The organism is Myxococcus sp. AM011 (assembly GCF_013372595.1).
In the GTDB taxonomy this organism is placed as follows: domain Bacteria; phylum Myxococcota; class Myxococcia; order Myxococcales; family Myxococcaceae; genus Myxococcus; species Myxococcus eversor.
On the sequence record NZ_JABXEM010000015.1, the window covers coordinates 1 to 56,706 of the forward strand.

General features: G+C 67.0%; 55 protein-coding genes and 1 tRNA gene (1 of these 56 only partly in view). 19 read left to right on the forward strand and 37 right to left on the reverse strand.

What is annotated here, in order from left to right; all coding sequences use genetic code 11:
- The 3 genes from HUW62_RS05095 to HUW62_RS05105 form a co-directional block, all read left to right on the forward strand.
- Positions 1-446: YbhB/YbcL family Raf kinase inhibitor-like protein (locus HUW62_RS05095; protein WP_176433734.1), on the forward strand; the 446-nt coding region annotated here is incomplete at its 5' end.
- Between the two features lie 247 nt (positions 447-693).
- The gene (locus HUW62_RS05100; RefSeq protein ID WP_368670337.1) at positions 694-3,333 is read left to right on the forward strand and encodes an ATP-binding protein; all 2,640 of its coding nucleotides are present in this window, start codon (positions 694-696) and stop codon (positions 3,331-3,333) included.
- A 31-nt stretch (positions 3,334-3,364) separates the two neighbouring features.
- Positions 3,365-4,213 carry a hypothetical protein gene (locus tag HUW62_RS05105; protein WP_176433735.1) on the forward strand — a complete coding sequence of 283 codons (849 nt, stop codon included), beginning with the start codon at positions 3,365-3,367 and terminating at the stop codon, positions 4,211-4,213.
- Position 4,214: 1 nt separating this feature from the next.
- Here HUW62_RS05105 and HUW62_RS05110 read toward each other — a convergent pair whose 3' ends face one another.
- Together HUW62_RS05110 and hemL are read right to left on the reverse strand one after the other, a co-directional pair.
- A complete protein-coding gene (locus HUW62_RS05110; protein ID WP_176433736.1) occupies positions 4,215-6,269 on the reverse strand; it encodes a serine/threonine protein kinase in 2,055 nt (684 codons plus the stop codon).
- Positions 6,253-7,548 carry a glutamate-1-semialdehyde 2,1-aminomutase gene (gene hemL, locus HUW62_RS05115; RefSeq protein ID WP_163863750.1) on the reverse strand — a complete coding sequence of 432 codons (1,296 nt, stop codon included), beginning with the start codon at positions 7,546-7,548 and terminating at the stop codon, positions 6,253-6,255. Before hemL ends, HUW62_RS05110 begins: the two co-directional genes overlap by 17 nt.
- A 239-nt stretch (positions 7,549-7,787) precedes the next feature.
- Between hemL and rraA the strand changes: the two genes are divergently transcribed.
- The 8 genes from rraA to HUW62_RS05155 all read left to right on the forward strand — a co-directional run bounded on the left by rraA (position 7,788) and on the right by HUW62_RS05155 (position 16,208).
- Entirely contained in the window at positions 7,788-8,273 is a 486-nt protein-coding gene (rraA, locus tag HUW62_RS05120) for a ribonuclease E activity regulator RraA (protein WP_176433737.1), read from the forward strand.
- Positions 8,274-8,559: 286 nt separating this feature from the next.
- Positions 8,560-9,858, forward strand: coding sequence for an ABC transporter substrate-binding protein (locus HUW62_RS05125; protein WP_163863752.1), 1,299 nt, complete (start codon positions 8,560-8,562; stop codon positions 9,856-9,858).
- Positions 9,845-10,651, forward strand: a complete 807-nt coding sequence (locus HUW62_RS05130) for an ABC transporter ATP-binding protein (protein ID WP_176433738.1) — start codon at positions 9,845-9,847, stop codon at positions 10,649-10,651. The genes HUW62_RS05125 and HUW62_RS05130 overlap by 14 nt, the downstream gene beginning before the upstream one ends.
- A 10-nt stretch (positions 10,652-10,661) precedes the next feature.
- The gene (locus HUW62_RS05135; protein WP_176433739.1) at positions 10,662-11,432 is read left to right on the forward strand and encodes an ABC transporter ATP-binding protein; all 771 of its coding nucleotides are present in this window, start codon (positions 10,662-10,664) and stop codon (positions 11,430-11,432) included.
- Positions 11,429-13,249: a long-chain fatty acid--CoA ligase gene (locus HUW62_RS05140; protein ID WP_176433740.1), complete on the forward strand. Its 1,821-nt coding sequence runs from the start codon at positions 11,429-11,431 to the stop codon at positions 13,247-13,249. Before HUW62_RS05135 ends, HUW62_RS05140 begins: the two co-directional genes overlap by 4 nt.
- On the forward strand, positions 13,246-14,139 hold the full coding sequence (locus tag HUW62_RS05145; protein WP_176433741.1) for a branched-chain amino acid ABC transporter permease: 894 nt from the start codon (positions 13,246-13,248) through the stop codon (positions 14,137-14,139). Before HUW62_RS05140 ends, HUW62_RS05145 begins: the two co-directional genes overlap by 4 nt.
- 20 nt (positions 14,140-14,159) lie before the next feature.
- Complete coding sequence (locus HUW62_RS05150) at positions 14,160-15,248, forward strand: branched-chain amino acid ABC transporter permease (protein ID WP_176433742.1); 1,089 nt, start codon at positions 14,160-14,162, stop codon at positions 15,246-15,248.
- A 42-nt stretch (positions 15,249-15,290) separates the two neighbouring features.
- Positions 15,291-16,208, forward strand: coding sequence for a transporter (locus HUW62_RS05155; RefSeq protein WP_163863758.1), 918 nt, complete (start codon positions 15,291-15,293; stop codon positions 16,206-16,208).
- 64 nt (positions 16,209-16,272) lie between these two features.
- On the opposite strand, the gene HUW62_RS05160 is transcribed toward HUW62_RS05155, so the two are convergent.
- On the reverse strand, positions 16,273-17,037 hold the full coding sequence (locus HUW62_RS05160) for an SDR family oxidoreductase (protein ID WP_163863759.1): 765 nt from the start codon (positions 17,035-17,037) through the stop codon (positions 16,273-16,275).
- A 134-nt stretch (positions 17,038-17,171) separates the two neighbouring features.
- Here HUW62_RS05160 and HUW62_RS05165 point away from each other — a divergent pair, with 134 nt between their 5' ends.
- Positions 17,172-18,080 (forward strand): LysR family transcriptional regulator, encoded by a 909-nt coding sequence (locus HUW62_RS05165; protein ID WP_163863760.1) that lies wholly within the window; start codon positions 17,172-17,174, stop codon positions 18,078-18,080.
- Positions 18,081-18,139: 59 nt separating this feature from the next.
- Here HUW62_RS05165 and HUW62_RS05170 read toward each other — a convergent pair whose 3' ends face one another.
- From HUW62_RS05170 to HUW62_RS05190, 5 genes are read right to left on the reverse strand one after another with little or no spacing between them, the layout of a single operon-like run.
- Positions 18,140-19,234, reverse strand: coding sequence for a Zn-dependent alcohol dehydrogenase (locus HUW62_RS05170; protein ID WP_163863761.1), 1,095 nt, complete (start codon positions 19,232-19,234; stop codon positions 18,140-18,142).
- A 52-nt stretch (positions 19,235-19,286) separates the two neighbouring features.
- The gene (locus HUW62_RS05175) at positions 19,287-20,705 is read right to left on the reverse strand and encodes an aldehyde dehydrogenase family protein (RefSeq protein ID WP_176433743.1); all 1,419 of its coding nucleotides are present in this window, start codon (positions 20,703-20,705) and stop codon (positions 19,287-19,289) included.
- A 36-nt stretch (positions 20,706-20,741) separates the two neighbouring features.
- Complete coding sequence (locus HUW62_RS05180; protein WP_163863763.1) at positions 20,742-21,938, reverse strand: 3-oxoadipyl-CoA thiolase; 1,197 nt, start codon at positions 21,936-21,938, stop codon at positions 20,742-20,744.
- Between the two features lie 5 nt (positions 21,939-21,943).
- Entirely contained in the window at positions 21,944-23,467 is a 1,524-nt protein-coding gene (locus tag HUW62_RS05185) for a 3-hydroxyacyl-CoA dehydrogenase (protein ID WP_163863764.1), read from the reverse strand.
- A 1-nt stretch (position 23,468) separates the two neighbouring features.
- The gene (locus HUW62_RS05190) at positions 23,469-24,239 is read right to left on the reverse strand and encodes an enoyl-CoA hydratase (protein WP_163863765.1); all 771 of its coding nucleotides are present in this window, start codon (positions 24,237-24,239) and stop codon (positions 23,469-23,471) included.
- 106 nt (positions 24,240-24,345) lie between these two features.
- On the opposite strand from HUW62_RS05190, the gene HUW62_RS05195 reads away from it, so the two are divergent.
- Genes HUW62_RS05195 through HUW62_RS05205 form a run of 3 tightly spaced genes read left to right on the forward strand, consistent with a single transcriptional unit; the run spans position 24,346 to position 27,371 of the window.
- Positions 24,346-25,197 (forward strand): IclR family transcriptional regulator, encoded by an 852-nt coding sequence (locus HUW62_RS05195; RefSeq protein ID WP_163863766.1) that lies wholly within the window; start codon positions 24,346-24,348, stop codon positions 25,195-25,197.
- 17 nt (positions 25,198-25,214) lie between these two features.
- Positions 25,215-26,366, forward strand: coding sequence for an acyl-CoA dehydrogenase family protein (locus tag HUW62_RS05200; protein WP_163863767.1), 1,152 nt, complete (start codon positions 25,215-25,217; stop codon positions 26,364-26,366).
- A gap of 45 nt (positions 26,367-26,411) precedes the next feature.
- Positions 26,412-27,371: an alpha/beta fold hydrolase gene (locus tag HUW62_RS05205; protein ID WP_176433744.1), complete on the forward strand. Its 960-nt coding sequence runs from the start codon at positions 26,412-26,414 to the stop codon at positions 27,369-27,371.
- Between the two features lie 8 nt (positions 27,372-27,379).
- Here the strand turns inward: HUW62_RS05205 and HUW62_RS05210 are convergent, their stop codons facing one another.
- The 7 genes from HUW62_RS05210 to HUW62_RS49855 form a co-directional block, all read right to left on the reverse strand.
- Positions 27,380-28,339, reverse strand: a complete 960-nt coding sequence (locus HUW62_RS05210) for a hypothetical protein (protein ID WP_176433745.1) — start codon at positions 28,337-28,339, stop codon at positions 27,380-27,382.
- Positions 28,340-28,541: 202 nt separating this feature from the next.
- Positions 28,542-28,614, reverse strand: a tRNA-Val gene (locus HUW62_RS05215).
- A 256-nt stretch (positions 28,615-28,870) separates the two neighbouring features.
- A complete protein-coding gene (locus tag HUW62_RS05220) occupies positions 28,871-29,596 on the reverse strand; it encodes an immunity 52 family protein (protein ID WP_368670339.1) in 726 nt (241 codons plus the stop codon).
- A 13-nt stretch (positions 29,597-29,609) separates the two neighbouring features.
- Positions 29,610-30,854 (reverse strand): Tox-REase-5 domain-containing protein, encoded by a 1,245-nt coding sequence (locus HUW62_RS05225; RefSeq protein WP_368670340.1) that lies wholly within the window; start codon positions 30,852-30,854, stop codon positions 29,610-29,612.
- 340 nt (positions 30,855-31,194) lie between these two features.
- Positions 31,195-32,106 carry a DUF2381 family protein gene (locus HUW62_RS05230; RefSeq protein WP_176433747.1) on the reverse strand — a complete coding sequence of 304 codons (912 nt, stop codon included), beginning with the start codon at positions 32,104-32,106 and terminating at the stop codon, positions 31,195-31,197.
- A gap of 41 nt (positions 32,107-32,147) precedes the next feature.
- Entirely contained in the window at positions 32,148-33,983 is a 1,836-nt protein-coding gene (locus tag HUW62_RS05235; RefSeq protein ID WP_176433748.1) for a serine/threonine-protein kinase, read from the reverse strand.
- 131 nt (positions 33,984-34,114) lie between these two features.
- Positions 34,115-34,222, reverse strand: a complete 108-nt coding sequence (locus HUW62_RS49855; protein WP_368670341.1) for a hypothetical protein — start codon at positions 34,220-34,222, stop codon at positions 34,115-34,117.
- On the opposite strand from HUW62_RS49855, the gene HUW62_RS05245 reads away from it, so the two are divergent.
- Entirely contained in the window at positions 34,183-34,536 is a 354-nt protein-coding gene (locus HUW62_RS05245) for a helix-turn-helix transcriptional regulator (protein WP_176433750.1), read from the forward strand. The genes HUW62_RS49855 and HUW62_RS05245 overlap by 40 nt on opposite strands.
- A gap of 6 nt (positions 34,537-34,542) precedes the next feature.
- Entirely contained in the window at positions 34,543-34,902 is a 360-nt protein-coding gene (locus HUW62_RS05250) for a helix-turn-helix transcriptional regulator (RefSeq protein WP_176433751.1), read from the forward strand.
- Here the strand turns inward: HUW62_RS05250 and HUW62_RS05255 are convergent.
- The 17 genes from HUW62_RS05255 to HUW62_RS05330 form a co-directional block, all read right to left on the reverse strand.
- Positions 34,899-36,062 (reverse strand): serine/threonine-protein kinase, encoded by a 1,164-nt coding sequence (locus HUW62_RS05255; RefSeq protein WP_176433752.1) that lies wholly within the window; start codon positions 36,060-36,062, stop codon positions 34,899-34,901. The genes HUW62_RS05250 and HUW62_RS05255 overlap by 4 nt on opposite strands.
- A 103-nt stretch (positions 36,063-36,165) precedes the next feature.
- Positions 36,166-36,465, reverse strand: coding sequence for a hypothetical protein (locus HUW62_RS05260; RefSeq protein ID WP_176433753.1), 300 nt, complete (start codon positions 36,463-36,465; stop codon positions 36,166-36,168).
- On the reverse strand, positions 36,462-36,968 hold the full coding sequence (locus HUW62_RS05265) for a hypothetical protein (RefSeq protein WP_255203238.1): 507 nt from the start codon (positions 36,966-36,968) through the stop codon (positions 36,462-36,464). Before HUW62_RS05265 ends, HUW62_RS05260 begins: the two co-directional genes overlap by 4 nt.
- A 95-nt stretch (positions 36,969-37,063) precedes the next feature.
- On the reverse strand, positions 37,064-39,463 hold the full coding sequence (locus tag HUW62_RS05270) for a fibronectin type III domain-containing protein (RefSeq protein WP_176433754.1): 2,400 nt from the start codon (positions 39,461-39,463) through the stop codon (positions 37,064-37,066).
- 3 nt (positions 39,464-39,466) lie between these two features.
- Positions 39,467-40,303 carry a hypothetical protein gene (locus HUW62_RS05275; RefSeq protein WP_176433755.1) on the reverse strand — a complete coding sequence of 279 codons (837 nt, stop codon included), beginning with the start codon at positions 40,301-40,303 and terminating at the stop codon, positions 39,467-39,469.
- An 11-nt stretch (positions 40,304-40,314) separates the two neighbouring features.
- Positions 40,315-42,921, reverse strand: a complete 2,607-nt coding sequence (locus HUW62_RS05280) for a hypothetical protein (RefSeq protein WP_176433756.1) — start codon at positions 42,919-42,921, stop codon at positions 40,315-40,317.
- Between the two features lie 3 nt (positions 42,922-42,924).
- The gene (locus HUW62_RS05285) at positions 42,925-43,107 is read right to left on the reverse strand and encodes a hypothetical protein (RefSeq protein ID WP_176433757.1); all 183 of its coding nucleotides are present in this window, start codon (positions 43,105-43,107) and stop codon (positions 42,925-42,927) included.
- 14 nt (positions 43,108-43,121) lie between these two features.
- Entirely contained in the window at positions 43,122-43,505 is a 384-nt protein-coding gene (locus HUW62_RS05290; protein ID WP_176433758.1) for a phage tail protein, read from the reverse strand.
- 34 nt (positions 43,506-43,539) lie between these two features.
- Positions 43,540-43,965 carry a phage tail tube protein gene (locus HUW62_RS05295; protein WP_176433759.1) on the reverse strand — a complete coding sequence of 142 codons (426 nt, stop codon included), beginning with the start codon at positions 43,963-43,965 and terminating at the stop codon, positions 43,540-43,542.
- Positions 43,966-43,976: 11 nt separating this feature from the next.
- Positions 43,977-44,390 (reverse strand): hypothetical protein, encoded by a 414-nt coding sequence (locus HUW62_RS05300; RefSeq protein WP_176433760.1) that lies wholly within the window; start codon positions 44,388-44,390, stop codon positions 43,977-43,979.
- Between the two features lie 88 nt (positions 44,391-44,478).
- Positions 44,479-45,351, reverse strand: a complete 873-nt coding sequence (locus HUW62_RS05305; RefSeq protein WP_176433761.1) for a DUF4365 domain-containing protein — start codon at positions 45,349-45,351, stop codon at positions 44,479-44,481.
- A 29-nt stretch (positions 45,352-45,380) separates the two neighbouring features.
- The gene (locus tag HUW62_RS49860; protein ID WP_368670345.1) at positions 45,381-45,725 is read right to left on the reverse strand and encodes a minor capsid protein; all 345 of its coding nucleotides are present in this window, start codon (positions 45,723-45,725) and stop codon (positions 45,381-45,383) included.
- Between the two features lie 98 nt (positions 45,726-45,823).
- Positions 45,824-46,147 carry a hypothetical protein gene (locus HUW62_RS05310; RefSeq protein WP_176433762.1) on the reverse strand — a complete coding sequence of 108 codons (324 nt, stop codon included), beginning with the start codon at positions 46,145-46,147 and terminating at the stop codon, positions 45,824-45,826.
- A complete protein-coding gene (locus HUW62_RS05315) occupies positions 46,147-46,812 on the reverse strand; it encodes a hypothetical protein (RefSeq protein ID WP_176433763.1) in 666 nt (221 codons plus the stop codon). Before HUW62_RS05315 ends, HUW62_RS05310 begins: the two co-directional genes overlap by 1 nt.
- A gap of 9 nt (positions 46,813-46,821) precedes the next feature.
- Entirely contained in the window at positions 46,822-47,256 is a 435-nt protein-coding gene (locus tag HUW62_RS05320; protein ID WP_176433764.1) for a hypothetical protein, read from the reverse strand.
- A 31-nt stretch (positions 47,257-47,287) separates the two neighbouring features.
- Positions 47,288-48,511, reverse strand: coding sequence for a phage major capsid protein (locus HUW62_RS05325; RefSeq protein WP_176433765.1), 1,224 nt, complete (start codon positions 48,509-48,511; stop codon positions 47,288-47,290).
- Positions 48,508-49,170, reverse strand: a complete 663-nt coding sequence (locus HUW62_RS05330) for an HK97 family phage prohead protease (protein ID WP_176433766.1) — start codon at positions 49,168-49,170, stop codon at positions 48,508-48,510. Before HUW62_RS05330 ends, HUW62_RS05325 begins: the two co-directional genes overlap by 4 nt.
- Before the next feature lie 176 nt (positions 49,171-49,346).
- Here HUW62_RS05330 and HUW62_RS05335 point away from each other — a divergent pair, with 176 nt between their 5' ends.
- Positions 49,347-50,480, forward strand: coding sequence for a DUF4062 domain-containing protein (locus HUW62_RS05335; protein ID WP_176433767.1), 1,134 nt, complete (start codon positions 49,347-49,349; stop codon positions 50,478-50,480).
- Between the two features lie 21 nt (positions 50,481-50,501).
- On the opposite strand, the gene HUW62_RS05340 is transcribed toward HUW62_RS05335, so the two are convergent.
- The 5 genes from HUW62_RS05340 to HUW62_RS05360 form a co-directional block, all read right to left on the reverse strand.
- Complete coding sequence (locus HUW62_RS05340) at positions 50,502-51,824, reverse strand: phage portal protein (protein WP_255203240.1); 1,323 nt, start codon at positions 51,822-51,824, stop codon at positions 50,502-50,504.
- Positions 51,825-51,832: 8 nt separating this feature from the next.
- Positions 51,833-53,248 carry a terminase family protein gene (locus HUW62_RS05345; RefSeq protein WP_176433768.1) on the reverse strand — a complete coding sequence of 472 codons (1,416 nt, stop codon included), beginning with the start codon at positions 53,246-53,248 and terminating at the stop codon, positions 51,833-51,835.
- Positions 53,238-53,708: a hypothetical protein gene (locus HUW62_RS05350; RefSeq protein WP_255203241.1), complete on the reverse strand. Its 471-nt coding sequence runs from the start codon at positions 53,706-53,708 to the stop codon at positions 53,238-53,240. Before HUW62_RS05350 ends, HUW62_RS05345 begins: the two co-directional genes overlap by 11 nt.
- Before the next feature lie 220 nt (positions 53,709-53,928).
- Positions 53,929-54,237, reverse strand: a complete 309-nt coding sequence (locus HUW62_RS05355) for a hypothetical protein (RefSeq protein WP_176433769.1) — start codon at positions 54,235-54,237, stop codon at positions 53,929-53,931.
- Positions 54,237-54,908 carry a sigma-70 family RNA polymerase sigma factor gene (locus HUW62_RS05360; RefSeq protein ID WP_163866098.1) on the reverse strand — a complete coding sequence of 224 codons (672 nt, stop codon included), beginning with the start codon at positions 54,906-54,908 and terminating at the stop codon, positions 54,237-54,239. The genes HUW62_RS05355 and HUW62_RS05360 overlap by 1 nt, the downstream gene beginning before the upstream one ends.
- Positions 54,909-55,847: 939 nt before the next feature.
- Between HUW62_RS05360 and HUW62_RS05365 the strand changes: the two genes are divergently transcribed.
- Positions 55,848-56,706: the 5' portion of a VapE domain-containing protein gene (locus HUW62_RS05365; protein WP_368670343.1), read on the forward strand. It continues 1,220 nt past the right edge of the window; 859 of the gene's 2,079 nt are visible here — the first part of the coding sequence; it begins with the start codon at positions 55,848-55,850; the stop codon falls past the right edge of the window.

Genomic DNA, 56,706 nt, shown 5'->3' on the forward strand with positions numbered 1-56,706 from the left:
AGGGCGAGGACATCGCCCCACCCCTGCACTGGGAGAACCCGCCCGCTGGGACGAAGAGCCTGGCGCTCATCGTCGAGGACCCGGACGCCCCGGACCCCCAGCGCCCGAAGCGCATCTTCTGCCACCAGGTCCTCTACAACATCCCCCCGGGCGCCCAGGGGCTGCCGGAGGGAGCCCGGGTGGACGGGTTGCCCCCGGGGACGCGGGTGGGGCTCAACGACTTCGGCCACCAGTCGTACGGGGGCCCCATGCCTCCCATCGGCCGGCACCGGTACTTCTTCCGGCTGTACGCGCTCGACGTGGTGCTGCCGAACCTGGGCCGGCCCACCCGGACGGATTTGCTGAAGGCCATGGACGGCCACATCCTGGGCCAGGCGGACCTCATCGGCCTGTACGAGAAAATCCACCACCGGGCCTCCGAGGAGAAACCCAACGCGTCGGCCTGAGACGGCATGCTCGCCAGCCCTGCTGACGAGCGCATGGCCTGACATGTGGGCGGAGCCCGGGGTTTCGGGCCCGCCCGCATCATTTCCTGTCATCGCCCGCATCCAGTGAAGCACCTCAACCCTGACACGGGCGTGTCGCGATGTAAGGGAAACCCGCGAGTCGTTGGCGGCGTCTGTGGTCTGGTCATCGAAGTGTCGGGGCATCCACTTCTCCACCCTTGCATGCGGTGAAAGAGTCACGGATGCCGTGACACCATCCATCCGAGGCGGAGCCCCCTATGGCTCCTTCGACGAAATGTCCGTAGGCGTTTGCGTCATCCGCGAGCGCCGCTTCGTGTATGTGAATGAGGCGCTGGGCCTCCTGGTGGGGCACCCGCGCGAGTCCATCGTCGGTCGACCGGCGACGCTCCTCCTGACGGAGTCGAGCGTGACGGAGGTGATGGAGCAGCAGTCGCGCCGACTGCGCGGGGAGTCGGTGTCCAGCACCTACGAGGCGGCGCTCCTCACCACGACGGGAGAACGACAGGTGGAGATGACCATCATTCCCAGCGGGCCTGACTGGGTCGCGCTGGTGCGCGACGTCACGTCCCGGGGTTTGAGGCGCAGCGTGCTCCAGCGGCTGGCGGAGCTGGGCGCGGGGCTGCCCGCCCTTCGCACCGAGGGCGAGGTGCTGCGGCGGGTGTTCTCCGGGCTCGAGGAGCTGGGGCTGGCCTTCGCGTGGCTGTCTCCGGAGGGCGAGGGCGTGCGGCTGGGACAGACCTTCGTCCCTGCGGCGTTGGTGCCCGCGGACGCGCGGATGATGAGCGGACGGTGGGTGCGGGACGTGGTGGGCCGCTGGCCGTCGCCGCTGTTCCGCGCGTGGAAGGAGGGCTCGGCCTACTCGAATGACTTGTCGATGGAGGTGGCTCAGTTCCTCGATGGTGCCCTGGCGGATGAGGCTCGGAGCACGCTGACCCGGGCCGGGGCGGCGCACACCATCGCCGTGCGCATCGACGTGGAGAGTCGTCCCCGCGCGATGCTGGCGCTGGCGGGGGAGTGGCTGCGCGAGGAGGAGCTGGCGCCGGTGCGGCTGTTCGGCGCACAGGTGTCCGCGGCGCTCGACGCGGCGCTCACCATCTCCCGACTGTCCGCGCAGAACACGGCGCTGGCGGCGCTCAACCGGCTGGCCTCGGAGGCGGCGTCCGCGCCCCATCCGCGCGCCTTCTTCGGGCCGGGCACGGAGGAAATCGTCGGACTGGTGGCCTGCGACGCGGTGACCATCCTGCTGCCTCAAGAGAGCCAGATGGAGCTGGCGTACGCGCGCGGCATGGACCTGGAAGACGCGGACGCGGACCGGTTCGCGCGGTTGTGGCTGGCGGGCGGGCTGTGCAACCAGGCCCAGCAAGAGGGCGCGCCGCTGGTGGTGGCGGTGGACGACTGCTCGGACGGGCTGCGCGAGGACTTGCGACAGCGCGGCTTCCAGACGCTGGTCATCATCCCCCTGCGCGTGCGCTCCCGAGGCGTGGGCACGCTCAGCATCCTCTTCCGCGAGTCCCGGAACCTGACTCCCCTGGAGCTGGAGACCTTGCAGGCGATGGGCACCCACTTCGCGGCGGCCATCGAGACACATCGGCTGTTGCAGGAGCTGCGCGGACGCGCCGAGGACATGGCGCTCTTGCACGAGGTGGCCCGGGCCCTGGCCACCACGCTGGAGCTGGACAAGCTGCTGGCCACGGGTGTCACCAGCCTGGCTCGCATCATCGACATACCGGATGCGTATGTCCTGATGCCGAACTCCACGGGTGAGTGGCTGGAGGTGCGCGCGGTGAGTGGCAGCCACCCGGAGCTGCTCGGGCGCTGCCTGCCCGCGGGCGCGCCGGATGCGTCCGCCACCGGGCTGGCGTACCTGACGCGCGACCTGGTGATGGTGGAGGACGCCATCACCGACGTCCGGGTGGACCAGGAGCTGAGAGAGAGCTCCTCCGCGCAGGCGTTCCTCGTGCTGCCTCTGGTGGTGAGGGACAGGCCCGTGGGCGTCATGGTGGCCTCCGAGACTCGCCGTCCCCGACGCTTCTCCCCCGCTGAAGTCGAGCGGGCGAGCGCCATCGCCAACCAGCTCGCGCTGGCGCTGGAGGGCGCGCGGTTGGTGGAGGACTTGAAGGACAGCTACGTGGAGCTGGCGCGGACGCAGGAGCAGCTCGTGCGGCGCGAGCGCCTGGCGGCCCTGGGTGAGCTGTCCGCCGTGGTGGCCCACGAGGTGCGAAACCCCCTGGGCGCCATCTTCAACTCGGTGGCCTCCATCCGCAGAATCATCGGCCCGGGCAGTCCCGCCGAACCGCTGGTGGATATCGTCGCGGAGGAGGCGGACCGCCTCAACCGCATCGTCGCGGACCTGCTCACCTTCGCGCGGCCTCCCGCGCCCCATCCTCATCCGGTGCCCCTGGCGCCGCTGGTGGAGGATGCGGTGCGCGGGGCGCTCGCGGAGTCACCCGGCGCGGTCCGCGTGGAGCTGGATTTGGAGGAGGACGTCCCGCCCGTGACGGTGGACGAGCGGATGATGCGGCAGGCGTTCCTCAACCTGGCCATCAACGCGATGCAGGCCATGCCGCAGGGAGGACGGCTGCGGGCCGCGGTGCGCCGCGCCGCGGGTGCGCCCGAGGTCATGGTGGAGTTCAGCGACACCGGCCCCGGCATCACCGCCGAGGTGCGCGCCCGCATCTTCGAGCCCTTCTTCACCACCAAGGCCAAGGGCACCGGCCTGGGACTCGCCGTGGTGAAACGCATCATCGAATCCCATCAGGGACACCTCACGCTCGACTCGCAGCCGGGCACCGGCACGTGCTTCCGCCTCTATCTGCCGTTGAATTCGCCCGCCTCCACGCGCCCCCCACTGCTCGCCGTTCCGTGAGCCGTCCCCATCCTCGACAGGAGAACCCTTGGTGCCACGCCACGCCTGCGTCCTCGCCGTGCTGCTCTGTCTTGGAAGTCTTCCTGCTCACGCGTGGTGGGAGCGCAAGCCGCGCACGTCCTTGCGGCTGACGGGAGAGTTGGGGTTCCTCGACGTGTTGTCCCACAGCCTGCGGCAGGGCCGGGACGGCACCCTCTTCCGGTACACGGAGGACGGCGGACAGGACAACCTCTACACCTTCTACCGGGTGTCGGCGGAGCTGACGCTGGGAGGACGCCACACGGTGGGCTTCCTCTTCCAGCCGCTGCAGCTCGACACCCAGGTGGTCCTGCGGCGCGACGTGCGCATCGACGCGCTCACCTTCCCGTCCGGTACGCCGCTGGACGTGCGTTACGGCTTCCCGTTCTACCGGGCCAGCTACCTGTATGACCTGCTCGGCGCCGAGAAGCACGAGCTGTCCGTGGGTGTTTCATTGCAACTTCGCGACGCGAACTTCGTCTTCACTTCGGCGGATGGAACCCTGCGTCGGGCCACTCGCGACGTGGGGCCCGTGCCGCTGCTCAAGGTGCGCGGGAAGTGGGGACTGGGTGAGCGTTGGTGGTTGGGATTCGAGGCGGATGGGAGCTATGCGCCCACGGCCATCATCAACGGGGATGACAACTCCGACACCACGGGCGCGCTGCTGGATGCGTCCCTGCGCGGTGGGCTTCGAATCACCCAACAGGTGGAGGCCTTCCTCAACCTGCGCTACCTGGGCGGCGGGGCGCGCGGGGTGTCGGACGACAATGATGACGAGTTCGGAGACGGCTTCACCAGCAATTGGATCAGCACCGCCACGGTGAGCCTGGGCTTCAGCTACCAGCTCATCGTCGACGGCTGAGTCAGCGCCACATCGTGAACCAGGCCACGAGGAGCCCCAGCAGGGACGCTCCCGTGAACAGCGCGACGGCGAGCCAGACGCGAGGGCCCTGGAGCCATCTCCCAGAGGAGACCTCGGGCTCCACGATGGAGGCCTCGCCTTCACCGGTGATGGCTCGCACCAGCTCTCGCCGACGGGCCTCCAGAGCCTCCGTCGCCACCGTCTGCGAGATGTCGATACCGAAGCCCACCTGCGTCTCACGGGGTGCGCGCCGCGGCGTGCGACTCGCCATGGCGGGCGTCACCGTGTCCTCGGCGCCTGGCTGGAACAGGGGCTCGCGGTTGCCGCTGGCTCGCATGGAGGCCGCCTGCTCGATGGCCACGAGGACCTTCGCCGCATCCAGCGCCTCGGTCGCTTCGACGGGAGGTGCTGCCTTCTGGGCGCGCGTCGCGGTGCCACCACGGGTGCCAGACTCCGTGAGATAGGCTCCGTATTGTGCTGTCTTCGAGGCGATGTCCTCCACGCCGAGGGGCATCGTCGCCGACGGGTCGTCGACACCGGCACGCGGGAGGTCCACGGTTGGAGGCACGCCCACCGCGGTGGGTTCGTCCTCGTCGGAGCTTCCCCAACTGCCCGCGCGAGTCGGCTCATCGTCACCAGGGCCCTGACCGCCCGCTACATGCGTTGGCTCGTCCTCACCAGGGCCGCGCCTGGCAGCGACATGCGTCGGTTCATCCTCGCCAGGGCCTCGACCACCAGCGACATGCGTCGGCTCATCCTCGCCAGGGCCTCGACCACCAGCGACATGCGTCGGCTCATCCTCGCCAGGGCCTCGCGCGCCAGCCACATGCGTCGGCTCATCGTCCCCCGGGCCGCTTCCACGACCCGCACGCGTCGGCACATCCTCATCCAGGCCGCGTCCACCACCCGCGCGCGTCGGCTCATCGTCCGTCGCTGGGCGCGGGCCGACCTGGGCGCGCTCGGACGGGACGAAGTCATCCGGCGTGTAGATGGCATTGTGCTCGAACGCGAGCGCCGTCGGCGGCGTGAGCGTGGCGACGAGCTCCGGCTCGGTGTGCGTGCGCTTCGCCTCCTCGCGCAACAACTCCTCGAGCAGCGTCTCCTCCGCCTTCTTCTCGCGAGGGAAGACGATGGCGAGCAACCGCGCCAGCTCCGCGTCCCCCACTCCCGGCGCGAGCTTCGCCTTCAATCGCGCCAGCTCCGCGCCCATCGCCGCCGCGTCAGGAAAGCGATTCGCCGGCTCCGCCGTCAGCGCCCGCATCAGGAACGCATCCACGCTCGACGGCAGCCCCTGCCGATGCTTCCCCGCGTTCTCCCACGTCGGATACGCCGCGCGCCGCCACCGCTCCACCGGGTCTCCCCGCTGCGACAGCGGCTTCCATGCACACAGCTCCCACAGCAACACGCCCACCGCGTACACGTCCGCGCGCCGGTCCACGAAGCGCTTGCGCGCCTGCTCCGGCGACATGTACGTCAGATTCCCAATCACCACCCGGGGCGCCGTCTGCTGCTCCTTCAGCGTGGACTGCGCCGCGCCGAAGTCGATGATCTTCACCTCGCCGTCGTAACTGATACACACATTCGCCGGTGACAAATCCCGGTGCACCAGATGCAACGCGTGCCCTTCTTCATCCGTGGCATCGTGCGCATAGGCCAATCCCTCACACAGCCGCTCGCCCAGATGAAGAATGATGCCCAAGGGCATCATCCGCCCCAGTTGTCGCAGGCGATACGAGAGCCGGCTCAGCGTCTTGCCGCGCACGTACTCCATGGAGAGATAGAGCTGCCCCTCCACCTCGCCCATCGCATACACGCGGGCGATGTTCGGATGCGTCAGCCGCACCACCACCCGGGCCTCGTCCCGGAAGCGCCCGACGAACTGCGGGCTCTCCATGAGCTGGGGGAGGACCTTCTTCACCACACACGCGCGACGCGGAGCCTCCTCACGCGCGAGGAAGACCTCCCCCATCCCCCCGGCGCCAATGCGGCGCACCAGGGTATAGGGACCGAAGCGGACGGGCCCCTCCAGGGGCGCCGGCTCAACCGGTCTGGCCAAGCGAGGCGAAGGCCTTTCTCGCCGCCCCAAGCACGTGCGCCACCTCCGCCTCGCCCATCGCCAGCGAGACGAAGGCCGCTTCGTACTGGCTCGGCGGCAGGTACACGCCCGCGTCCAACATGGCGTGGAAGAAACGTCCGAAGCGCCCCGTGTCCGACGTCTTCGCGCTCGTGTAGTCGAACACCGGCTCGGCAGTGAAGAACACCGTCAGCATGCTGCCCACGCGGTTGACGGTGACGGGCACACCCGCGGCCTTCGCCTCCGCGATGAAGCCCTCCTCCAGCATGCGGCTCACCTGCTCCAGCCGCGAGTACGTGCCCGGCGCCGCCAGCGCCTTGAGACACGCCAGCCCCGCCGCCACCGCCACCGGGTTCCCCGACAGCGTGCCGGACTGGTACACCGGCCCGGCGGGCGCCACCTTCCGCATGATGTCCGCGCGACCGCCATAGGCACCCAGCGGCATGCCGCCGCCAATCACCTTGGCCATCGTCGTCAGGTCCGGCTTCAGCCCGTACAGCTCCTGCGCTCCACCGCGCGCCAGCCGGAAGCCCGTCATCACCTCGTCCAGCACCAGCAGCACGCCGTGCTTCTGGCAGAGCGCCTGGAGTCCTTCCAAGTAGCCGGGCCTGGGCACCAGCACACCCATGTTGCCCACCACCGGCTCGATGATGGCGCAGGCGATGTCCTTCCCCTTCTCCGCGAAGATGCGCTCCACCGCCGCCAGGTCGTTGAAGGGCGCGGTGAGCGTGAGCTTCGCCAGCGCGGCCGGCACGCCCGGCGAGTCCGGCAGGCCCAGCGTCTCCACCCCGCTGCCCGCCTTCACCAGGAACGGGTCCCCCGCGCCGTGGAAGCAGCCCTCGAACTTGAGGATGTGCTCGCGACCGGTGAAGCCACGGGCCACGCGGATGGCGGCCACCGTGGCCTCGGTGCCGCTGGAGACGAGCCGCACCATCTCCACCGCCGGCATCGTCCCGCAGATGAGCTCCGCGAACTCCACCTCGCCCGCATGGGGCGCGCCATAGGACGAGCCGCGCCGGGCCGCGTCGATGATGGCCTCCACGATGGGCGGGTAGGCATGGCCAAGGATGAGCGGCCCCCAGCTCCCCACCAGGTCGACGTAGCGGTTGCCATCCACGTCGGTGAGCCAGGCGCCGGAGCCCTCACGGAAGAAGACAGGGTCCCCGCCGACGCCGCGGAAGGCGCGCACCGGAGAGTTCACTCCACCCGGGATGCGCGCCTGCGCGCGGGCGAACAGGGCCTGACTGTGAGCGTGATTCATGTCGCGTTCCATAGCACGCGCGGCCACGTCTCCCGCCGCTCCTCTCGCCTGCCCCCATGCTCGCCGCTTCTCCGTCCTGTCGAGTGCCGGTTATGGACACGTCGCGTTGAGACGTCGGCAACGTATCCCTGGAAAATCACAGCAGGACCCACATCTGGATGGGGCCGGGGCATCAAGGACCTGGACGGCGCGGTGATACAGCGATGTGACGGTGGACCCGAGGACCGGAGGAGACACTCATGGACTTCAAGACGGCGGACCTGTGTGACACCCACTCGGGCACGGCCCACTTCCAGGTCGCCGAGCCCGGCTTCATCGACTACGGCGGGCGGACCACGTTCTCCGGCCTCATCAGCACCGTGCGCGCGCCGGAGGACAACTCGCTCGTCCGCAAGGCCCTGGAGGAGCCCGGCTCGGGGCGCGTCCTCGTGGTGGATGGGGGTGGCAGCCGCCGCTGCGCGCTCGTGGGCGACCAGCTCGCGCTGCTCGCGCAGCAGAACGGCTGGGCGGGCATCATCGTGAATGGCTGCATCCGCGACTCGGAGGAAGTGGGCCGCACGGCCATCGGCGTGAAGGCCCTGGGCACGCACCCGCTCAAGAGCTCCAAGCGCAATGAAGGCCAGCGCGACGCGGAGGTGCGCTTCTCGGGCGTCATCTTCAAGCCGGGTCACCGCCTCTACGCGGACGCGGATGGCATCGTCACCTCGGAGTCCGCGCTGGATTGAAGTCCGCGGGCGGCGCCATCACCGCCGAAAAATTCCGTTCCAGAGAGGCTTGCGGGCATCCCCTGCTACGGGGTCCCCGCATCCCTGAAAGTGCTTCGCGGGCGCCGCGTGTCCCTGGCGCAATGTGTCATCACCCGAAACATTTTCGCCGTGCGAAACACAATCAAGACAACCCATCAGGGCATTCCGCCCTGCGAAATACAGCCATCGAATTACCGGTGACTGTCTTTCCTCTTCCAGGAGAGTGTGGCTACTGTGCCGTCACGATTCTGACGGGGAGAGTGCGATGCAACGACTCGTGGTCGGACTCCTGGCGACAGCTTTCTGTTTGATGGCTTGCAAGAAGGAAGAGGCTTCGACACCACCGTCGGAGGGCGCGCAGGCGCTTCCCGTGGCGGCACCAGACATCAAGACAGACAAGGGCGTCGACCTGGAGAAGAAGGTCGTCTACATCGGCGCGCTCAACGACGAGAGCGGCCCTGGCGCCGCCATCGGCAAGCCCTTCGCCGCGGGGAAGCGGCTGCTCGCGCAGCAGGTGAACGCGGGTGACTCGGGGCTGTTGCCGCCCGGCTGGCGCGTCGAGCTCATCGAGCGAGACCACGCCTACAACCCGCAGAACGCCGTACAGGCATACAGCGACATCCACGACCGCGTGCTGTTCCTGGGCACCAGCTTCGGCACGCCCAACACGCTGCCCTTGCGCGACAAGATGACGGCGGACAACCTGGTCGCCTTCCCCGCGTCGCAGTCCTCGGAGATGGCGCGGCACCAGTACACGCCGCCCATTGGCGCCTCCTACAAGATGGAGGCGATGCGGGCCATGGACTGGGCCGTGGAGCACGCGGGCGGCGCGGACAAGGTGAAGGCAGCCATCGTCGCGCAGGGTGACGACTACGGGAAGGACGGGCTGGACGGCTGGAGCGAGGCCGCGAAGCACCACGGCGTCACCATCGTCTCGCAGCAGAGCGTCGCGCCGGGACAGAAGGACTTCGCCGCCATCATCACCGCGCTCAAGCAGTCCGGCGCCAACTACGTGTTGCTCACGGTGCTGCCGAGCGCCTCGGGGCCCATCCTGGGCACGGCCGCGCAGCTCAAGTATCAGCCCACCTGGGTGGGCCAGACGCCCGCGTGGGTGGACCGCTTCTTCGACGCGAAGGTCATCCCCGCCGCCGTCTTCGCCCACTTCTACTGGGCCACGGGGCTCACCTTCTGGGGCGACGACGTGCCCGGCATGAAGGACTTCCTCGCGCTGGTGGAGAAGTACCCCAACACGCCGAAGGACTTCTACACGCTGTCCTCCTACGTCCAGGGCCGCGTGCAGATCGAGGCGCTCAAGGCCGCAATCGAAGCCAAGGACGTCACGCGGGCCGGCTACCTCAAGGCGCTCAAGGGCATCACCCGCACCACGGCGGGCGGCATGACGGCGGAGCCGGTGGACCTGTCCCGGTTCCCCTACGAGACGGCCGTCTCGGCGCGGGTGCTCAAGCCCGTGCTGGACCAGGGGAGCTGGAGTGTCGTCGCTGGCCTGGCGCCGCCGAAGGCGCTGGGGGCCTCCGCCGCGAAGGCCGCCGATGACAGCAAGTAGTCCCGCCCTGCTGCGCGTGCAGAACCTCCAGGTCGTCTACCACTCGGCGGTGCGAGCCCTCCGGGGCATCACCCTGGAGGTCCCCCACCAGGGCGTGGTGGCCCTCCTCGGCCCCAACGGCGCGGGGAAGTCCACCGCGCTGCGCGCCATCAGCGGCCTGCTGGACTTGCACGACGGCGCCATCACCCAGGGCAAGGTGGAGCTGTCCGGACAGAGCCTGCTGACCCTGCCCGCCGACGGGCGCGTGCACGCGGGCGTGGTGCAGGTGCTCGAAGGGCGGCGCATCCTCGGCGAGCTGTCGGTGGAGGAGAACCTGCTCGCGGGCGGCTTCGGCATGGGCGCCCAGGCCCGCAAGGAATTGGTCGAGTCCGCCTTCACGCGCTTCCCCGTGCTGCGCGAAAGGCGGCGACAGAAGGCCGGCTACCTCTCCGGTGGAGAGCAGCAGTTGCTGGCCATCTGCCGGGGGCTGATGCGACGGCCCAAGGTGCTGCTCCTGGACGAGCCCTTCCTGGGGTTGTCGCCCAAGGCAGTGGGCGAAGTGTCGGAGCTGATTCAGCGCATCAGCGCCGAGGGAGTCGCGGTGCTGCTGGTGGAGCAGAACGCGCGCGTCGCGCTGACGCTGGCCAGCCACGGCTACGTGCTGGAGACGGGCAAGGTGGTGCTGGACGGCCCCGCGGACAAGCTGCGCGAGGACCCCGACGTGCAGGAGTTCTACCTGGGCTTCGGACGCGAGGGGCAGCGCGGCTACCACGAGCTGAAGCGGTATCGGCGCAAGCGGCGCTGGCTTTCGTGAAGGGTGAGGAATGGCACTGCTGGAGCTCGACAACGTGGGCCTCTCCTTCTCCGGGCTGCGGGCCCTGGATGGCGTCTCGTTCGCCATCGAGGCGGGCGCGTTGCACGCCGTGATTGGCCCCAACGGCGCGGGCAAGAGCAGCCTCTTCAACTGCATCAGCGGCATCCATCGTCACATGGAGGGCCGCGTGAAGCTGGAAGGCCAGCCGCTCGCGGGCCTGGAGCCGCCTGAGATTGCCCGGCGCGGTGTGGCGCGGATGTTCCAGAACCTGGCCCTCTTCGAGCACCTCACGGTGCTGGAGAACCTGCTGCTCGGTCGTCACCCGAAATACAGGACGGGGCTGTTGAGGAACCTGTTCTGGACGCGAGGGGCGCGCGCGGAGGAGGTCCGTCACCGCGAGAAGGCCGAGGAGGTCATCGATTTCCTCAACCTGGAGCACTACCGGTGGATGCCCGTGTCGGTGCTGCCCTATGGCATCCGCAAGCGCGTGGAGCTGGGCCGCGCGCTGTGCATGGAGCCGAAGCTCCTCCTGCTCGATGAGCCCACGGCGGGACTCAATCAAGAAGAGACGGAGGACATGGCGAACCACCTGCTCGACATCCGTCACGAGCTGGGGGTGACGCAGGTGCTCATCGGTCACGAGCTGCGCTTCGTGATGGACCTGGCCACGCAGGTGACGGTGCTGGACCGGGGCCGGGTCATCGCGAACGGACCTCCCTCCTCTCTGCGCGAGGACAAGCACGTCCTGAGCGCCTACGTGGGCGGGACGGTGGCGGCATGAACGCAGCACTTCCCCTCAGCCTGCCGGGCCAGCTCTTCCTGCGCGCGGAGCAGCACCCCCACGCGGTCGCCATCCGCGAGAAGCGGCTGGGCATCTGGAATGAGCTGTCCTTCCAGGGCTACCTGGAGCGCGTCGGCCAGGCGGCGCGGATGCTGTGGGAGCTGGGTGTGCGCGCCGGAGACTCGGTGGCCATCCTCAGCGACAACCGGCCGGAGTGGCTGTTCGCGGACCTGGGCACCCAGGCGCTCGGCGCGCGCACCGTCGGCATCTACCAGACGAATCCGCCCGGAGACGTGGCGTACATCCTCAACGACGCCCGGTGTCGCGTCGTGCTCTGCGAGGACCAGGAGCAGTACGACAAGGTCGCCACCGTCGCCGCCGAGACGCCCTCCGTCGAGCACGTGCTCGTCATCGAGCCTCGTGGATTGCGCGGTGTGGAGGACTCCCGGTTGCGCACGTGGGAGCGCTTCCTGGAGGAAGGACGCGCCTTGCTGGAACGCGAGCCGGGCTGGCTCCGCGAGCAGCTCGCGCGGCGCACGCCCGACGAGGCGGCCATGGTCATCTACACGTCGGGGACCACGGGGGCGCCGAAGGGCGCGCTCGTCTCCAGCCGCAACATGCTGGAGGGCTCGGCGACCTTCACCGCGCAGTTGGGGCTGGGCCAGGACGACAGCGTCGTCTCGTACCTGCCGCTGTGTCACGTCGCGGAGAAGCTGTTCAGTCTGCTGTTGCCGCTCGTCGTCGGAGGGAAGGTCCACTTTGGCGAGGCGCTGGAGACGGTGCAGAGCGACGTGGCCGAGGTCTCCCCCACCGTGTTCCTGGGCGTGCCGCGCATCTGGGAGAAGATGCACGCGGCGGTGACGGTGAAGATGCGCGACGCCTCGTGGCTCAAGCGCACCCTCTTCGACACCTTCACCCGGTTGGGCTCGAAGATTCGCGAGCGCGAGCGCACCGGTCAGCGCCGCTGGTCGGACTCGCTCGTGTGGCGTATCGGAGACCTGCTCGTCTACCGGCCGCTCCAGGAGCGCCTGGGCCTGCGGCGCTGTCGCTTCCCCATCTCCGGCGCGGCGCCCATCTCTCCGGAGCTGCTCGCCTGGTACGACAGCATCGGCGTCCGCATCTACGAGGGCTATGGCCAGACGGAGAGCGCGGGCACCAGCCACCTCAACATCCCGGGCGCAACGCGGCTGGGCACCGTCGGGCGCACCGTGCCGGGCGTGGAGTGTCGGCTCGCGGAGGACGGCGAGGTGCTCGTGCGCGGGGCCAACGTGTTCCTCGGCTACCTCAACAAGCCGGAGGCCACCGCCGAGGTCCGTGATTCGGAGGGCTGGCTGCGCACCGGGGATTTGGGCGAGGTCGACGCGGACGGCTACCTGCGCATCACCGGCCGCAAGCGCGAAATCCTCATCACCTCCGGCGGAAAGAACCTGTCGCCCGAGCGCATCCAGAACGCGCTGAAGAACAGTCCGTACATCAAGGAGGCGGTGGCCATTGGCGACCGTCGAGCCTTCGTCACCGCGCTGGTGCAGGTGGACCCGGAGACGGTGGCGGACTGGGCGCTGCGCCGCAAGATTGCCTTCACCTCGTACACGGACCTCACGCTGCGGCCCGAGGTGCGCAAGCTCATCGACGAGGAAGTCGCACGCGCCAATGAAAGCCTCGCGCGAGTGGAGCAGGTGCGCGCCGTCCGGCTGCTCGCCCGCGAGATGACGCAGGACGCGGGCGAGGTGACGGCCTCCCTCAAGGTGCGCCGCAAGGCGGTGCTCGAGCTGCATTCAGCGCTGGTGGAAGAGATGTACGCGAGGACACGCGAATGACGCAGTTGCTCCAGCTCAGCATCTCGGGACTGGCGCTCGGGGCGAGCTACGCGCTCATCGCCCTGGGCTTCTCGGTCGTCTACCGAGCCTCCCGCCTCTTCAACTTCGCGCACGGCGAGCTGCTCAGCCTGGGCGCGTTCCTGATGACAGCGCTCGTCGAGGTGATGCCGTGGTGGCTGGCGCTCGCCGCCTCCGCGTGCCTCACCGGAGGACTGGCCGCGCTGCTGGAGCGCACCGTCCTGCGGCGCATGGTGGGACGGCCCGTCTTCACCACCATCATCCTGACGCTGTTCCTGGGCCTGCTCCTGCGCGCGGGCATCGTCATCGCCTTTGGCACCGACACGCGCGGCATGCCGACGCCGTGGGACACCATGGCCGAGGTGCAGGTGGGCGACTCCACGGTGCTCCTGTCCTCGCTCATCTCGCTGGGCGCGACGAGCCTGGTGCTCGTTGGAATGCATGCGCTGGTGCAGCGCACCCCGATGGGCGTGGCGATGCGAGCGGCCAGTGAGAATCAGGAAGTGGCCCTGGTGCTGGGCATCCCCGTGGGCCGGGTGCTCGCCTTCACGTGGTTCCTGGCGGGAGCGACGGCCGCGGTGGCCGGCATCTTCCTGGGGATGTTCCCGCGCTCGGTGGACTCCAACCTGGGCTACGTGGCGCTGCGCGCCTTCCCCGCCATCATCGTCGGAGGACTGGAGTCGGTGGTGGGCGCGGTGGTCGCAGCGTTCATGCTGGGGCTGCTGGAGGTGTGGTCCCAGGCGTATGTGAATCCGCACCTGGGCGCGTTCGGCCACAACTTCCACGCCGTCTTCCCCTACGCCGCGATGATTCTCTTCCTGGTCCTGCGTCCGCGCGGACTCTGGGGCGAGCACGAGGTGCGCCGCGTCTAGGCGCGCCGCGAGACCACATCATGCCAACCCGCCCCTTGGTGATTCGGTACGAGGACGACCTGAAGCTCTTTCCCGGCCTGTGGCAGAGGGCCGGCGTGGTGCTGACGTTGAGCATCGCCCTGGCGTACCCGTGGCTCGTGAGCACCCGGTGGCTCACGGTGGGCAACCTGGGCCTGGTGGCCATCGTCGGCGCCGCGTCGCTGATGGTGCTCACCGGCTTCGCGGGACAGGTGAGCCTGGGGCACGCGGCCTTCCTCGCGCTGGGCGCGTACACGGTGGCGGTGCTCGGCGCGAAGCACGGCTGGCCATTCTGGCTGGCGCTGCCGCTGGCGGGGGGCGTGTCGGCGCTGGTGGGCGTGGTCATCGGCGCCTTCGCGCTGCGGCTCAAGGGTTTGTATCTGGCCATCGTCACGTTGGGCCTCGTCTTCCTCACGCAGCACGTGCTGCTCGCGTACCCGGAGGTGACGAACGGGCTGAGCGGCACGGCGGTGCCCATGTACTGGTGGTTCCGCGACGACGCGGGCGTGGCGGCATCACTGAGCGAGACGTGGCTGGTGGGCGGGGTGGGCTTCACCTTCGAGCGGAAGCTGTACTTCGTCTTCGCGCTGCTGGCCGCGGGCACGGTGTGGCTGACGAAGAACCTCCAGCGCTCCGACAGTGGCAGGGCGATGATGGCGGTGAGGGACCAGGACCTCGCCGCGGAGGTGCTCGGGGTTGGCACGACGCAGGCGAAGCTCCAGGCGTTCGGCGTGTCTTCCTTCCTGGCGGGCATCGCCGGGGCGATGTTCGCGTTCCAGCAGCAATACATCACCGTCGAGCCGCCCTTCGACCTGAACCTCTCCATCCAATACATCGCGATGATTGTGTTGGGTGGGGTGGGCACGGTGTTCGGCGCCGTGAGTGGCGCGCTCGCTTTCACCTTCCTGAGTCCCCTGGCGGAGACGGTGGGTGGCGCGATTCCCCTGGTGAACCAGCTCACGTCCGCGCAGCAGTCGACGGTGTTGCTGTCGCTGGTGGTGGTGCTCGTGCTGGTGCTGGAGCCGCTGGGGCTGTTTGGCGTGTGGCTGCGGGTCCGCCGGTACTTCCAGGCGTGGCCGTTCCGTTACTGAGTCAATCCAAGTCGTCGACGTTCAATGAGGGAGGGAATCACCATGAAGCGCGTGCTGCTCACTGTCCTGTTCGTATCGTTGCTGTCGGCCACCGGTGCCCAGGCCCAGCAGGCGGACCTGCGTGACTACGAGGCCGGTTTCTTCGTGCCGCACCGGGGCATCATCTCCAACATGTACCTGCGTCACGTATCTGCCTCCGGCGAGCGTGACTTCTCACAACTCCAGGCGGCCTTCCGAGCCACCTACGTGCTCAAGTTCGGCGACCTCGTCGTGGTCCCGTTCGACGTGAGCCTCCCGGTGGTGGACGTGACGGTGTTCCAGGGCAACCCCGCGACGCCGTCCGCCCCGAAGACGGCGCTGCGCGCGTCGGGCGTGGGTGACGTCACGTACATTCCCACGATTGGATATGGGCTCGTGCAGAACGCCGAGGACAACACCCATACGTGGTTCGCCTTCACGCCCTACGTCACCGTGCCGGTGGGCCAGTACGACAGCAACAAGCTGGTGAACATCGGCGCGAACCGCTGGGTGGTGCGCCCGCAGTTGGTCGCGGGTCAGCGCTTCAAGAAGATCTTCACGGTGGAGGCGATGGCGAGCATGGCCTTCCAGGGCGACAACGACGAGTTCCTGGTGCCGAGCGCGGAGGGTGGCTCGAAGCTGGTGATGAGCCAGGCGCCGTCCTTCGGCGGCATCTTCCACTTCGGCATGGACCTGTCCTCCACGTTCTTCACCGGCGCGGGCTACATCGTCGAGGCGTCCGGCAAGCGCACGCTGGATACGCCCGCGGGTGAGTTGGAAATCGCGAAGCGCACCACGGTGCAGTCGCTGCGGCTGACGATGGGCATCCGGCTGGAGAAGGCGTCCACGCTGATGCTCCAGTTCCAGCCCGACGTCGCTGTCTCGGAGGGTGTGACGAAGAGCCAGTTCATCGGCGCGCGCTTCACGCACGTGTTCTTCTAGGCACTGAGTCCACGGGAGACGGCCTTGGGATTCGGGCCGTCTCCTCGTCGGTTGACGAGCATGCTCAGGTGCGGGTGATGGAGGCGCCGCCGTCCACCAGCGTCGCGGTGCCCGTCACGAAGGACGCGTCATCGGAGGCGAGGAACAGCGCCGCCTTCGCCAGCTCCTCGGGCGTGGCCACCCGCTTCAGGGCGTGCAGCCCGGTGATGAACGTCTTCGACTCCGGCGACGCGTTCACCGTCTGATACATCGCCGTGTCGACACCGCCCGGAAGCAGCGCGTTCACCCGGACGCCCTTCGAGCCGTACTCGGCGGCGAGCGCCTGGGTCAGCCCCACCAGTCCGGACTTGCTCGCGGAGTACGCCGCGGTGCCCGGGAAGGCGAAGCTGTAGCCGACGAACGTCGACGTGAAGATGATGGAGCCCGCGCCCTGCTTCACCATGGGCCCGAGCTGGTGCTTCGCGCCGAGGAAGGCCGCCGTCAGATTCACCGCCAGCGCGTCGCTGAAGCCCTTCTCGGAGATCTCGGTGCTCGGGCCGCTCTCGCCCATGACGCCCGCGTTGTTGAAGGCGATGTCCAACCGGTCGTAGCGCTGCACCGCGAGCGCCACCAGCGCGCGGGCGTACTCCTCGGAGCGGACATCCCCCGCCAGCGCGACGGCCTTTCCACCGGCCGCGACGATTTCGGCGACCAGTGTGTCCAACTCCTCCTTGCGGCGCGCGCCCACCACCACCTTCGCGCCCTCCGCCGCGAACAGCTTCGCCGCCGCCCGTCCGATGCCCGCGCTCGCTCCGGTGATGATGGCGACCTTCCCGTTCAACCGTTCCATGACTGGCTCTCCCGCGATTCGGCCGGCGAGGTGCCGGCGTCGATGAAAGAGAGATACGCCTCAGCTTTCCTGGGCGTAAGGGTTGGAAGCTGGTCTACTCATTCAGCTTTTATGAATAATGGGAGGTCGTACCCGTGGACCGTCTCCGTGCTTTTGAAGTCTTCGCCTCCGTCGTCCAGCGGGGAAGCTTCACCCAGGCAGCGGACGCGCTCGACACGTCGGCGGCCAACGTCACGCGCTATGTGCACGAGCTGGAGCGACACCTCGGCACACGCCTGCTCAACCGCACGTCACGTCGAGTGTCGCTGACGGAGAGCGGCAAGGCACTGTACGAGCGAGCACGCACCATCCTGGAGGAGGTGGCGGAGGCCGAGGCCCTGGCATCCGCGAGCACCGTCCAGGCACGGGGCCGCCTGCGCCTCAATGCGCCGCTGAGCTTCGGCATCCTGCATCTGGCGCCGTTGTGGCCGCGCTTCCTCGCGCGTCATCCGGAGGTCGAGCTGGACGTGTCGCTCTCCGACCGTGTCGTGGACCTGGTCGAGGAGGGCTATGACCTGGCCATCCGAATCTCGCGCGGTGGAGCGGGGAGCAACATCGGTCGGCGAATCTCCACTTCGCACAACCTGGTCTGCGCGTCGCCCGAGTACCTGGCCCAACACGGTGTGCCCAGGCAGTTGGACGACCTCTCCAAGCATGTCTGCGTCGCATACAGCAACTCGTCGATGGCCGAGGAGTGGCCGCTCACGGACTCCGAGGGCAGGACTCAGGTCGTGCACATGCGCAGTGTGATGCAGAGCAACAACGGCGACACCGTCCGAGCAGCCGCGCTCGCGGGCCGTGGACTGATATGGCAGCCCGGCTTCCTGATTGGCGAGGACCTGCGAGCGGGGCGACTGGTGCGCGTCCTGCCGGAGTATTCGCTGCCGGACATCGACATCCTCGCCATCTATCCCAGCCGGAGACACCTCTCCGCCAAGGTCCGGCTGATGATCGACTTCCTCGTCGAGCAGTTCCGAGGCACGCCACCCTGGGAGCGGACGTAAGCAGTGCTCCCAGGGCCGGACTGGCGAGTCGCGGACGACGCGAAGTAGAGGTCCGCGCGTCAGAAGAGGACGACGCCCCGGGCATTCACTCCGCTGTTCATGTCGGTGAAGGCCCGGTCGAGTTGGTCCAGCGTGTACGTCGTCGTCACCAGCTCATCCAGCTTGAGCTTCTTCTGCGTGTAGAGCTCCAGCAGCCGGGGCATGTCGCGGTGGATGTCCGCCGTCCCGAACCAGGAGCCGAGCAGCCGCTTCTCGAACAGGGGCAGCACAAAGACGTTCAGGCTGATCTGCTCCTTCACGCTACCCACGCCGACGACGACACACGTGCCAGCCTTGCGCGTGCACTGGTAGGCCTGCTCGATGGTCTCCTTGCGGCCCACCGCTTCGTACGCGTAGTCCGCGCCACGTCCCTTCGTCAGCTCGCGAATGGCGGCCACCGGGTCCGTCTCGCGCGCGTCGATGACATCCGTCGCGCCGAAGACCTTGGCGAACTCCAGCTTCCTCGGGTGGACGTCCACCGCGATGATGCGCTCCGCCCCGGCAATCACCGCGCCCTGGATGATGTTCAGCCCCACGCCGCCCGTGCCGAACACCACCACCGAGCCACCGGGCGGCATCTGCGCCGTGTTGAGCACCGCGCCCACGCCCGTCGTCACCGCGCAGCCAATCAGCGCGGCCTTGTCCAGCGGCGCGTCCTCCGGGAGCTTCACCGCCGCTCGCGCTGGCACCACCGCGTACTCCGCCAGCGCGCCGAGCGCGGAGAAGACATTCAGCTCCCGCGAGTCCTTGTGCAACCGCGAGCTGCCGTCCGGCATCCGGTTGCTCGCGTTGATGCGCTCGCCCAGCTCACACAGGTTCGGACGTTGGATTCGACAGAAGTAACACTCGCCACATTGGGCGACCCACGAGAGGACGACCTTGTCGCCCTTCTTCACGTGCGTGACGTCCTCGCCTACTTCCTCGACGATGCCCGCGCCCTCGTGTCCCAGCACACAGGGGAGCTTCATCTTCACGGTGCCGTTCACCACGGACAGGTCCGTGTGACAGACACCACAGGCGACCATGCGGACGAGCAGCTCGCGCGCCTTGGGCGGCTCGAAGCTCACGTCGGTGATGGTCAGCACGTCCTTCTCGAAACACACGGCGGCCTTCATGGGGGCTCCTGATTCGGAGGGGAACAGCGAGAGGGGGGACGACAGACGAACGTCAGAGCTGCATCGCCTTGAGCTCCTGGAACTCCTCCAGTCCGTACCGGCCCAGCTCACGGCCATGTCCGGACTGTCGGTAGCCACCGAACGGCGCCAGCGGGTTGAAGCGGCCTCCGTTGATGTCCACCTGACCGGTGCGCATCCGCCGAGCCACCCGCTTCGCCCGCTCCACATCCTCCGACCAGACGCCACCGGCGAGGCCGTAGATGGTGCTGTTCGCGATGCGGACCGCGTCGTCCTCGTCGTCGTACGGCATGATGGCGAGCACGGGGCCGAAGATTTCCTCCTGCGCGATGCACATCTCCGGCGTGACGTTCGCGAAGACGGTGGGCTTCACGTAGTAGCCCTTCGAGAGCCCCTCGGGCTGCTCGGATCCACCGGCGACGAGCTTCGCGCCCTCGCGAATGCCCTGTTGGATGTACTCGCGTACACGAGTGCGCTGCGCATCGGAGATGACCGGACCGAGCTTCGCCTCGCCCTTGAACGGGTCGCCCACGGTGAAGCCCGCGGCGACTTCGGCTGCAATCTTCACGGCCTCCTCATGCTGCGCGCGCGGAACGAGCAGGCGCGTGTGGGCCGTGCACGTCTGCCCGCTGTTGAGGAAGCAGCTGCCGACGCTCCGCTTCACGGCGGTCTTGAGGTTCGCGTCGTCGAGGACGATGGACGCGGACTTGCCCCCCAGCTCCAGGGACACGCGCTTGACGGTGGCTGATGCGAGCTCCGACACCCGGCGTCCCGCCCGCGTCGAGCCCGTGAAGGACACCATGTCCACCTCGGGGTGACGCACGAGCGCCTCACCGACGAGGGGGCCCGTCCCCGAGACGAGGTTGAAGACCCCGGGCGGCACACCAGCCTCGTGGAGAATCTCCGCGAGCATGAAGGCGTTGAGCGGGGCCACTTCGCTCGGCTTGAGGACGACGGTGCAGCCCGCCGCCAGCGCGGGGGCCACCTTCGCGATGGTCTGATGGAGCGGATAGTTCCACGGGGTGATGCAGGCGACGACGCCCACCGGCTCGCGCACCACCAGCGAGTTGCCCACCTGCTCCTCGAAGGACAGGTCCTGGAGGAGTTGCACATAGGTGCCCGTCACGGCGATGGGCGTGCCCACCTGGATGGGCTTCGACAACGCGATGGGCATGCCCAGCTCGCCCGTAATCGTCCGGGCCAGCTCATCCTGTCGGGCAGTCAGCCCCGCCTGGAGCCGACGCAGCAGGGCCGCGCGCGCTTCGACGGGGCGAGTGGACCAGGTGTCGAAGGCGGCACGCGCGGCGCGCACCGCGCGGTCCACGTCCTCCACGGTGCCTTCGGGGATTCGGCCCATGACCTCCTCGGTGGAGGCGCTGAGCACATCGATGTGTCCCGTCCCTCGGGACGCCACCCACTCACCATGGATGTAGAGCTTGTCGTAGACCTGCATGCGGTTCTCCCAACGTCAGAGGAATGAGTGGAGCCGTCAGACGCGCTCCAGGACGGCGGCGATGCCCTGCCCCACCCCGATGCACATGCTGACGAGCGCGTAGCGACCGCCAGAGACCTGGAGCTGGCGCGCGGCCGTCAGCGCCAGGCGCGCACCCGACGCTCCCAGTGGATGACCGACAGCGATGGCGCCGCCGTTCGGATTCACCCGACTGTCGTCCTCGCTCAGCTCCAGCAGCTTGAGGCAGCCGAGCACCTGCACGGCGAAGGCCTCGTTGATTTCGATGACGTCCAGGTCGGCCAGCGTCAGTCGTGCCCGCTCCAGCGCCTTGCGCGCGGCCGGGACGGGGCCCAGGCCCATGGTGCGAGGCGGAACCCCGGCAATCGCGGCCGAGACGATGCGCGCGAGCGGCTTGCACCCCGCATCCTCACCCACGTTGAGGGAGCCGATGAGCAGGGCCGCCGCGCCGTCATTGATGCCGGAGGCGTTGCCCGCGGTGACGACCCCATCCGCCGCGAGCGGCCTCAGTGTGGATAACTTGTCGAGCGTCGTGTCCGCGCGCGGGTGTTCATCCGTCGCCACGGTGGTGACGGTGCCCCGTCGCCCAGGAAGCTCCACGGGGACCAGCTCGCCGGAGAAGAAGCCACGGGCCTGGGCGGTGGCGTACTTCTGCTGGGACGCCAGGGCGAAGCGGTCCGTCGGCTCGCGACCGATACCCAAATCCCTCGCGATGTTGTCCGCCGTCTCCGGCATCGTGTCCCCGCCGAAGCGCGCCACGAGGCGTGCGTTGGGGAACCGCGCGCCCAGCGTCGTGTCGAAGACCTGAGCCTCGCGGCTGTAGGGCGACTCCGCCTTGCCCATCGCGAAGGGCGCGCGGCTCATGCTCTCCACGCCTCCCGCGACGAACAGCTCCCCCTGCCCCGTCATCACGGAGCGCGCCGCGTCCAGCACCGCCGCGAGACCGCTGCCGCACAGCCGGTTCACCGTGACGCCGCCGGTTTCGATGGGCAGTCCCGAGAGCAGCGCCGCATGTCGCGCCACATTGCGACTGTCCTCACCCGCTTGATTGGCGCAGCCGATGACGACGTCCTCGACGGCACCGGGCTCGAAGGGGCCGCGCGTGAGCAATGTCCGGATGACTCCGGAGAGGAGGTCATCGGGACGTACGGGAGCCAGGGCTCCGGCGTGGCGGCCGAACGGCGTGCGCAGCCCGTCGTAGATATAAGCACTCATGAGGGTCAGTTCTCCGGAGTGAGGAGGGAGACGCCGAGTCGGGCTCGGCGGGACAACCACGGACTGGCGCGATAGCGAGGGTCACCCGAGGCGGAGTGGATGGCCTCCAACACCTTCAGCAGCCTGCGGGGCCCGAGCGCGTCGCCCCAGGACAGCGGGCCTAAGGGATAGCCAAGCCCCAGCGTCACCGCGGCATCGATGTCCTCGGGACTGGCGATGCGCTGCTGCGCGATGTCGCAGGCGATGTTGACGACCGTGGCGAGCACCCGCTGTGAGACGAAGCCCGTGCTGTCGTGGATGCGCGACACCGGAGTGCCATCCGCCGCGAGCAGCGACAGCGCCGAGTCCAGGAACGGCCGCCGTGTCACCGGCGTCGTCATCACCGTGCGGCGGCGCTCCGGACCGAACAAGAGGTCCACGGCCACGGTGCGCTCGGGGTCGACCTCCAGTGCCAGCGCCGTGGTCGTCGCATCCCTCCCCAGTGGGGCCACCAGACACAGTGACTCCGGAGAGGGCTGCTCACCGTCATCCGGGAACCAACCCGCCGCACGCACCAGGGACAACAAGGCATCCCGCCAGGCGGGCTCATCGGCGGCGACCCACACCGGCCGACGCTCGCCCGAGGGAATCGCGGGCTCCGGCTCGACGCGGGGCTTGCCGCCTTCGTGGGAGTAGAAGCCCCGCCCGCTCTTGCGTCCGAGCAGTCCCGCCGTGAGTCGCTGCCTCAGGACGTACGACGGACGGAAGCGCGGCTCCTGGTAGAACTGCTCGTAGACGGACTCCATCACCGGGTGGGAGACGTCGAGCCCCGTCAAATCCAGCAGCTCGAAGGGCCCCATCCGGAACCCCGCCGCCTCGCGCAGCACCCGGTCGATGTCCGCGAAAGAAGCGACACCTTCCTGGAGGATGCGCAGCGCCTCCGTGCCGAAGCCGCGTCCCGCGTGATTGACGATGAAGCCCGGCGTGTCCGCCGCGCGCACTGGCCGGTGCCCCAGACGATGGGCCAGCGCCACGAGAGCCTCGCCTACCCACGGCTCCGTGCGCGCGCCCTCGATGACCTCCACCACCTTCATCAACGGCACGGGGTTGAAGAAGTGGAAGCCTCCGACCCGACCCGGGCGCTCGCAGACGGAGGCGATGGCCGTCACCGACAACGACGAGGTGTTCGTGGCCAGGAGGCAGCCGGGGCCGACGATTCCCTCCAGGCGCGTGAACAGCTCCTGCTTCACCCGGAGGTCCTCGACGATGGCCTCCACGACCACGTCACAGCCCGCGAGCGACGCCTCGCAGGGAACGGGCTCCAATCGGGACGTCGCCGCTCGAGCCGCATCCGGCGACAAACGGCCCTTCGTCACCAGCGAGTCGAACATCGACGCGACGCTCGTGCGGGCTTCTTCCGCGGCCTGGGGACGCGCGTCGAACAGGCGCACCGTGATTCCGGCCTGCGCGGCGAGCTGGGCGATGCCGCGCCCCATGACACCCGTGCCGACCAGACCCAGCGTGAGCGAGGGGGCTTGGACATCGACCATGTCAGCGTCCCTCGAAGGCGGGCTTGCGCTTGTCCAGGAAGGCCCGCATGCCTTCCTTCTGGTCCCGGGTCGCGAAGAGGAGCTGGAACGCCTTGCGCTCCAGCAAGAGCGCCTCCGACAGCGACGCATCCTGGCCCGCGAGGACGACCTCCTTGATTTGCCGCACGGCCAAGGGCGGCATGCGCGCCACCTTGCGCGCGAGCGCCAGCGCCCGCTCCAACACCTCGCCGTCCGGAACCACTTCCGTGACGAGCCCCATCGCCTCCGCTTCCCGGGCCGTCATCGGCTCACCGGTGAGCAGCAGCTTCATCGCCTTGAACTTCCCCACCGCCCGCGTCAGGCGTTGCGTGCCGCCCGCTCCCGGCATGATGCCGACGCGAATCTCCGGCTGGCCAAAGCTGGCACCCTCGCCCGCGACAATCATGTCCGCGTGCATGGCCAGCTCACACCCACCCCCGAGCGCAAAGCCATTCACCGCGGCGATGACCGGGCTGGGGCACTCCACCAAGGACTGCCAGAGCCGATGTGTGTCTCGGAGCAAGAGCTCCACCGGCGTCGCCTCCGCCAGCGCCCGCAGGTCCGCGCCCGCCGCGAAGAACTCCGGACCGCCCGTCAGGACGATACAGCGGACGGCCGTGTCCGCTCCCAGCTCCAGGAAGCAGGCAGCCAGCTCCTGGCGCAGCTCCAATCCCAATGCATTGCGAACCTCGGGGCGGTGGAGTCGCACCAATGCGACGCCTTCCTCGGGCTTCTCAACGAGCACTTGAGCCATGGGCCGGTCTCCATCAATTTCGCTGTGCGGAATTGAATTTCGCAAACCTTGACCCATTTGTACTGTCTGTTTATCGTGAAGGCAATCCCGCACTTTCAGGACCGCCATGCGACGCTTCTCAGCCCTCTCATCTCCTCCCAATGACGTTGGTGCCCCCTACGTGGAGTCGCTGGAGCAGGTGGGCGAAGAAGAAGTGAAGGACCGTCAGTTCGTGACGGCGCTCGCGCGGGGGCTGGAAATCCTGCGCGCCTTCACGCCTCAGCGCCCCATGCTCGGCAACCAGGAGCTCGCGGCGAGCACGGGGCTGCCCAAGCCCACCATCTCCCGGCTCACGCACACGCTGACGCGGCTGGGCTACCTCACGTATTCCCAGCGACTGGGCAAGTACCAGCTCGGCACCCGTGTGCTGGCATTGGGCTTCGCGGCGCTGTCCAACATGGGGGTGCGCGACGTGGCGCGGCCCCTGATGCAGGACCTGGCGGACTACGCCAACGTCCCCGTGTCCCTGGGCAGCCGAGACCGTTTGAATGTCGTGTACGTGGAGCACTGTCGCTCCACGGCGGCGGTGACGCTGCGGCTCGACATCGGCTCACGGCTTCCGCTGGCCACCACGGCCATGGGGCGCGCGCTGCTCGTCGCGCTACCAGAGGGCGAGCGCCGCTACTTCATGGACCACATGGCGAAGCGGGAGCCGGAGAAGTGGCCGCGCCTCCAGGCCAGCATCGAGAAGGCGCTCGAGGAGTACCGCACCCACGGCTTCACGCTCTCCGTCGGCGACTGGGACAAGGACGTCAACGCCGTGGGAGTGCCCTTCATCGCTCCGGATGGCAGCGGCTTGCTGGCCTTCAACTGTGGCGGCCCGTCCTTCCTCCTCCCGCGCCAACGACTGCTCCTGGATATCGGGCCCCGCCTGGTGAACCTCGTCCGCAGCGTCGAAGCGGCCCTCCAGAATCGCTGACAAGGAATCCCCTGCCCATGATGCGCGAGGACGACACCCTGGACCCGCTGCTCACCATGCTCGAGCGCTTCGTGAAGGAGCGCTTGATTCCCAACGAGCATCGCGTCGCGGACGAGGACGCCATTCCCGCCGACATCATCATGGAGATGCGTGGGCTGGGCCTGTTCGGCCTGTCCACCCCCGTGGAGTACGGCGGCATCGGGCTGAACATGAGCCAGGAGGTGCGGGTGGCCTTCGTGCTCGGTCAGACGTCGCCCGCGTTCCGCTCGCTCATCGGCACCAACAACGGCATCGGTTCGCAGGGAATCGTCCTGGACGGCACGGAGGAGCAGAAGAACAAGTACCTGCCCCGGCTGGCCTCGGGCGAGATTGTCGGCGCCTTCGCGCTGACGGAGCCGAACGCCGGCTCGGATGCCTCGTCTCTGAGGACCACGGCCCGGCGCGACGGTGACGTCTACGTGCTCAATGGCACCAAGCGCTTCATCACCAACGCGCCGGAGGCCGGGCTGTTCACGGTGATGGCGCGCACCAACCCCGACGAGAAGGGCGCGAGTGGCATCTCCGCGTTCCTCGTCGAAGCGGGCACGCCGGGGCTGCACATCGGCCCCGCCGACCGGAAGATGGGCCAGAAGGGCACCCACACCGCCGACGTGCTGTTCGAGGACTGTCGCGTCCCGGCGACGCAGCTGCTCGGCGGCGTGGAGGGACAGGGCTTCAAGACGGCGATGAAGGTGCTGGACAGGGGCCGGCTCCACATCGCGGCCGTCTGTGTCGGCGTCTCCGAGCGCCTCATCCGCGAGAGCCTCCGCTACGCGATGGAGCGCGAGCAGTTCGGCAAGCCCATCGCGGAGTTCCAGCTCATCCAGGCGATGCTGGCCGACAGCCGCATGGAGGCCTACGCGGCCCGGTGCATGGTGCTGGACGCGGCCCTGCGCAGGGACCAGGGGCAGAACATCAGCACCGAGGCCTCCTGCTGCAAACTGTTCGCGAGCGAGATGGTGGGACGCGTCGCGGACCGCGCGGTGCAGATTTTCGGTGGGGCGGGCTACATCGCGGATTACGGCATCGAACGCTTCTATCGCGATGTGCGCCTCTTCAGGCTCTACGAAGGCACCAGTCAAATCCAGCAACTGGTCATCGCTCGCAATATGATGCGCGAGGCGAGCTGAGCCGTCCCCGCGAGGCGCCGGCACCGTCCCGCCTTGGGAGCATGCATGTACGTGGTCTTCGGAGTCCTTGCTGGTATCACCGTCTTCGTGCTCGCCCTGCGGCAGTGGTTGCTGCGCAGGGAGGGCGCGCCCAGCCCGAGCGAGCCCTTCGACGGGCACGTCTACCGGGTCGGCAAGGCGGTCATCGCCGAGCGACGCTGCGAGCAGCCCCGCGCCACGGTCATCGGCATGCACGGCTTCGTGGCGGACATGCGCTACTTCACCCGCCACTACGGCGAAGCCGACATCCAGCTCATCCTGGTGACGAGCTGCGACTACCACCTGCCCATCACCGCGCCTCGTGAGCAACCCGCCCCCTGGGCGAAAGTCCCGACGGCGCCGGAGGGCACCATCGCCCACGACGCCGCGGTGCTGGTGCAGGCGCTGGAGCACCTGCCGAAGACGGACCAGGTGCGGGTCCATGGGCACTCGCGCGGTGGCGCGGTCGTCCTGGAGGCCGCGAAGCAGCGGCCTGACTTGTTCGAGCGCGTGGAGGTGGTGCTGGAGGCGCCCGTGCTCCCGCAGGCGCGGCCCTACACGAGCCTGTCGCGCGCACAGCTCTGGCTGCTGCCCTTCCTCATCCCCCTGTGGCGGCGTGCACCCATCGCCCGCCACAACCGGGGCGCCTGGGGGCCGCTGGAGGACTCGCGCAAGCGGGAGCTCATCATGGCCTTCCCCTTCAACCCGAAGCGGGTGTCGACCATGGTGGCCAACCTGCTGGATATCGGCGCATGGAGCCGGGAGCGTGACGCGTCGGTGTTCCGGAACGTGCGGCGAGGCACCGTGCTCGTCCCGGGCAAGGACCGGGTGCTGGAGTCCTCCTCCATGCTGGAGAGCGCTCAGCGCGGCATGCCCGAGCTCAACGTGGTGAAGCTGGACGGGTGCAGCCACTTCGTCGTGTGGGACCGGCCGGACGCGATGCCCGCGCTGGCTCGCGTCACGGAGCGCGCCGCCGCGAGCGGGTGAGCTTCCTCCTACTTGCGATGCCACCAGCGCTTGCGCGCCGCGCGGACGTCGGACCAGTCCACCAGGCTGTCGTGCACGTTCTCCTGCCCCCGCTGGGCGTCGGGCATGTCGCCGGACTCCACCCGGGCGATGAGCTCCGGCAGTCGCGCGTAGAACGTGGGTGAGCGGTACTGGGGATGCAACGTCCACAGTCCGGGCCCGGTCCCCAGGAAGTCCAGCCGCCACAGTCCCTTGCTCGCCATGGTCCGGGTGACGAGGTTCTCCGGCTCCCGGTAGGGCGGATTGCCGGCGCGCAGCGCTCGCAGGACGTGGATGGGCGGTGCCAGCCTCGCGCGCAGCGGGCCCAGGCGCCGCGTCATGGCGTCGCGGTCCACCAGGAAGACGCGGCTGCTGAAGCGGCGGAAGCGGAAGGCCCGCGGTGCGCCATCCGGCTCATACCAGCGGGCATCCACGCCGATGGTGCCATCCGTCCTGGGAGGACCCGAGAGCGGACTGCAGCTCACCAGCTCCTCACGCGCGGCGAGCTGCTCCGCGGCCTCGGTCACCCACGTCCGCGAGCCACCGCCGATGAGCATGTCCGCGTCCAGGTGCAGGACATGCCGGTGCGCTGCCTGGACCACACCGAAGAAATAGGAGTGATAGGGGCCGCCGCGCGAATCCTTCATCGGCAGGCGAGTACCGCCGAAGAACCGTTCGGAGAGGGCCTGGGTGGTGGCGGGCGAGTAGTCCACCTCCACCACGCGCACCCGAGGGTCGGCGGCGCGCAGCTCCCCGAGCAGCGCCTCCATCTTCGGCTTCCGCTCCAGCCACGCCTCGGCGAAGCGACTGCCCTGACTGCGGTGCAGGTCCAGCACCAGCAGGATTTCCTGCACGGAGGGACCGAGCTGACGGAGCTGGTGCGGCAGGATGAGCCGCGCGTGCGGATGGTCCGTGGGCGCCAGGTTGATTTGCAGCGTGACGGGGCTCATGGCTCACCCGCTCCGGCGCACGGCCCAGGAACAACACGGACGTGCCCTGCCCGACACGGCCCTGGGTGGGCCGCGAGGCAAAGGCAGACATCTACGAGGTTCGAAGGGGACTCATCCATGGCGGGCAGGCCCTTCCTTGCCACAACCGGATGAATGACTCAACGCGGAGGCGGATTTCCCCGCGCCCTGCTTGCATCGAGAGTGCACGCCCCGGGAGTCGAACCCGGCGAAGTCGGTACGTCAGACCGATGCCGTCACCCGCTGGCTCGGCGTGCATGCTGCGGATGGCCCTGGCAGGAATCGAACCCGCAGCCGGGCAGTGCGCATACCCAGCAGAATCGCGCCCTTACCCCGCAACTGCCCGAGATGCTTCGGCTTCGACGTCCCGCCACAGTCCCCTTCGTCCCGCCATGTTCCAGCGCGTTCCGCAGAGTCATGCGACATACGTGCAACATGGCGGGGCCTGACGGAGACCGTCTTCAACCCGCTTCGAGAGGGGCCGAGCAGCGGATGACTCGGCCGCTCTTGTTCCTACGGTTGGGCCTGGAGCGGCTTCAACAGCCCCGCTCGGTCCAGCAGTTCTCGCACCCGCTCGGCCAGCGCTACGTGCTCCGGATTGCTCACAGTGAAGCGCTCGGGAGTGAGGACAATCAGCGTGCCCTTGTCCTCCACTGACTCGACACGCACTGGGGAGGGAAGGGGAGGCACCGTGCCGCGATGACGCGCGAGGTACGTTACCCATCCGACGTAGGGTGACTTCGGGACGCGCCGAGGCTCGACCATGTCCCGATGGGAGTGCGACATGGCCACGCCCCAATCAGGCTCCCAGGACGTGGCGGTCACTCGCATCAATGAGGCAAGGACATCTCCCGTGAGCACGCGGCCTGCATTCGCTCCTTGGATGGGCAAATCGAACAACCAGAAGTTGCTGACTCGTACCGAACGGCCCCCGCACGTCACGTCAAAACTGCTGGCATCACGTTCATCGAGAACTCCGTTCCAGCCACGGAAGCGAAACCCCAGGTTCTCAATCACGCGGTCCTTGCCGCGACTAATCAACCGCTCCAGGTCCTGCACATTCGGCTCAATAGAACGCCGAAGCGCATCAGTTCGTGACTTGCCCTGCTGGAACCATCGGGCAAACGAGGGGTCAACAGTGGGGAGCATCGAGAGCAACGTCCCTGTGCGCACAGCGCATTCCCCCGCCAGTTCCTTGCGAGCCCCCCAGTAAGTTCCCAAGTAGTAAGTTTCGTTCACGGTCTGCGTCTCCTCATGGGAGAGGGGGCGTAAAGACAACCTCGATTTCATCTATGTTTCGGCCTCGCAGGAGCTGCCGAATGGCATCGGCGGCTTGCTTCTCCGCAACGTGCCAACGAATCGGCACACCCGAAGGCGCCTTTTCGACCTGTCTTTGGGCCTGCTGGATGAGCGCCTCCGCCCCTGAGTTCTTGAACCAGCGCTTCGGGTCGAGCCCCTCGAAGAACTTGGCATAGCCCGGTCCCTTCGCCTCCAGCAGCACGCGCTTCTCGTACCCATCGAACTTCACGCCTCCACTACCTTTGCCCACGCCTCCGACCCAGTATGCCTCGTCGGAGGTATGGCCCGTGATTTGTTCCTGGTAGCGCCGCGCACGGGGGGACATGGACTCTTGGGCAGGTCCCCACTGGCCAGGCCCCTTCGACAGCGAGGCCCCCCTCGCCCTCTGGAGGATGATTGCCGCTCCAGGCCCACCGCTCAGTACCGCCGCCGCTCGCCCCACCGGAACCGCGACGTGCCCCATGGCGAGTGCGCCCTCGGCGGACAGCGACAGCACCGGCACCTCGGCCGTAGCGAACGTCGCACCTTGCAGCGTGCGGGTTGCGGCAGACGCCGTGCCCCAGGTGGCGATGAGGTTCGTCACCAGCTTGGAGACGGCCTGCACCTGCTCGCCGCGCGTCATGTACTGGAATCGCTCCAGGTACTCGGGCGACGATGCCAGCAGCGCCGCCACGGCGGCAGGCATGTGTCGCAGCGCCGCGAGGTTGTCTGCTGGGGACGTGGAGAGGAGCTGCCCCACCGCCAGCGCCAGCCCGACGAAAGCCTCTTCAGCTCCGTCCAGCGTGCGACTCAGGTAGTCGGCATCGTCGTGGACGTCCGCGAAGGCGCCTCCTCCGGTCTCCTCCAACCGCGCGTTCAGTTGTCGGAAGACACCGCCCTTGCCCGAGTAGAAGACGCCCAGCTCGAACTGGCCCGCCCGAAAGGCACCGGCCTTCCACTCCACGGCGCCCGCGCGCTGCTGGGTCTGTCCGCTGCGCACCCACGCGAGGCAACCGTCAGGACGGAGGACCGCCAGTTGAGTGAAGCGCCCGACTCGCCGCACCAGCTCGGCGCGCGACACTTCGCCCGCGGCGAGCACCTCGCGCAGCATGAAGCCCACCGCGACGCGTGCCGGGAACTGCCCCAGCGTCACGTCCTTGCCCGTCAGCGCCTCCAGCAGACGCGCGGCGTGTGTCGGCGTGAGCGAACTGCCAACCACGGGACGCGCGTCTTGGTCCTCCAGCCCCGCGTCGCGAAGCAGCGTGTCGAACGCATCGCTTCGCTGTCCTCGGGGATGCCGAGCCTCTGCGCCCCCCTCCCCGAGCAGTGCGGAGCGCTGCTGGAAAGTGCCCCTGCGAGTCGAGGGTTCAACTCCAGAGCATCCCGTTACGAAGAGAACGGCGCACAGTATCCAGCGGACAGCACGCATTCTTCACCCCCATGCCTCTCTCCAAGGAAGGCAAGTGGGTTGAATGCTGGCATTCCCATCTGACAAACGGCTGGGAACCGACTGCGCGGCGGAATCTTACAACGTCATCCCGACATGCCCCGAAGTCCGCTCAGGGGAAGGTCACGTTGCTAATCGTCACCGTGCGCGGCCCATCGGCCTCCCACAGCTTGAGCGAGAAGGGGCCGCGTGCGGATTCGGCGGAAGCTTCTGCTTCAATCACCACGCGCCCCTCTCCACCCGATGCGATAGGCGACTCTTGCCATAGGCGGAGCACTTTCAATTCAGTTGCTGGGAGACCGCGAAGTGCAGCGCCTTTGGCAGTCCATGGCTGATTTCCACGGAGGCCTGTCAGAAAGACTTCAAGGGCTACGCGTCCCGTCGAGCGGTAGCTCTGCACCTTGAAGGGTTGGAGCGCACTTTTCGAGTCCGAAGAAATCGTCTTGGTCACGATCTTCCCGGCCACACCAGTCACGTCAATGCCGCCCATCGCGAGCAAGCCTACTAGCCCCCCTGGGACTCCATTTTCCGAGACCAAGCGCGCGCTTTCCTCCTGGCACCGCTGTGTCTCGGCGCGTGCTTCGCTTGCCTCTTGCCGGTATGACTCGACGGTTCTTGTGTTCCGATACACCTCGACAACCGTGTCCGCGCGCGCAGGATGAACGGTCAACGAGAAGGATGCTCCGGGAGGCGCTGCGCCATCACGGAATCTCACCGAAACCCGAAACTTCTCTCCGGGAATCACTTTCGCAGAAGGGACCAACCTCATCGTCATGCGGCCCACGTCGACAATTGAGAATATCCCTTTCTCGTCCAATTCGACCCCATCTTGAGCCAGCTCAGAGTCGAAGAGAAGCATTGTGGACAAACCAGGGCTGACAGCGACCTCGACCAATGCTCCGGAATCATCCGGCCCCAACTCAATGCGCCGAACACCACCGCCGGAGGCCATGTTCCCCTCTGCCGCCGCACCTCCAGCAAAGAGCAAGAGCCCAAGGAAAACGACCGATGATGTTGCTTGCATCCGTCTGGAACTCCCTCATGCGGCAGGTCGCGCACGCCGCGTCACTCAAACTCGTCCACCGCCCTGACATCCCCTGTCGTAAAGACACGGGCTGACGTCGGGCTGTCATTACCCGGCTCTCTCTCCAGCCCCTTCACCAAGGATTCCGACAGGAGTTCCAAGCACACAGGGAAGCTCGTTCCATCGCGAGTCCGCGCATGGGTAAATCGGCCGTAAACGCGGTCACTCACAGTGAGTCTCCCGGAGAATGTCGCATCCGGAATGCGCTTCCATTTGCTGACGAGCCGCATTTCAGTCGGACCATCAGTCACCGTGATGATCTGTGGTTTCTTAACAAGGAAGGTGACGCCCCAATGGTCCTCCACCTTGACGCCCCACTTCTCCATTGCCTCAACGGCACCGGGCGGACACTCCTCCGGAGGGGGGGGCGGACGCACCTGCGCGCCGGGGCAACCCAGTGCTGTGCATGCGGCTGCCGTGGCAATCGCCCTGCTCATGATGCCAGTGCCCTTGCGCGGGGGCATCGGGGGCGTCGGGGTTTCGGTCTTCTCCATCTTCACAGTTGTAGCCTCGGGAAGCATCGCGGGAACGGCGACGACCGCAGGGGTGGCCTCCATTCCGGTGGGGGGAGCTGCGGCCTGGGCAGCTTGAGACGAACTCCCAATGCGCGCTACTTCCTGACGGGTCAGTACGGCCTCCTCTACGCGTGACGTCCACCAGCTCCACAGGGCCCCTACCGCGACGAGCACCACGGCCATGGCCATGGCTGCCCAGGTCCAAGCGGGGCGCACGGTTCTCGGAACCTGCTCCATCCTGGGAGCATGCTCCTCGGGTGCTCGTACCTCGCACGCTGGCGGGGGCTCTTGCCTTACCACCTGGGGACGCTTGCCTCGCCGGGGCCTTTGAATGAGGGAGTGCAGCCACCTGTCGTGAGTGTCCCGCTCACCCTCGGTCGTGGCCGAGTCATCGCTGTAGGAGTCGCAGAGCGGCACGTCCCACGCCGCGTCCGCGTCGCGAAGAACCTCCTCCAGTGCCACGCGAAGGGCCTGCGCGCTGGGGACCCGCGTCGCGGGAGTCTTCTCCATCAGCCTCATACACGCGTCACTCAGCGCCACGGGCACGCGCTCGTTCACCTCACGCGGCGTCCTCGGCACGGTGGCGATAACGGCTTCGTCGCGAAGGTCGTCCTCCGGTCCCTCGAAAGGAACGCGCGCAGTGAGCAGCCCGTAGAAAACGAGTCCCAACGCCCACAGGTCGTCCGAGGGCGTGGGTTCAAATCTGGTCCGGGAACCGCCTCTATTTTGCCGGATGTGGATCCTCGCCTCCGGGGAGCGATACTGCGGTGTCCCGGGAGGGAGGTTGCCCGAGGTAATTTCCCGCGCGCCCTCGTAGTCGCCTATGCCGAAATCCACCAGCTTGGCCGCGCCATCCGAGGTGCGGACCATGATGTTTGACTCCTTGACGTCGCGATGAAGGGCACCCGCTCCATGGGCCGCCTCCAATGCTCGCGCCACGTCCAGCACCACCCTGGCAACCTGACGGGCGGAAGGGTTCTCCTCACTGGCCCACGCATCGAGCTGGCGCCCCTCCACGTACTCCATCGCGATGAAGGCGAACTCCGGTGACGCCGTGGGCCAGAACCCGAAGCCGAGAATGCCGACCACGTTGGGGTGATTGAGGCGAAGGAGGATGGAGACTTCGCGCTCGACCCGCTCTCCCACCCGCTTCAAGTCCAGGAGCTTCAATGCGGCGGGCTGCCCATCGCACCGCGCGAGGTACACGGCGCCAAAGCCACCACTGCCCAGGGGCCGCTCCACCGTGTAGCCCACCACCTGGGAGCCGGGCGCCAGCATCGCGAGGGACGGCCCGTTCCTCATGGCGTCGCTCTCCCGGCTCTTACGGCGTCACTCGCTTGCATTCGCTTGCCTCCCAGCGGGCGGCGCACGCTACCAGACGCATCACCCAACGTGGAGTCCATCCTCGCGAAGCCAGAGCAGCGCAGGACGTACTAGGTCCAACGCTGGGCGCGTGACTCTAGGGATTCAATTCTGAGTCGCTTTCGGCTACACAGGAGAGATGAAGGCAGCCACGTCCCTTCCCACTTCCCCCTCACCACTCCCCATCGTCATTGGTTGCGCCGCTCGCGTCGCTCGCAAACGCCTGGGATTGACACAGGCCGAAGTGGCCCGGCGCGTGGGGATTGTCCTCACTGTCTACAACCGCCTGGAGCGAGGGAAGATGCAGCCCAGCGTCTCGACGCTTCACCGACTCTGCGAGGTGCTGAACGCATCGCCCAACGAGCTGATGGGCCACTCGCCCGCCTTGCCTCCAGACGAGGACCCGCCAGCGCGACGTCGACTCTTTTTCCACGTGCGCCAATTGGACGACGCTCGGGTAAGAGCCATCCTCGAACTCATCTCTCCTCGGTGAAGGCACATGAATGAAGAACTCGCGGTAACCATCGGCGTGGCGGCCCGTGAGGCGCGCGAGAAGCTGGGGCTGACACGGGCCGAGGTGGCCGAGCGCGTGGGGCTCGTGCATGCCGTCTACAACCGATTGGAGCGCGGGAAGATGCTGCCCAGCGTTCCCTCCCTCTTCCGACTCTGCGCGGAGTTGCACGTGTCCCCCGAGGTGCTGATGGGCCTGACGCCACCAGGAGCAGGCAAGAAGGCGCAGCGCACTCCCCCTCGTGAGGAGGAGACACCCGAGCTGCGCCGCCTTCTCTCTCTGGCGCGGAAGCTGGACGAGGAGAAGCTCGACGCCCTCGTTCACGTGGCCACCGCCCTGTCGCGCTAGCCCTTCTTTGCGAGCGCGAGCAGTTCGTGCTCCTCCAACCCCTCGGGATAGATGCCGACCTCACCGAACTCCACCATCTCGCGCTGGCCTCCGCCCTCCGCGACGACGCGGCGCACATCCTCCAGTGCGTCCTGGCGCCCATAGCCTGGGTGACGCTTGGCCAAGGACGCCCGCAGCACGTCACGCATGTCCGCCGCCGTGGCGAAGCGCTCCTCGGGGACGACACGCAAGGCGGTGTGCAGAATTGCCTTCACGTCCGGGGCCAGACTCTTCACCGCGCGCTCGACGTCCTCCGGACCGAAGCTGGCGAGCAGCGTCCTCATCTGCGTCAGTGGCAGGGAGGGAATGTACTCGGGGACGAGTCGGCGCATGCCCTCGGGCGGTGACGGCACGTCCTCGACGTCGAAGAGGTGCGTGCCCGTCAGCAACTCCACGAGCAGCACGCCCAGGCTGAAGACGTCGGAGCGCGGGGACAGAGGGGCGCGCTCCAGGTACTCGGGCGAGGCATAGGCGACGTCGCCCCGTACCAGACTCGCGGGCGACTCGGTGCGCCCCACCAGCAGCGAAAAGGACGCGCCGAAGTTGGCCAGCTTCACCTCCCCGTGGGCACCCACGAAGACATGCCGGGGATTGACGTCGCGGTGGATGATGCCCAGCGGCTTGCCGTCCTCCCCCTTCAACGTGTGGGCGTAGTGCAGGGCTTCCGCCAGCTCGACACCCGAATAGAGGGCGAAGGCTTCCGAGACAGGCTTGCCGCGCACCACGCCCGCGCTCACCAGCGTCTCCAAGGAAGGGCCGTCCACGTACTCCATGACGACGTGGGGCGAGTCCTGGTGAATCTTCAGGTGGAAAACCTGGGCAATGCCGGGGTGGTTCAGGCGGAAGGCCAGCTGAATCTCATCCGAGAGACGCCGACGCTCCGCGTACGTTGGAGGGCTCGGCAAACGCCGCACAAGGCAGAGGCCCGGAAGCGTCTCCTCCTGCGCGTAGCGGTGGGCCAACAGCAGCGTGTCCCCTGTCTGCATGTGGGCCAGCGTGCGGACTGCCTCGTACCGGACGCCTCCCACTCTGAAGAGGGGCTGGGGCGCATCTGGCGTCGGGGGATAGGACGTACGACGTGACTTGGGGAAGGTTCTGCCACTGGCCTTGGAGGGAGGCATGAGTCCTCGGGAGCAAGAGGGGCAATGCACTGACGCTCCCGAGGATTCTCGGCAGGAATCACCTGAAAAGTCCATGATTCAGGGACTTTTTAGATTCCGGCCTTCAACGGGCAAGCTTCGCCACGGTGAATCCCAGGCCCACCCCAAGGGCGAGCGCCACGAGCACCTTCACCAGAGGCGCGTCTCCCGCCTGCTGGCGCAGCTCCTGGTTCTCCACCTGAAGGCGACGCACCTCTCGGGCCGTGTCGAGGCACGCTCTCGTGGACAGCCAACACCCCTCGGAGACTTCCACGGCGCGCCCATCCTTGAGCGTCACGGTGGCATGCGTGACGTCCAGCACCTCGTCCTCGGCACGTACCGGCCCCGCGAGCACCAGGGCCAGCACCAGGCCAAACCACCTCACGGCTTTCGGCCCTTGTGGAGCTGCTCCAGGACGGCCACCGCCGCCGCCTTGCCGGCAATCTCCCCGGCGGCCAGCTCTCCCGCATCCTCGGCCTTGCGCACCGCCTCGTCACCGAAGAGGAGCGCCTTCAGCACGGAGAAGCCACCCGCAGCTCCCAGGCCGATGCCCAGGGCCTTCAGGAGCAGCGTCCAGGTGAAGGACTCGCCCGCTACCAGCGCATTGGCCACGGCACCAGCCACGGCCACCAGCAGCGCCAGCACCGCCCCCGCGCGCGAGGACGCGAGCCACGGGAAGAGCGTGCCGCCGAAGCGGCGCAGCGCGTAGACGACAGCCACCACCGCGAGGGACGCGACGAGGGCCCAGTTGCGCGACGTCACCGCGTCGAACACGAGGCGCGCGAACTCCTCGATGCGGTCCGGGTCCGGAACACCGGGCGACTCGGCGGCCAGGGCGGAAGACGCAAGCAGGAGGGAAGCAACCAGGAGCAAAGAGGGACGGGGCATGGTGAGCCTTTCGGGCGGGGCTCGCAGCGACATGCCGCACGGCTCCCGCCCTCCCTCTCTTCAATGGGGACACTTTCCAGCCGTGGCCCACCGTCCTATTGCTCGGCGCGGAAGCGCACTCCGTCCAGGCTCACCCAGGATGCCCCCGCAGGCACCGCGTACACCTGCAACGTGCCATCCACGTTGAGCTGGCCCATGCCCAAGCCATGGCTCGTGGGAAGCGCGAGGACTCGCGGACTGCTGGGGCGGTAGCCCGCTGGTAGGCGGTAGACGGTGACGTAGCCCACCGTCCCGGGGCGCACGGCGCCGCGCATGGACACCTCGTTGTCGCTGTTCTTGTAGTAGCCCAGCGGCCACGCAGCGGCGTCCCAGGGCGTCCACCCGTTCTCCAAGTCGTTGAGCTGGTCGGTGCGGATGCCGACCCACGGCTCGACGAGCCCGCCCACGCGCTCCAGCCGCACGGAGTCGATGTAAACCCAAGGCTCTCCGGTGGTAAGCGGCACGAAGAGGCGCACCTGCACGTAACGCGTCCCTGTCGGCGCGGCATGGAAGCCGGTGAGGCGCTGCCATCCGCCGGCAGGCAACGCGCGACTGGTGCTCGACGTGGACAGGACGTTGAAGGCGCCGTCGTACCAGACGAGTTGGACGGCCAGCACCGTGCCCAGCTGCGTTGTCTTCGCCAGGGAGTCCACGCTGTACCTGTCCCCGGGACGGGCAATCATCGCCTGGGAGTCGAGGCGCGTCCCGCTCGCCAGCAGCCGCACCGCGCGCTGTCCGGTGAAGGCATCCTCCGTCACCTGGGCATGTCCGGCCCACAGGCCCGCTCCCATGGCCCATGCGTCCGGGGGCGAGGACTCTACGCTCCACGCCTCGAAGTCCGGGTTGGGTGGCGACTCACCGAAGGCCACGCCGGGCAGCAACGTGGCGGGCGTCACGTAGGCCGTGGTGACGGGCACCGCCTCCGAGGGCGCACCGACGTTGCCTTTCGCATCACGCCCCACCACCCGGCAGAAGTACGTCACACCCGGCTTCAAGTTGGACAACTGGAAGGACGTCGCTCGCGCACGCTTCTGGAAGGTGTCCACCGAAGGGACGAAGTCCGGCTCCCGTGAAACGTGCAGCTCGTACTCGTCCCAGCGCGGGCCGGAAGGTGCGGGCGTCCACGCCACGGTGAAGCCGTTGACGATGGGCGTTGTCTTCAACTGCTGGGGCGCAGCCGGGCCGGTGAACGGCGCGCTCGGGGCGATGCCGGGCCGCGCGTCGCGCTCCAGCCACTCGCGCACCGACGTCGAGGGCTGCCCGCGCAGCACCAGCTTCATGCGGGCGGTGCCATCCGTCGCGCATTCGTGCTCCAGTTCCTGCACGGCGAGCCGGTGCACCGTGTCCAGCCGCACGCCATCCGGCTCCACGCGCACCAGGTCCCCCAGCTCCATGCCCGGGTGGGGGTCTACCGTCATGCTCACCGTGAGCGGAGAGACGGAGAGGTCCGCCACCGCCGCATCCGCGAGGCGCTGCGCCTCGGCCCCCGTGTTGATGTTGCTGGAAGCGTCCTCGGCCACCTGCATCCACCGCCGCCCCACCTGGGCCCGCGCCGTGGGATTGCTGGCCGTCACCTTCTTGCGCTTCGGCACTCCCGACGCGTCGAGGTCCGCCCTGTCGCTGTAGACCACCTCGACGTCCGTGCGCATGTCCACGAGCTGCCGCGTCACGGATGGGAGGTCCCCATACTCGTCCGGGCCGTAGGCCCACTCCTCGGCTGTCTGGAGTCTGTCCGGCGCGTAGAGCGTCAGCGCGTAGGCCCCGGTGGCGGCCCGCCACTTCATGCGGCAGTCCCAGCCGATTCGCTGCGCGAGCGTGCGCACAGCTTCGAGGACAGGCTCCACCTTCTGCGCGTACCGCCCCCGTTGGGAGAGCGGGTCCACCGGTACGTAGAGGCCGAAGCTGGCCATGCCGTTGTCGTTACAAATGGCCTGGATGATGGCCTGCACGGGGGCGCCCGCGGTGTCGTCGCCGTACTCGCGCTCAACCTCGATGACGGTGTCCTGGAGTAGCCCACCCAAGTCGCGCCCCACCACCTTCAACTCCTCGGGCCCCGTGTCCACCTCGTCAATGCGGCCTCGAATGACCTCGAAGTAGTCCTCTTCCCTCGGCACGCCTCCGGGCGCCGCCAGCCCCAGCTCGATGCGGAAGTAGGCCGCCTCCGCGAGCAACGGCGCGAAGCTGCCTTGGGTGGTGTTAGCAAGCGACTGCACCACCAGGGGCGAGAGGGACATGCGCCCACCACCGGCCCCATCGCGCGCTAGGGTCACCTCGGCCTCGGCCACGGGCGCGTCCAGCTTCTCGTTGATGCGCACGCCCAGCACCCAGTCGACGCCGAAGAGGGTTTGCAGGTTGAGCCAGACGCCTTGAGCGTCGCGGACCCAGACGCGCGGATGCGTCGAGTAGCCCGTGGGGCTGGTGAGGAGAGCCGCCTGGAAGGAAGACAGAGGACGCATGCGTCAGCGCTCCTGCAACTCGTAGTCGAACTCCTGGCCCAGCACGCGAGCACCGCCCTGCCACCACTCCACGGCGCGCCCCTGGCCCACCTTGCCCAGCACCACGCGTGGCTCGTACAGCGCCGAGCCCGAGGCCACGTGGTACGGGTACGGCGCGCCGAAGGGCTGGCCAGCCGCGTACCAGGGCGCTACCCACGAGGAAGGCGCCACCCACGGAAGGATGACGAGGTCATCCACCAGCAACGCCGCGTTGGTGGGGTTGACGATGCCGCCACCAAAACCGCCAAGGATTCGCAGCGTCACATCTCCCCCAGCCAGGGCTCCAGCCCCGTCCACGACGAGCGCGCCGCTATTGGGCGTGGTGGAGTCGACGAGCCCTCCACTGGAGATGAAGTGCCCGGAGCGGTGGATGTAGTGCGTCCATGTCGCTTGTCCCTCCAGCTTCCACCAGTAGGCCACCGTCCACTTCGCGCCCACGCCCGTCAGGAACGTGACGTTGGAGTTGGCAGCCATGCGCAAGCACGCGCCATAGCGCCCTCCCGCAACACCGGCCGTCACCGTGCCCGTGGTGGCGCTCGGCAGAAGGAACGAGTTGCTCCGCATGCCCGCATCGAAGTTCCACACCTCGCCCTCGCCTTTGACCAGGCCCCGGTATGCGCGGGCATCCTCCTGGGAGAGCGGCCCGGTGTTGCCCGCGTAGGAGAGGACTTCCCGCCGCTCGCTGGTGCGAAGCCACCCAGAGAAGGCACGTCGGTGTTCTCCCAGCAGCGTGGGCGTGTACGTAAGGCCCCGCTCGGTGAGCACCGGCAAGGGGATTCCAGAGAGGGCGAGCGCGGGCATGGTGGAAGTTCTCAGAAGGGAGAGAAGCGGGACGCCAGACGGATGCGGCTGCCACTGGTGCGCACGCCCGCGCGCTGCTGGCGCAGGTCCTCATCGCGGCGCGTCTGTTCCATAGCGGCGTCAATGTCGTAGCCGACGATGTTGTAGGTGATGGGCGCGGACTGGGATGTCGCTCCTGCGCCAAGGCCGAACAGCCGCCGCATCCGCTCGTAGTGCTCCAGTACGACGGGCAGGACTTGCGGCGCCGCACCTCCCTGAATGGGCGTTGCCGGATGCTCCCCGTCCCCTGGTGCATCCTCGGGCACGGGAGACGTGGGCGACGTCGGGGTGGGCGGACGCGTCGGCCCCTCCTGGGCATCCTCCGACTCGAAGGTGCGAAGCGCGCGCCGCCAAGCCGACGGCACGTTGGTCAACGCCTCGGTGGCACGCGACACCGCTTGCGTGTGCTCGCGCACCCGAGCCGTCTCCTCGGCCCGTGCCATGGCCGACTCCCACGTCGTCCCCTCCAGGGCGTCCTGTGAGGCACGCATGGCGTCTGTGTCCACCTTCAACCCGTCGAGGCTGCGAGCGAAGCGCGCCAGTCCGTCAAAGCCCGTCCAGGAAATGAGGCTGCTCAACGCGTGGATGACTTTCTGGACCGCACTGACGATGAGGTTCCACACCCAGCCAATCGCCCGCGCCACGGCCAGAATCACGGTCGCCACGAACTTGAGCACGGAGAAGAGGGCCTTCAGCACGGGCCCCACCAGTTGGCCCAGCGGGTCCATCAGCATGATGAAGAACTTGCCCATCTGCTCGAAGAGCGGCGCGAGGCCCTCCAGCAACTGCCCGACGACAACGAGCAGCGGCGCGAGAGGCCGAATCGCGTTCCCCAGCATCTCGAAGACGGGCGTCAGCGCGGAGAAGAAGCCGTCGACGACGAGGGAGATGGCGCCCAGCAAGGGCTGGAGCGGCTCCAGGAGCGTCCCCAGCGCATCGGCCACCCGCTGGATGATTCCGTTGGTGGCTTCGATGACGCCCTTGAAGCCCTCGGACTGCATGAGCAGCTCCGACACCACGGCGATGATGGCGCCATACACGCCACCCGCCTGGAGTCCTTGCAGGCCCGCGTTGATGATGTCCCCCAGGGCGCCCAGTCCGCCAATGAGGCGATTCATGAGGCCCTCGCGGGCGCTCTGCATGGCGGCCTCGGCCGCGGCGGCCAGGGACTCGGCCTCGCGGCGCACCTCGCGGAAGGCGGCGGCCCCAGCGGCCTCCTCGGCGCGGATGCTGGCGATGAACTCGCGGTGCGACTCCTCGGCGGCCTGTTCCTGGAGCTTCCCCAGCTCGCGCGCCCTGGCGGCTTCTTCCTTGGCCGATGCCGCCAGGGCCGCCTTGTCCGTGGGCTGGCGGATGCGGGCCTTGCCGGTGGAGGCGGTGACGCCCGTCAGCTGCGCGACGAGGTCCTGAATCGCCTCGGTGAAGTGCTCCAGGTTGAGCGCGTGGGCGATATCTGCCCCCAGGCGCCTGGCCCCGTCCGCGCTGGAGGCCAACCCGAAGGAAGCGCCCTCGGCCAACGTCCGTCCGGCACCCGCCACCGCCGCGCCCACCGCTTCCGCCGTCTCCCGCGCCCCCGTCCAGAGCAGCTGGGCTCCCTGCCCCAGCGTCTCGAGGAGCTGTTGGCCCGTGAGGGTGGAGACAGCCGCGAACGTGTCCGCCAGCTGGGAGAAGCCCGCCGCCCTCGCTACCGGCTCCAGCAAGCGCGAGACGCCACGCACCATTGCCGCCACCCGCTCCAGCATGGACGCGGCGACACGCCCGAGGAAGTCCCCGAGGGCCGCGAAGGCACGGGCGAAGGCGTCAGCAATCCGCGCCGCCAGTTGCCCCAGCTTTTCGCCCAGGCCCCGGAAGAACTCCGCGAGGCCCGTGCTGGAGTCCTCCCAGGCCGCGTAGACGGCGCCCGCGAGCAGCACAATGCCGGCCATGGCAGCGGCGGCGGCGGCGAGCGGCACCAGCAGCGTCCCGAACGACAGGGCCAGCCGCGAGAGGCTGCTCTTCACCGAGGGCGCGGTGGCCACCATGCCGCCCATGGACTGCGTCACCTTGTCCATGCTGCCCGCGAGCGAGGCCAGCGCCGTGGACTTGCTCAACGCGTTGAAGGCCGACAGCAACAGGCCCGTCCCGGCGGCCAGTGCCTCGACGACACCCGCCACCTTCCCGATGGCACCCAAGGCAAGGCCCGCTCCCGCCACCCAGACAGCCAGGTGCAGGGCGCTCGCCATCACTTCGGGCGAGAGGGACTGGAAGCTGGCCACTACCTTCTCCAGCCCATCCGCCACTTGCTTCACCACCGGCATCAGCGCATCGCCAATGTCGGCGGCCAGGGTGTAGAGCAGCGAGGTAATCCGCTCCACCTCCTGGGACATGGCCGCATTGGACTGGGACGCGGCAACCACCGCGCCCGCGAGTCCCGCCGCCACCACCGCGCCAATGTCCCCGAGGTCCCCCGCCTTTTCCTTCACTTCCTTGGCGGCCTTCTCCACGCCCTTCACCAGCTTGGCGAGGTTGGCCATGGCCTCGCCAATGGAGGCCGTCACCGCCACGTAGAGGTCGCCCACCTTCAGCCCGCCGCCAGACATGCCTCACCTCTTCGGACGCTTCCGGAAAACCGTTGTCACCTCGTGGCCGCCGCTCCCGGCCCCTGTCTGGGGACGTCCCGCGCGCAGCTCGTCGGCCTCCAAGTCGCAGTAGGCGAGCAGGTGGACGACGTCGTCCCAGGCCCACCCGCGCACCGCATCTGGAGACTGGCCCGTCAGCTTCACCACCCCATGCAGGGCCTTCAGCTCGGGGTGGTCTCGGAGTTTCCCTTCGCGCTCTCCAGCGTCGGGCCCGCGAAGGCCGAGGCCAGTTCGCTCTGCACTTCCTCCAACCAGGGCTCGTTCTTCACCGCCGCCACGTCCGCCTCGGTGAAGACACGCGTCGCGGTGCCAGGGAAGTACAGGCAGCAGACGGCAATGCGAGCCATCATCATCATCCCCGCCGCCTCGTCCACGGGATGGCGGTTGTCGCCCATTTCCTTGGCCGCGCGCGACGCGGACAGCACGTCCATCTTCTCGCCCAGCGTGGGGCGGCAGATGTCGTAGTCGGCGCCGTCGAGGGTGACGCGCTTGTGGAGGGCTCGGCGGGTGCCCAGGGGCTTGCGGTGCATGGCGGGTGCAGTCATGGGTGTCTCCTCGAAGGTGAAAGGCAATGGCCAGCTACACGGCGACAGGAGCGCCCTGGCAGGTGAGCGTGGCGGAGAAGGTGACGACGTCCGTGGAGCTGCGTCCTTCGTCGTAGGCCGTCACCTTCACGGGATAGAGGTAGCCCTGGCTGCCCACGGGGGCTCCTTCGTCCTCGATGATGGTGAAGAACACCGTCGCGTCGGACTCGAAGGCGTCGAGGAGAACCTTCTGAGGCGCGCTGCCCTGGAGGACGTGGCCAGACAGAGGGATGGTGAAGGACTTGAGGGTGCCCTTGCTGCGCTTGTACCCGTCACCTCCGAAGTAGTTGGTGTCGACGGTGTCCTTGGCGCGGTTGACCGGCGCCTCGGTAATGCCGTCCAGTTCGTCAACCTCGGTGGGTGCGGTCTCCGTGACGCGGATGAAGAGCTTGTCGAAAAATGCCTCTCGGGGCTGGGCCATGGGTGTCTCCTTCAGTGAGAGGGAAAGCGGCGGGCGAGGAAGTCCTGGAGGACGGCCGCGACGCGGCGACGCGAGCTTCCTCGGGCACGCCGGAACGACTTGCGGAGGAAGTGGGACGGCGGATTGAAGATGGGCGCGCCCCAGTGCCAGCCCTCGTGAATGGGGCCGGCGGACGGGTGCGAGTAGCCCGCAGTCCACGTGGTGGAGAGGGGCGGCCCGAGGTTGTAACGAGGGCCGTCGAGGAAGGCCGTGTCGCGCAGGTGGCCGTCCGCCCCGTCCTTGCCTACCGGTACCAGGAACAGGGAGTAGTCGAGGGCGAGCCGCGCGATGTCCCGGCATGGGCCATCTAGCGCGCGCAGCACCTCGGCAGAGGAGCGGCGCAGGCGCTCCAACTTCACGGCATCGACTTTGACTCGAACGGGCATCCCACTACTTCTTTATGGGGACGCTTTCCGCGAGTGGCTCACCGGCAAATAACTACCCGAAAATCACACCGACCTATCCCGCACAGAGTCAAGACTTTCGGCGTCGAAAAGAAACATCACCCAGTCCAATCTCATGTGCAGACGACATTTCACGCAACTTCCGCATATCGCGTTCGTGACGCAGACGGGACTTCCGCTCAAACACTCCAGTCTTAGGATTTCGAACCATCACAAACTTCTTCCCGTAGCGAGTCGAGCCAAGCCCCTCCCTTATAATTCTATCAAAGTGCGCATCCGGCGACTCCCTTGACCTTCGAGAAGCCATCCTAAGTCGTTCTCCAAGCGGACCAAGCACATAGACACGTCGAGAGCCTTCCTTCTCGAAAATCATACACGCAACTTCCGGCCTAAATGGATCAATCAAAACCATCCCCTCTTCGGCAAGCAACTCGGTCATCAAGGACACTGCCTCCATTGATGCCGAGTGCCTACCAAACATACCAGCCGCAATACCAGCAATCCTCACAAGGCCGTCTCGTTCCAATTTATTATCAACAGAAACATCGACCCCTACGGTCTTCCCTCCTCGCGCCAGGGCTCTTTGGCCGGTATCTGTCCGCGCAAAACAATGAATCTCTTCCCAATAGATCTCTCCACTTCTTGCGTCATAGAGCATCAGAAACAAAGGTTCCCAGAACCCATTCCAATGCCGAAGATGCTCAACCCCAACACGCACCACGAAACACTGACGCTTCCGATTCAAAGAGGGTGCATCGCTGGCCTTCACCTGAACAAAAAAAGACAGCGGCGTCGGGCGACCCTCCTTGAAAATTCGGACAAACAGGTCCTCACCGTAGTCTTTATGAAGACGCTCCACCACCCATCCAACTCCCTCCAAGGCGCTCTTAAGTGCGCCAATAGATTCATCCTCAAGTTGATGGGCTCTCGGTCTAATCGGCACAGGCAGCCTCTCCTCTGCGGCTCACTCAACTACTCCAGGCGCATCGCACGGTATCCGACATCCATTAGACCAAGCGAGAGATTCAGCGCCCATCGATACCTGTCCGCCCCGTCCGTCCCCAAGCACACGGGGGCGCTCTCCTCGGCCCGCACACTGAGCCCGGGCAAATGCTGCGACTGGTTGAGAAAGGCGAAGACGGCGAGCGCGAGTGACTGTCCTCCCTGGAAGTCCTCGCGCGCCGAGCGGATGCGCACCTGACACCCAGGGGACAGGTACGTTGCTCTTCCAATTCCAAGATAAGGCAGGGGCCTAGAGCCACCTGTCACCACAAGGGCCACAGCCCTATCCGGCACGCCCCCCTCCACCTCGGGCATGGGTGAGGTGAAGAGGTTAGCCCCAGGAGCGGGAGGACGCACCAGCCCGAGACCCGCCGACTCCAGCACCGCCGCCAGCTCCGCAGCAAGGTCGCGACTCACAGCCACACCTTGCGGAAACGAACCACGCCCGCGCCGTCCACCAACTCGTCCACCGCCACTGGCCGCCGAGCCCTGTTGAAATCGGACGTGTCCTCCCCCGGCAACCAGAGCCGGTGGAGCAGGGTCAGCGCCGCGTCCGTGTAGATGACGTGCGAGGCAAGGTGCTCGTTGCCGCTCGCATCGCGGATGAGTCGTCGGCTCGGTTGCACGCGCGCCCGCGACGAGGACACCAGCCCCAGCATGGGCTTGCCGTGGGCGTCCCGTCCCATCACCAGGGAGTAGAAGATGAGCTGCCGGAACCTGTCCGAAGGCGAAGCCATCAGCTCACCCGATGCAGAGCGTAGGGCGCGAGCAGGGCCCGAGCCGCGCCTGGAATGGGGCTCTTCCCCTCGGCCTTCGCTGCGAAGTAGCTGACGGACCAGTCGCCAATCGACTCACTGGCCACCATGGCGTCGACACCTCGCGAGCGGTAGAGCTGAACGGCAGTAAGGACGGTGGCCTCCTGCACATCCTCGGGAAGCGTCACCACCAAGGCACCATCGAGCGCATGCTGGCCAGGAGTGACATAGCCCCCGTCGTAGACGACGCGGAGTCCATCCTCGCCACCTTCCCCATGGAAGTCCCCGAGCATCCCCGTTATCCCACCGCCCGCATGCACTGTGGCCCGCCACACGCCGCGCCTGCGCCTCAACATGCCGGATGCGGCCAGGCCGCCCGCAATCTCGTAGTCGTTTGCGGAGACCTGGTTGCCACCCTCCCAGACGCCGGAGACAGCCAGGACGGGAGGGCGCTCCAGGAGAAGCAGGGGGCGCCCGTAGCCAGCTGGGTACTCGACGAGGCCGAGGCCCCGCTCGAAGACCCGGCAGCAGTAGCCCGCCACGGCGCGACTTGCCGCCGCGACGAGCGCCTCCAACCGCGGCGACACCGGGATGTTCAGGTCATCCGCAACGGTGGAGGCAAAACACAGGTCGGCGGGAGTCGCCACGAGAGGACCTCACACCGGAAGCGTCAACGCGCCGCCGAAGACGATGACTGCGCAAGCCTGGATGCTCGGGGAGGTACCGCCCGTGAACGCCACTGTCTCGGCCACACGGACGAACTGCTTGGCCGCACCGAGGTCGATGTCCTTCTCAGCGAAGGCGTTGGCAGCCGTGAGCTGGATAGTCGCACTACCCGCCCCCGATGGCGCGTAGTCCGCCCACGGGTCCGAGACGCCGTTGTCGTTGGAGTGCTGGAGCTTCACCTCGTAGGTCTGCGTTGAGGGACCACCAACGATGGCACCCGTCATCGCAACAAGGACGCAGCTTTCTCCGAGCACGAGCCTGTCTTGCCCCGTCCCCTGGCGAGTCCCGACGGAGTTCGTGGCGGGCGGCGTACCCGGGCGGGCCGCGACGTAAGCCCCAATCTGACTGATGTGAGGAGCGCTCATGGTGTTCTTCCTTTCGCGGGGACTGCCCCGGCTAGCTGTTGCCCCAGCTCAGGTCCTTCACGACGATGCCGGACTGACGGTGCCTCATGGCCAAGTCATGCTTGGTGATGGCGCGCAGCACCGTTTGGTCGGTCGAAATGCCGGAGACCACCTGCCCACCCCGGGTGAATGCGCCGTTCGGGAAGACGTCGATTTCCAGCGCCATCGACTCGCCAATGAGCACCTCGGACATGTCCACGAGATACAGCTCCGAGCGGCTGTTGCCAGCCCCGAGCGTCTCCGGGATTTGGTTGGTGACGAAGAAGGGCACATTGCGCAGCGTGCCGCGCTCCACCATCTCTTTCTCCAGGGAGTTAGTGCCCTCACCGCCGGGACCCACCGAATCCAGGATGGCCGTCTCCGCATTGGGGGACATCAGCCACACCGGGGTCAGCATCGGCACGTTGCCCTTCTTCAGCTTCTTCTTCGCCTTGTTCAGCTCCTTCTTCATCTCCCCCAGCGTCGCCGCGCCCGCCGTGGCCACCGTCTCCGCGTACACGTTGGCCGGGTCAATCTGGTTGCGGATGCCTCGGGGCTCAAGCTGTGTCCCGGTGCCACGGAGAAAAGCCAAGTCCTCTCGCAGCGCCATGACGTTCAGAAGGTCGTTGCGAACGAACTCCTCCGCGTTGATGGACGCGTTGCGGATGAGGTCGTTGGGCACCGCCGTCAGCGCCGTGAGCTTCTTTTCGGAGAGGCTTACGGCATCCGTTCCCGGCTCCGACTCCTGAATCGTGCTCGTCTCTCCTCCGTAGAAGGCCGTTCCCGTGCTGCTCTGACGGTCAAAGGTAAGCGAGGCCCCAATCGGGATGACGCGAGCCCCAGCCTGCCGCACCACGGCTTTGTGTCGCAGGAGGTCGATGAACTCGGAAGCGAACTGCGGATGGACCATCGAGCCCAGCCCGGAATAGTTGCCCTGGGAGAGGGCCTTGCTCACCACCTCGTCGCCCCAGCCCTTGAGGACGTCCACCACGTTACGGCCGTCCATGCGCGCGACAGCCTTCGCCTTGACGAAGCGAATGAGGTTGATGCCCGTCCCTTCCGTCATGTGCTTGCCCGTCACGGGCGCGCGGCTCGGGGTGGACGCGAGTGGCTCGGCGGCATTGCCACCGAGGAGCGAGGCGTACCCATCCCGCTGGCCCTTGGCGTGATCCATCAGGTGAGAGGCCACCAGCGGGCCCAGGGACTTCGCCATTTCCTGCATCTGCTCGGGGGTCATCTCATCTCCTTGAAGTGCTGCAAGAGGGCCTCGGCCGTGTGCTTGGCCAGGGCGTTGACGTCGGGGGCTGGAGGGAGTGCGACCTTGCTCCGCTCGCGTTCATCGAGGGTGGCGACCACGGCCTTCGCCACGTCCTGGATGAAGGCGGCGCGCTCGTCGGCCAGCTCCTTCACCCGCACCGCGCGCTGGTTGCCCGGAATCGTGACAATGGAGATTTCGAGCAACTCCTGTTGCTCGCAGTCGAAGCCGCCGCGCTCGTTCTCATGGTAGCGGTGCATGAGGTAGCGCACCGACACGGCATTCAGGATGCCGCGCGCGACCTTGCTCTCCACCTTCCGAGCGAAGTCGTCTTCCTGGTCGAACTCGATGTCCACCAGGAGGGCATCGCCCTGCACGTAGGCGCGTCCCTTGCCGATAGGCAACACGTCCTTGCGTCCCGTACCGAAGAGGCCGCCGGACCCATCATCGTGGTTGTAGAGGACGACGGGGTTGACGTTGAAGGCGTCCAGCATCCAGCCCTGGATGCTCAACCTGTCGTTGTAGCGATCAAAGTCGCCGTCGTTGGCGCGGAAGGTGTGGAGCCTCGGCGCGCCCTCGGCGGGCGCAGGGGCGTCCTTCTGGACGGTGAAGAGGCGTGTTCCGGAGAGAGGTGCAGGCATTCACCTCTCTTTATGGGGACGTATTCCGTGAGTGGCCCAACAAGCAATCCCCACGCATGGGTCACCTCAACCCCAGGCTCCCAAACAGCGCCCCAAGGCACCGCACCAGGGCATCTGAGACTAGCCAAAACCACCTATGTTCACTAAATTATCACACCCATCATCAGGAGCACCACGTGAGAAGAAAGCTACTCGTCTTCATCTCTTCAACATACAAGGACCTCGAAGATGAGCGTCAGGCCGCAGTGGAAGCTGTTCTTGCAGCCGGACACATACCCGCTGGAATGGAGCTATTTACAGCAGGGGACAAGAGCCAGCTCGAAACAATCAAGCGCTGGATTAGCGACGCCGACGCATTCCTCCTAATTCTCGGAGGAAGATACGGCTCAATCGAACCCACCAGCAAGAAATCATATATTGAGCTTGAATATCTTCACGCGACAGAGAACAGCATGCCTCTCTTCGCATTGGTTCTCGACGAAAAGGCCATGAGAACCAAGGTCAAAAAGGACGGCGCCGCCGTAATTGAACAGGACAATCCCGACCTTTACAAAAATTTCAAATCAACCGTCCTCAACAAAATATGCAGCTTTGTTGAAGACACAAAAGACATCAGGCTTGAGATTCAGAGATCTCTCAATAGAATATACGAAGACAACCCCAACGCGGGCTGGACACCAATCAGAGAGGTCGGCGACCCATCAAAGACCGCCACTGAAATGGCCTCCTTCGCCAAGGAGGTCTCCGAACTCACAAAGCAGAACGCAAAGCTCGAAAAGAGAATTTCAGAGCTCACCAACTCGCCAGAAGAGACGCAGACGAGAAAGTTTCTGCGAATCAAAAACATACTTCAAAACACCATGCTGGATTACGGCGACAAACAGCTCAACGCGCTATGGCTGTTCATCAACAACAAGGAGCACTTTGTAACCGGAATCCACAACGCCAGCGCTGGCGGCAGGGAAATGGGCTTCCTCTTCCATGTCGTCGGCCCTCAACTGGAAATACATGGCCTCCTTGAAGACTACAAAAGGGCTGGCGTTTCATATCGGACAATCAAGACATCAAGGCTTGGCAATCAGTTCCTTGCTTGGGACATCGAGCAGCGGCTGCTGGCGACCACCAAGAAACTAAGTCAAGCCGCAAACACCTCCCCTCCCTCCGCGATGGAGACGAATCCCCAAATCGAAGCCTCTCCCGATAAACGCAACTCACCTCATGCAGGCGCCAATCTGCCGAGTGGCGAAGAAAATACAGCGAACTCCAAGCGCTCTCTCAGAAATGCGCTGAAGAAAACGCCAACGCGGTAGTCAAGCCTTTGCCGCACGCGTCTACTCGTCATAGGGGGAGCCGGAATTTTCTTCCATTGCCTCCTTCTGTTGTCTCAACTCAATCTGCCCCGGCATGGGCAACGGGTAGCCTTGTCGGCTCGGGTCAGGCCGGAGACCCGCCAACTCGCGCCATTCGTCGTAGCTGAAAGCCTCCGGCATTGTGTCCATGACGCGGAGCTGGTGCTCGCGGTCCGCCGGCACGGGGCTGTCGTAGTCGAGGATGGCCCCTTCGTCGCCCAGCAGCGGCATCAGCCGCATCTGGTACTCGGTGCGCAGGAACTCCATGCGGGGAAGCGTCGCCTGCTCGGCAAGGTTCTCCCGCGCCGCGAAGGCCGTGGCCTTGTTGGAACTGGAAATGTCTCCCACGATCTCAGGCGGAATCCTGAAGTTCATCCGGATGAAGTCCATTAGGAAGCGCCGCAGCTCCACGAGCTGCATGTCCTTGAAGCTCGTGTCGAGTCGGGCAAACGTCACCTTCCCGCTGGTGATAAGCAGCTTCCCAGCCTTGTCCGGCCCCTGGTGCTCACGCGCCAGTGATTCCTTGAACGCCTTTGCGCCCGCGCTGTTCGCGTCGGACAGGCCCTCAATCGAAGCGATGGCCGGCGGCAGCATGTTGTTCCAGAAGGACGTCTTGAGGAACCGGGCCACGTACTCGTCGGTATCCAGTTCGTCCCCAAGCGCGTAGGCCGGACCGATGCCGCGCCCTAGCGGGTCTTCCGGGTCCAAGCTGCGCAGGTGCAACACGTCGTTGGCCGGAATCTCCCGCGACACCTTGCCCACCGTCACCGTGTACGTGCGTTGCTCGCGCGGCACGTCCAGCGCAGGCAGCCGCGTGACAGTGCTCGGCGGCACCGGCCAGAAGCCCACCGGCACACCGCCCAAGCGCTCCAGCACCAGGAACGCCTCGCCCACCAAGTCCAGATACACCTGAACGAGCTTCGTCACGCTACGTCCGGTGAGATGATCGTTCGGGTCCGAGAGCAGCTTGAGGACGGGATGGTCCGGAACCTCCTGGGCCTCGCCCGCTTCCAACATCGCTTTCAACCGCCCGGCACGGACCTCGCGCGTCGCACTTCGCAACGCGTAGTCCTTCACGGGCTGACCGTCCTTCTGGACGCGGCGGTAGACACGCCACTGCACACCCGCCACCGAGTCGGCCACGACGTCCACACACGCGCGGAGCCACGGCATTTCCCGGTACGCGGCGAGGAGCTGCGCCGTACCTCGACGCGGCGGCGCCTGCTGCCAGCGCGCCAGCTCCAGCCCCGTCCCCTTGCGCGGCTCGCGACCAACCGCCGCCTTCATCCGTTCCCAGAAGCCCATCGCCAACCTCACAGACAGAAGAAGGAATCCGCGAACACCAGCTCGTGCACGCCCCACAACAGGGCATCCACCCGGTCATCGCGGCGGCCGTTGATGCCGCTGAACTTGGAGAGCTGGGACTCGAGCTTCGGGAAGGTGCCCACCAGCTCGATGCGCCCCGTCTCGGCTAGCGCGCTCACCGGCTCGGCGCGCTTGGACTTGGCCTCGCGGGCGCGTACCGGCTTCACGTTGACGTGGACACCCATCTCGGAGGCCACCGTCTGAATCGTCGTCTCGACCATTTCCCCGCCCGAGTTCACCTCGGCCACGAGGGCGTCACACCCGAAGGCGAGGTACTCGCGGATGGCTGCGGCGGCCCACTCGCGCGGCGAGCCCCGGAGACTGGCGTCCTTGAGCACCGAGACGCGCTTGAGTGACGCTCCGTCCGTCCCGACAAGCGGACTGTTTCTCACACCCTGGACGATGATTCCCGTCTCGTCCGAGCCCGTCTCGCTCGTGGGCGCGGGGTCCACGGAGACGATGCGCCTGTCCAACGCCCGCGCGTACTCGTGAGCGTCCGCCTCTACACGGCCCCACCGTGCCGAGCCGAAGATTGCCCCGGGCACATCCATCAGCAGCTTGCCGAGGACTTCCTGTTGGCCCCAGCGCGTGTGCATGAGGGCCTTCATCGTGGCCACGGCACTGGGCGCCAGGTTGGCGCGGTTGGCCAACGAGGAGCCCGTCCGCAGCACCACGCCAGGCCGAAGCGCCTTCGTCTCCGCGTCGGAGAAGAGAAGTTCCTCCAGTTTGCGCAACGGGCGCGGCGTCCCCGTCAGGAGCAACTGGGGCGGGTTCGCAGCGGTGCCGATGCGCAGCACCATGGGGAGCTGGTCCAGCGCCGCCATCTCATGCTTCCACGAGGCCGGCTCATCGCCCCAGGCCCAGCCGCAGTTGGGCCCGCGCAACCGGTCCGGCTTATCCGCCGAGTAGCAGATGGCGTAGACGCCGTTGGGCCATGTGACGCGCCTCTTGCTGGGCTCGTACACCGGCATGAACCAAGGGGGCGACAGGGCGAGGATGCCGCTGGAGCCGCGAATCATGGTGTCGCGCACGTCCGCCGCCGTGGGGCCGATGAGCGCGCCAATCGTCTTCGCCTCGCGGGCCTTCTGAATCACCCAGCGCGCGCCCGACCACGTCTTGCCGAAGCCGCGTCCCGCCATGATGAAGCACGTGGCGAAAGAGGCCGGCGGCATCTGTTCGCGGCGAGCCCAGAAGTCCAAGTCATGAACGAGCGTCTCCACCTCGGGATGGGTGAGACGCCCGAAGAGACTCGCGAGCCCCTTCTGGGTGCGAGCCTGTTTCACCAGGAACGCGGCCGGGGACTCGTCGGGAGCGAGCTGGTCCACCAGCACCGAGAAGCGCGAGCACCGCGTGTCACGAGACATGGCCGTCCCCTTCGTCCGTGTCGGTTGAGCTGGAGGCGCTCGCATCGGGCGCTGGCGCGTCCGGGAGGAAGCGGCCCAGGCGCTCCATCAGCAGCTCGCGTAGGGCCTTTTCATCGGCGGCCTTGTCCTCGGGCGCCTGCACCTCGACGTTGTCGCGCCGCCCGTAGAGGTCGGGGAAGCGACGCGACAGCAACCACTGGACGTGCTTGGGGTTGTGAGACGCGGCGGCCTGGAGCATGTCCGTTGCTCCGGCCATGAACTTCGCTTCCGACTCGTTCACCGCGAGGAAGAAGTCCCGATACAGGCCGCGCTGTTCTCCAGCGCCTCGGTGATACCAGCGCGAGAGGGTGTGCTCCTCGACGCCCACGAGGCCGGCAACGGCGCGGCGAAACAGGCCACGCTCCAGGTGGGCGCAGATGTCAGCCTGCAACTCGGGGGTGAGCTTTGTTGGACGAGCCATTCATCCCCTTCAATGGGGACGCTTTCCGTGGCTGGTCCGGAGTTCTCTTCAAACTTTCATTCGAGGGGCCGAACAAAACCCGAGAGGGGCCCTGGCGTTTTCTTGAAGTTTTTCAATCGTGGGGGTCCGCCGAGCAAGACAGGAACGGGCCCACCGTCCAAAATCCGGACCCGGGGGGCTCGCTAAGTCCAGCTACAGGTTTGGCATGTGGGACAAGATCTCACCGAGCGACCTGGGCGAGCCGCGCGTTGCACGCAGCGACGTCCGCGCAGAACACCCGCCAGACGCGCGAGAAGGCTCCGTCCTCGCTCGTTTCGGTGACGTCCAGCCTTCCCCGTCCCTTGCGCACCAGGAAGCCACAGAGCGAGCACCGGGCCGCGTACCTGTTGCGACGCAGCTCCGGTTCCCTGTCTGCACACGCGAGGTGACGTGGGCCTGTCGCCAGCTCGTAGGCGATGCGCTCACCCTCCAGGATAGGCGCGCCACACGCCGCGCACGGCCCGCCCTTCCTGGCGACAAGCACCGGCACTAGAGGAGCCTCCCACTCAACCGCGCGCGCAGCTCGTCATGAGCCTGGGCCAACAGCTCGTCGACACGTCGACGGGACATGCCCCACCTCGTAGCCACGGCACGCGTCCCCTCGCGTGGCATGCCGATGCCGTAGATGCGGGAGAGAAGCTCCTCCTGCTGGGGCTCCAGCTCCGCGAGCGCACGTTGCACCAGGACGGACCGCTCATGCGCGATGAGGACGGACACGAGACTGTCCGCCTCGCGTGCGCGTCTCTCGTCATTCTTCCGCGTCGCGGACCTGGAGAGCTCCTGCTCTGGCGCGTCTTTGCTGACGAGGTCCACGGCCTGCTGCCACTTGCCCTTGCCGCGCTGGGCCCGGTCCGGCAGACACACGTCCGCTCGGTGCAACCGGATTTGGTCCATGATGGCTCGGTGGGCACGCCACTTCACCCACGTCGCGAAGCTCTGCTCTCCGCGCTTCGAGCGCTGATACGTATCAACCGCCTTCACGGCCTCCATCGCCGCGACTTGGACGAGGTCCTCCCGCGACAGGGAGCCTCGCGACTTGTCGAAATCGCACGCGAGCTTGCGCAGCTCGGGCATCAGCACGTCCATCAGCTGGCCGGAGTACTCGCGCTCGGACTGAGCGTCCCCTGACGCTCGGCACCCGCGAATCGCGAGGACCAACATGTCGACCAACTCTCGGGACACTCGCGCTCCCCCACGCCCCGACTTCACATCATCCTGCTTCACTGGCCCGCTACCGCACTGCATGACTGCCCCCTGCGACTTGCCTCGTTGTGAAACACTCGCGGAACACAGAATCCGAAGGGGAAGGCATCGCTAAGCAAGGCGCCTGCCAGTTCACCCTGAGAACAATGGCTCGTGCTGTGAGCAACACCGCGGCGAGCGAATGAAACGCCCGCACGAGCGGCATGCCGCACCACGCGACGAGGGGGACTCGCAGGACGCAACGTAGCGCCTGCCTCTGACACAAAGTCTCAACCATGCTGGGAGACGCAAAACCCATGTCCCTACTTATGGGGACAACTTCCGTGACTGGCTCAAGCCGCCTGCGGATTCCTCACCGGCAGAGGTCACCAACAAGGCGTCACTGTCACTAACTCTTCTCTATATAGGGTGTAGAAAAGTTGAGGTATCAGAGGACATGACAAAGACACACCACAGTGATTCTAGAGGATAGATAGAGCGGAAATGGTGACGGCGACGCCTTCACGGTGACACCCCTGTTACCCGAAAGGAGGTGCCGAGGCGCGAAAGTGAGCCCTTGCTGGGCCAGTCGCGGAAAGTGTCCCCATAAGAAAGTGCGTGAGCCTTCGTCCCAACCAGCCCCCTGCCGGAAGTGCCGCCCCTGTCGTCGGAGACACTCGCGTCCGAGTCGCATTCTTCGACGGCGTCCAGGACAACAGACCCCAGTCCCAAGATGTGACATGGGGCGAGTTGATACAGCTGCTCACCACGCATGCTGTGACTGCCTGCGCCCCGTGCGTCGGCCACAGGTGCCCCACCAAGCTGTCTCAACGGGCCTGGGCCCCCGTCGACATCGGCCCGCTCCGTAAGGATGCCGAGGTCCACTCTGTCACGGCAGCTGTCTTCGATTTGGACGGAGTGTCCACGGAGCAGACTGTCCGAGCCTCGGAGAAGCTCGACGGCTACGCGGCGATTGTCCACACCACGCATGGTCACCGTCCTGGCCACACCAGCCTGCGCATCGTCGTCCCACTGACGCGTCCAGTGCTGCCCGCCGAGTGGCCGCGCGTTCGGGAAGAAGCGGAGCGCCTGCTGGAGATGCCGGCGGACCCGAACACGCGGAACCTGTCGCGCATCTACTTCCTGCCCAACCACTCGGACGAACACGAGGCCATCACCAACGTCAGCGAGGGCCGCGCGCTCGACGTCGACGCGTTGCTGTCCTCGGTGCGCCCAACAGCGGTCGTCCCTGCCACTCCCTCCAGCTCCATGCCCTCGGTGGAGTCGGGCCCGGCGGACCTCTACGAGCTGCGCGCCAAGCTGCGCCGCGTCCGCAAGCCCGAGCACAGCGCGCTCATTCGCCGCGTGCTGTCTGGAGAGCCTCTTGCCGAGGTGGGCATGCAGGACAACACGCTCAACACCCTCATGTCGTGCGTGGCTCACGTGCTGCTGCCGGCCACGCCCGAGGAGGCCATCCTGGAGGTGCTCCGGCCCTGCTTCGCGGCAACGGCATGGGGCGAGGGCACCGCGCATCTGTGCGAGGAAGCCCTCCTCAAGCTACGCCGTCACCGCGAACGCCGCGTCCAGGGAGATGCCAAGCGTGTCGCGGACAACCAGGCGTTGTGGACCTCACTCCAAGGCAGACCGAAAACCGAGACGCCCGTATCCACCGAGGAGGACGTCTCTGCCGCCACGGAAGCGGACTGGACGCGCGCGCTGCTCTCTTACGAGACGAAGGACGGCAGGCGTCTCAAGAACAACGAGGCCAATCTCTTCA

Coding starts and splice junctions, on each gene's coding strand:
- hemL (WP_163863750.1), bottom strand. CDS start 7,548: ATGAATCACGCTCACAGTCAGGCCCTGTTCGCCCGCGCGCAGGCGCGC.
- rraA (WP_176433737.1), top strand. CDS start 7,788: ATGGACTTCAAGACGGCGGACCTGTGTGACACCCACTCGGGCACGGCC.
- HUW62_RS05125 (WP_163863752.1), top strand. CDS start 8,560: ATGCAACGACTCGTGGTCGGACTCCTGGCGACAGCTTTCTGTTTGATG.
- HUW62_RS05130 (WP_176433738.1), top strand. CDS start 9,845: ATGACAGCAAGTAGTCCCGCCCTGCTGCGCGTGCAGAACCTCCAGGTC.
- HUW62_RS05135 (WP_176433739.1), top strand. CDS start 10,662: ATGGCACTGCTGGAGCTCGACAACGTGGGCCTCTCCTTCTCCGGGCTG.
- HUW62_RS05140 (WP_176433740.1), top strand. CDS start 11,429: ATGAACGCAGCACTTCCCCTCAGCCTGCCGGGCCAGCTCTTCCTGCGC.
- HUW62_RS05145 (WP_176433741.1), top strand. CDS start 13,246: ATGACGCAGTTGCTCCAGCTCAGCATCTCGGGACTGGCGCTCGGGGCG.
- HUW62_RS05150 (WP_176433742.1), top strand. CDS start 14,160: ATGCCAACCCGCCCCTTGGTGATTCGGTACGAGGACGACCTGAAGCTC.
- HUW62_RS05155 (WP_163863758.1), top strand. CDS start 15,291: ATGAAGCGCGTGCTGCTCACTGTCCTGTTCGTATCGTTGCTGTCGGCC.
- HUW62_RS05160 (WP_163863759.1), bottom strand. CDS start 17,037: ATGGAACGGTTGAACGGGAAGGTCGCCATCATCACCGGAGCGAGCGCG.
- HUW62_RS05170 (WP_163863761.1), bottom strand. CDS start 19,234: ATGAAGGCCGCCGTGTGTTTCGAGAAGGACGTGCTGACCATCACCGAC.
- HUW62_RS05175 (WP_176433743.1), bottom strand. CDS start 20,705: ATGCAGGTCTACGACAAGCTCTACATCCATGGTGAGTGGGTGGCGTCC.
- HUW62_RS05180 (WP_163863763.1), bottom strand. CDS start 21,938: ATGAGTGCTTATATCTACGACGGGCTGCGCACGCCGTTCGGCCGCCAC.
- HUW62_RS05185 (WP_163863764.1), bottom strand. CDS start 23,467: ATGGTCGATGTCCAAGCCCCCTCGCTCACGCTGGGTCTGGTCGGCACG.
- HUW62_RS05190 (WP_163863765.1), bottom strand. CDS start 24,239: ATGGCTCAAGTGCTCGTTGAGAAGCCCGAGGAAGGCGTCGCATTGGTG.
- HUW62_RS05195 (WP_163863766.1), top strand. CDS start 24,346: ATGCGACGCTTCTCAGCCCTCTCATCTCCTCCCAATGACGTTGGTGCC.
- HUW62_RS05200 (WP_163863767.1), top strand. CDS start 25,215: ATGATGCGCGAGGACGACACCCTGGACCCGCTGCTCACCATGCTCGAG.
- HUW62_RS05205 (WP_176433744.1), top strand. CDS start 26,412: ATGTACGTGGTCTTCGGAGTCCTTGCTGGTATCACCGTCTTCGTGCTC.
- HUW62_RS05210 (WP_176433745.1), bottom strand. CDS start 28,339: ATGAGCCCCGTCACGCTGCAAATCAACCTGGCGCCCACGGACCATCCG.
- HUW62_RS05230 (WP_176433747.1), bottom strand. CDS start 32,106: ATGCAAGCAACATCATCGGTCGTTTTCCTTGGGCTCTTGCTCTTTGCT.
- HUW62_RS05235 (WP_176433748.1), bottom strand. CDS start 33,983: ATGAGGAACGGGCCGTCCCTCGCGATGCTGGCGCCCGGCTCCCAGGTG.
- HUW62_RS05245 (WP_176433750.1), top strand. CDS start 34,183: ATGAAGGCAGCCACGTCCCTTCCCACTTCCCCCTCACCACTCCCCATC.
- HUW62_RS05250 (WP_176433751.1), top strand. CDS start 34,543: ATGAATGAAGAACTCGCGGTAACCATCGGCGTGGCGGCCCGTGAGGCG.
- HUW62_RS05255 (WP_176433752.1), bottom strand. CDS start 36,062: ATGCCTCCCTCCAAGGCCAGTGGCAGAACCTTCCCCAAGTCACGTCGT.
- HUW62_RS05265 (WP_255203238.1), bottom strand. CDS start 36,968: ATGCCCCGTCCCTCTTTGCTCCTGGTTGCTTCCCTCCTGCTTGCGTCT.
- HUW62_RS05270 (WP_176433754.1), bottom strand. CDS start 39,463: ATGCGTCCTCTGTCTTCCTTCCAGGCGGCTCTCCTCACCAGCCCCACG.
- HUW62_RS05275 (WP_176433755.1), bottom strand. CDS start 40,303: ATGCCCGCGCTCGCCCTCTCTGGAATCCCCTTGCCGGTGCTCACCGAG.
- HUW62_RS05280 (WP_176433756.1), bottom strand. CDS start 42,921: ATGTCTGGCGGCGGGCTGAAGGTGGGCGACCTCTACGTGGCGGTGACG.
- HUW62_RS05290 (WP_176433758.1), bottom strand. CDS start 43,505: ATGACTGCACCCGCCATGCACCGCAAGCCCCTGGGCACCCGCCGAGCC.
- HUW62_RS05295 (WP_176433759.1), bottom strand. CDS start 43,965: ATGGCCCAGCCCCGAGAGGCATTTTTCGACAAGCTCTTCATCCGCGTC.
- HUW62_RS05300 (WP_176433760.1), bottom strand. CDS start 44,390: ATGCCCGTTCGAGTCAAAGTCGATGCCGTGAAGTTGGAGCGCCTGCGC.
- HUW62_RS49860 (WP_368670345.1), bottom strand. CDS start 45,725: ATGCCCGAGGTGGAGGGGGGCGTGCCGGATAGGGCTGTGGCCCTTGTG.
- HUW62_RS05310 (WP_176433762.1), bottom strand. CDS start 46,147: ATGGCTTCGCCTTCGGACAGGTTCCGGCAGCTCATCTTCTACTCCCTG.
- HUW62_RS05320 (WP_176433764.1), bottom strand. CDS start 47,256: ATGAGCGCTCCTCACATCAGTCAGATTGGGGCTTACGTCGCGGCCCGC.
- HUW62_RS05325 (WP_176433765.1), bottom strand. CDS start 48,511: ATGACCCCCGAGCAGATGCAGGAAATGGCGAAGTCCCTGGGCCCGCTG.
- HUW62_RS05330 (WP_176433766.1), bottom strand. CDS start 49,170: ATGCCTGCACCTCTCTCCGGAACACGCCTCTTCACCGTCCAGAAGGAC.
- HUW62_RS05340 (WP_255203240.1), bottom strand. CDS start 51,824: ATGGGCTTCTGGGAACGGATGAAGGCGGCGGTTGGTCGCGAGCCGCGC.
- HUW62_RS05345 (WP_176433768.1), bottom strand. CDS start 53,248: ATGTCTCGTGACACGCGGTGCTCGCGCTTCTCGGTGCTGGTGGACCAG.
- HUW62_RS05350 (WP_255203241.1), bottom strand. CDS start 53,708: ATGGCTCGTCCAACAAAGCTCACCCCCGAGTTGCAGGCTGACATCTGC.
- HUW62_RS05360 (WP_163866098.1), bottom strand. CDS start 54,908: ATGTTGGTCCTCGCGATTCGCGGGTGCCGAGCGTCAGGGGACGCTCAG.